Source organism: Kordia antarctica, assembly GCF_009901525.1.
Taxonomy (GTDB): domain Bacteria; phylum Bacteroidota; class Bacteroidia; order Flavobacteriales; family Flavobacteriaceae; genus Kordia; species Kordia antarctica.
Window position 1 is genome coordinate 692058 of record NZ_CP019288.1, and the last position, 57671, is coordinate 749728.

The window sequence follows — 57671 nt, forward strand, 5'->3', positions numbered from 1 at the left end:
GCGATTTAGAGATACGATAACTATTAATTTTTTATAAAATTATGTTTATACGAATTGTAAAAATGAGTTTTCACTCGGAACACATTCCTGAATTTTTGGCAATGTTTGATGAAAAGAAAGAATCGATCAAAAATCGGGAAGGTTGTGAGTTTTTAGAGTTGTATCAAGATAAAACAAATCCTGAAATATTCTTTACATACAGTCATTGGAAACATGTCGATAACTTAGAAGCATATCGCAATTCAGACTTATTCAAAAACGTTTGGAAACAAACAAAAGCCATGTTTAACGACAAACCTTTTGCTTGGAGCGTTGATAAATTAGTGAGTTTATCGAGTTAATATCAATTTTATAGTAATCCGTTGTGCATTTCAAATTCAAAAATATGATAGTAACGTCAGTTCGAGTGATTTTGAGGCACGAAAAATCGTATCGAGAACCTGTTTAGTGTAAAAAATTCTATTCTCGATACAAATTTTACTCATTTTCAATCGTAAAATTCACTCGAATTGACGAATTTTATCAAAAAGCACAACGGTTTATATTATAATTGCAATACAAATACTAGAATCCATTCCGCATCGTTAGTGAACTGTGCGCAACAACAATTGTTACTAAAAAGAAATCAATGCTAGCCATACTTCGAAAAGAAATCAATTCCTTTTTTTCCTCATCTATAGGATATTTGGTGATTGCCTTATTTTTAATTCTCAACGGATTATTCTTATGGTTTTTTAAGAGTGAATTCAACATTCTCGATTACGGATTTGCAGATTTAACACCATTTTTTACCTTAGCACCTTGGATTTTTATCTTTTTGATTCCTGCCATTACGATGCGAAGCTTTTCAGAAGAAAAACGTTTAGGAACACTTGAATTACTATTAACAAAACCAATTTCAGGTTGGGAAATTGTACTTGGAAAGTATTTTGGCGCGTTTGTTTTAATTCTTATTGCGTTGATTCCGACGTTATTATACGTTTTTACCGTGTACAGTTTAGGAAATCCTGTTGGAAACTTAGATGTCGGAAGTACGCTTGGCTCCTATTTTGGATTGTTATTCCTAATTGCTGCCTACACAAGTATTGGCGTATTTACATCGACGCTTTCGCAGAATCAGATTGTGGCGTTTATTGCGGCAGTTTTTATCTGTTTTGTACTATATTTTGGGTTTGAAGGAATTGCGAATGCGGCCGTTTTTGGCGATTTTAATCTTACGATAGAAAAACTAGGCATGAAACGTCATTTTGATAGTATTGCACGCGGCGTAATTGACACACGAGACGTAATTTACTTTTTAAGTGTAACCATATTCTTTTTATTTCTAACCGTAATTCAATTAAAAAAACGATAAGCTTGAAAAAAGAAACTCATACTAAAAAAGAAATCCACGTTAGTGTTAAGATACTTTTAGTCCTTATCGGATTAATCATTCTGAATGTAATTGCAGGAAGCGTATTTACACGTTTCGATCTCACACAAGATAAACGGTATACTTTATCAGAAGCTTCAAAAGAAACGATTTCAAATGTAAATTCTCCTATTACAATTGATGTTTTTCTGAAAGGCGATTTTCCTTCCGATTATAAACGTTTGGCAACTGAAACCGAACAATTATTGGCAGAATTTTCAGCATATAATTCAAATGTGAACTACAATTTTGTAGATCCAATCAAAGAAAATGCAGAATCTTTTTTGAATGAAAACGGAATGCCTCCAACTTTTATTACAGAAGAAGCAACCAATAAAATTTCGCGCGAAAGCGTGTATCCGTGGGCAATTGCCAATTATGGAACTAAAACTGTCAAAATTCAGCTGTATAAAAACAATCTTGCAAGTTCTTCATCTGAAAAAATTGCAAGTTCTGTGCAACATTTAGAATATGCGTTTGCAGATGCATTTACAAAATTAACCTTATTAGAAAAACAAACTATCGCAATTTTGAGAGGAAATGGCGAATTGGAAGATGTGTATATTGCTAGTTTTTTACAAACACTAAAAGATTACTACAAAATTGCTCCTTTTGATTTAAGTGCGTTTCCCGACAATCCTGAAAAGTCGTTGGAAAACTTAAATCGTTTCGATTTGATGATTGTTCCAAAACCAACAGAAGCATTTTCAGACGAAGAAAAATATGTATTAGATCAATATACTATGAATGGCGGAAAATCCTTGTGGTTGGTAGAAACTGTACAAGCCGAAATGGACAGTTTGTATAGCGAAAATGGCGCATCACTTGCATTTCCAAGAGATTTACGCTTGAACGATTTCTTCTTTTCATACGGTTTACGAATCAACCCGAAACTGGTAAACGATGTGCAATGCGCACCAATTATGATGGCAGTTGGCGAAGGAAATGATACTCAATTTTTACCAATTCAATGGCGTTATAATCCGTTAGTAAAACCAGCTTTAAAACATCCAATTACAAATAATACGAATTTGGTAAAGTTTGAATTTGCCAATCAGATTGATACGTTAAAGAATAATCTTAAGAAGACAATTCTACTGAAAAGTTCGGCAGCATCAAAACTAGAAGGCGTTCCAAAACCAATTTCTTTGTCAGTCATTGAAAACGAACCAACACTAGAAACCTACGAAGGAAAAGGCAATCAAAATTTGGCGGTTTTAGTTGAAGGAACATTTACATCGATGTATAAAAATAGAGTCAAACCATTTCAACTTTCAATGGATAAATTACAAGGCGAATCTAAAATGTTAGTGATTGCAGATGGCGATGTTATCAAAAATCAAGTTACACGCGGAAGACCGCAAGATTTAGGCTTTGATATTGCGACAAAACGTGAATATGGAAACAAAGAATTCCTATTAAATTCGGTAAATTACCTTTTAGACAATAATGGACTTATAAACATTCGATCTAAAGAATTAAAATTAGCATTTTTAGATACTGAGAAAGTACTAGAAGAAAAATCGTACTGGCAACTACTAAACATTGGACTTCCGCTTGTAATACTCGCAATTTTTGGCTTTGTATTTACCTATATTCGAAAGCGTAAATTTGCGAAATAGTTGTTAATAAGTTTCCTTTCTTTACAACTACAATTGAGATATATTTGTAAGAATATTGAAATGTGATTCTTCAGGCATAAATTTACAGCCAAAAAAGCTATGTAATTTAGTTCGAATGAATTATTTTTGAACATTAAACAGAACACAAACACATGAAATTTATTGTATCAAGCACATATTTATTAAAGCAGCTTCAAGTTTTAGGAGGCGTAATTAATAATAGTAATACCTTACCTATTTTAGATAATTTTCTTTTTGAACTGAACCAAAATGAATTAACGGTTTCTGCTTCAGATTTGGAAACGACAATGTCTTCAAAATTAGATGTAGAATCTGAAAGTGAAGGAAATGTTGCAGTTCCTGCGAAATTATTATTAGATACTTTAAAAACGTTTCCAGAGCAACCATTAACGTTTGTTGTGGAAGATAATAATACAATTGAAATTAGTTCTAATCACGGTAAATACGCGTTGGCATATGCTGATGGCGCTGAGTTTCCAAATGCAGTTGAGTTAAAAGACCCAAGTTCAACAACAATAGCTGGACATGTACTAGCAACTGCAATTAGCAAAACAATTTTTGCTTCTGGAAATGATGATTTACGACCTGTAATGAGTGGCGTATTTTTCCAGTTTTCTCAAGAAAATTTAACGTTTGTTGCAACAGATGCTCACAAATTAGTGAAATATCAGCGTACAGATTTAAAAGCTTCACAAGTTGCGGAATTTATTATGCCAAAGAAACCTTTAACACTGTTAAAAGGAATTTTAGCCGGAAGCGAAGACGACGTTGTGATCGAATATAATGACAGTAATGCAAAATTTACGTTTGATAAAACTGTTTTAATTTGTCGTTTGATTGATGGAAAGTATCCAAACTACGAAGCGGTAATTCCAAAAGAGAATCCAAATAAGTTAGAAATCAACAGAAATCAATTTTTAAATTCTGTGCGTCGTGTTAGTATTTTCTCTAACAAAACAACACACCAAATTCGTTTAAAAATTGCTGGCGCTGAATTAAATATTTCTGCGGAAGATATTGATTATTCAAACAAAGCAGAAGAACGTTTAACATGTGATTATCAAGGTGATGACATGCAAATAGGCTTCAACTCACGTTTCCTAACAGAAATGATTAACAACTTAACTTCGGATGAAGTTTCGTTAGAAATGTCGTTACCAAACAGAGCTGGAATTTTAACACCAATTGATGGTTTAGAAGAAGGCGAACACATTACAATGCTCGTTATGCCTGTGATGTTGAATAATTAAGAATAAGAATTCTTTATATAGAAAAATCCGTTATACTAGTTGTATAACGGATTTTTTCATTCCTGCGAAAGGTAGGAATCTATTTGCCACGAATTTTAGCTTGATTATCGGCACGAGTTGAAAAACTCGCGCTAGCGTTTGTGTTTTCCATTTTTATTAAATGATTAAAAATATTGCTTCAAACTGTTCTATATCTAACATTCTAAAAATCTAACTAATCTAACTAATCAAACTAATCTAAGAAGTCTAAGAAGTCTAAGAAAGTCTAAATTAAAGTAATTTAAACGACATTGGATAATACGGTTCATTTCCATTACTAACTTTAATCGCATTTATAATTGGCATTATAAACAATAATATTCCAACGGTTAGTAACAATAATAATCCTAATCCAAAAACAAGAATTAACGGAATACTTATGATTCCATAAATTATCATACTCAATTGAAAGTTTACAATTTGTTTTCCTTGTTCGTCCATTTCGTGTACATCGTTTTTGTTGCTTGCCCAAAGAATTAAGGGAACTATTAGACTTCCAAAACCTATAACGAAACTTGATAATTGACTTAAATGTGTAATTACCATTAACTGATTATCTTTTCTTCTCATGATTGTGTGTTTTATTGATTGATACTTATGTGACGGGGATTTTCATATTTTGTTACACTTTTATTTTTTGATTGTGCTTCAGGAGCAATTTTAAAAGAATACTAACCAGCGATTTATGTATGAAAAAAATTGATCCTACTAAGTATACAATTAACCATTTGTTGTTTCAATCTATTGTAATAAGCATCATTTTTCATTATTTCAACTGTTTAAGTGTTAATTACGGTCTTACCGTAAGCGATTGAGGATTCATTTTTATACTTTCTTACCTAATCAAAACTATATATCATGTTAAAAAACATTTTGAATCTTGATGGTGTTAAAACACTTGACAAAAAAGAACAAACAGAAATTAACGGAGGTATTAATTGCGCTTGTATCTATTGGGATACTGCTCGTGCATGGTGGGCATGTTGCTAATTCTATTTTTTACAAACTAACTTTGTTACGTTTAATTAAACTACTGATAAATTTTTGAAATTTTATCAGTAGTTTTCTTTTCTTCCTCACCTTATAGTTCGTGTTTAGATAATTTTAGCAACTAATTAAGCAAACAGTATCTGCGATGAGATGACGTTTTTTTATGCTTCAAACTAAAAACATTATCCTTATTTTTGCAGAAATTCATTTTAATATGATTCCAAATGATACAATTGTAGCTTTGGCAACACCTTCTGGAGCTGGCGCAATTTCAGTAATTCGAGTTTCTGGTAAAGAGGCAATTACGATTTGTGAACCAATTTTTAAATCGATTCGAAATAAAAAATTGAGCAAGCAAAAGTCGCACACCATACATTTAGGTCATATTATAGATGAAAATCGGTATTTAGATGAAGTTTTAGTGTCTTTGTTTAAAGGTCCAAATTCATACACAGGTGAAAATACGATTGAAATTTCATGTCATGGTTCTGTGTACATTCAGCAGCAAATCATTCAATTATTACTACGAAGTGGTTGTAGAAACGCGAATGCGGGAGAATTTACTTTGCGTTCATTTTTGAATGGAAAACTAGATTTATCTCAGGCAGAAGCTGTTGCAGATTTGATTGCGAGTGATTCGGAAGCTTCACATCAATTGGCAATGCAACAAATGCGTGGCGGATTTAGCAATGAAATCAAAAACCTGCGTGAAGAGTTATTAAACTTCGCTTCTTTGATAGAATTAGAACTCGATTTTGCGGAAGAAGATGTTGAATTTGCAGATCGCACGCAGTTTAAAACCTTAGTAAAACGAATTCAATTTGTTCTAAAACGTTTGATTGATTCTTTTGCGGTTGGAAACGTGATCAAAAACGGAATTCCTGTTGCAATTGTTGGCGAACCAAATGTTGGAAAATCTACCTTATTAAATGCGTTGTTAAATGAAGAACGTGCCATTGTTTCTGAAATTGCTGGAACAACGCGTGATACCATTGAAGACGAATTAATTATTGAAGGAATTTCGTTCCGATTCATTGATACCGCTGGAATCCGAGAAACCAAAGATGTTATAGAAAGTATCGGAATTCAGAAAACATTTGAAAAAATTGAGCAAGCGCAAGTTGTGGTGTATTTAATTGATAGCTCACAATTAACGGCGGATAGTTTAGCATTGTTAAAAACTGAAATCGGGAAAATTCAGAATAAATATCCTCAAAAACCATTAGTAGTTGTTGCCAATAAAATTGACACGCTCAAAACGACTCAGATTGAAGAATTACAAGCTGAAATTGAAAACATTCACTTGCTTTCTGCCAAAGAAAATATTGGTGTAGAACAATTAAAAACGAAACTCGTTTCTTACGTAAACACTGGCGCATTAAGAAACAACGAAACAATTATTACCAACACGCGTCATTACGATGCTTTACTAAAAGCGTTGGAAGAAATTGATAAAGTTCACTTCGGATTAGAATCTGGATTATCTGGTGATTTAATGGCGATTGACATTCGCCAAGCATTATTTCACTTCGGAGAAATCACAGGAGAAATCACCACGGACGATTTACTTGGTAATATATTTGCTAACTTTTGTATTGGAAAGTAATTACCATCTTTCCATTGTTCGGTAACTAATCGCTGTTTCTGTTTCGCCTTTTCGTAATGAACCGTATTTTTCACTGATATATTGTTTGTAAAACAACTTAAAATCATTAAGGTTAGCTTTCCAATTTGAGTCTTCTGAAATTTGAAATTCTTTTATAAAATTATCGCTATGCTCAGGAAACTTATAAAATCGATCAAAATCTTTACGTAAAAGATCTAAAATTTTCTCTTCGCTATTTCCTTGAAGTCTGTAATTATGCCAATTCACAGCTATTTTATCTAAGTCTCTAAAGTTCCCGTAGAAGCTATGACCTTGGTTTTCTAACCATTCTCTTAATTTTCCTTCTGGTAAATTATTTTCTTTCTCAAAACTCATTTTATTCCAAGTTTTTTTAAAGTCTTTCCAAATACTTCTATTGTAATCTTTATATGATGGCAATTCTACTGCAAATTGACAAATTCTATCAAAAAATTTATGTGCTAAATATACTTCACTGTCACGCAAACTACTAACGCTTTTAGTTGATGTAAAAGCAATACGGATGTCGTATTCCTTTTTATCAAAACCAAATTTTCCTCCTTGACCACTGGAAATTCCTTTAAATAATAAAGCTTGACTTTCTTTTGTGAGTTCTTCAACATCTGTAATGACCAATAATCCATGATTAACTTTTTCAAAGATCTTAATCCAATCATTTTCACCATTTTTATTTGAATTTGCAGCACCAATGAAAACACTTTTCTGTAAATTCAAATCAGCTTCTTTTTTATAAAATTCTTGTAATTCCTTTAACCAATGCGCTTTTCCTGTACCACGTGAACCTAAAAATAGAATCGAAAATCTTCCTGGATTTGTTATAAATGAATTTAATTTCTGAACTGCTTCTCTTCTTTTTCCTATTTCTGTTTTAAATAAATCATTCATTTTGTCCATTTTTGCGTATTTTATGTAAAATTATGCGTACAAGTTAGGGAATTAAGTTTATTAATCATTTTTACCATGTTGTTGAATTAAAAAAACATAAACATGAGAAAAAAGAAAATTAAAAAAACCGAACACTGCTTGTTACGTCAATGGGAAAGAAATATTCCTGATTCATTATTAAGCAAAGCAATGTCATCTATTAACTTAGATAAAGACAAAAAGGTAATAGTAACACCTTTGTTCTTCAAACGAAAAAATATTGAATTCACAAAGAATTCATGTTTGATTCTAATTATAAAAGAGCAAAAACTAATAACTGTTTATCAGAAACTATTCAAAAATTGTTTGTTTAAAAGAGACAAGAATGATTATGAAATTTTAGTTTAAAAAATTCTATATATTCATTAAAAATCCTACTTTTAACTGCGTAAATAATACCAAATAATGCACATCTTAAAAATAATTCACGGCTATCCGCCAAACTATAATGCAGGTTCAGAAGTGTATAGTCAATCTATATGCAATGAATTGTCCAAAAATCATAGGGTTTCTGTTTTCACAAGAGATGAAAATCCTTATGCGCTTGATTTTGAGATTCGAAAAGAGAAAATCCATAGAAATTTAGACATTTATTTTGTAAATAATCCGCAAGGAAAAGACGGATATCGTCATGAAACGTTAGATCAAAATTTTGCAGAATTTATCAAAAATATTCAACCAGATATTGCACATATTGGACATCTAAATCATTTGTCAACAGGAATTATAGATGTATTGAATGATTTCAGTATTCCAATTGTATTTACATTGCACGATTTTTGGTTAATGTGTCCAAGAGGTCAGTTTTTAACCAGAAGTATCGGAAAAGATTGCAACCATAATTTGTGTGATAAGCAAGAAGATAAAAAATGTGCAACCGATTGTTATCAAGTATATTTCAGCGGGAAAAAAGAAGAAGAACAACAAGATATTGATAGTTGGAGTAATTGGGTTCATCGTAGAATGAAAGAAACAAAAGCAATTATACCAAAAATTGATCTATTTATTGCACCTTCAAACTATTTACTAGATCGATTTGTACATGATTTTGAAATCCCAAAAGAGAAAATAACTTATCTAGATTATGGATTTCCCGCGAGTTATTTACATCCGACAGAAAATACAATACCTAAAGAAAACTTTACATTCGGTTATATTGGCACACATATTCCTGCTAAAGGCATCAATCAACTCATTGAAGCATTTAAATTGGTTGATAAATCGGCAACACTTAAAATTTTTGGGCGTGAAAAAGGACAAGCTACTAAAGCTTTGAAAATAATGGCTGCAACTAGTAAAAATAAAATTGAATTTTTGGGCGAATACATGAATGAAAATCTTGTAAAAGAAGTCTTTTCAAATGTAGATTGTATTGTGGTGCCTTCAATTTGGGGAGAAAATTCGCCATTGGTAATTCATGAAGCGCAAGCTTGTAAAATTCCTGTAATTACAGCTGATTTTGGCGGAATGAAAGAATATGTACAACATCATGTAAATGGACTATTATTTGAACATCGAAATGTGACTTCTTTGGCAGAACAATTAAATTTCGCTGTGGCAAATCCTGAAAAAATGAAACAATATGGAAATAAAGGTTATTTGTATTCAGACGATGGAAAAGTTCCTGAAATTAAAACACATTGTCAAGAATTGGTAAAGATTTATAATCATTATGGTATGACAAAAAATTTCTGGAGAATTACCATTGATACAAATCCTGAAGATTGCAATCTAAAATGTATCATGTGCGAAGAACACAGTCCGTATAGTAATTTTATTGATACACTTTACAAAGAAACTGGCGTTAAAAGAAGGCGCATGGCTTTTGAGACTGTGCAAGAAATTTTTGCCCAAGCCGCTAAATTAGGCGTTACAGAAATCATTCCATCTACGATGGGCGAACCTTTATTATATAAGAAATTTGATCAAATTTTTGAGTTGGCAAAAGAATATAATATTAAAATCAACTTAACGACAAACGGAACGTTTCCGAAAAAAACAGTCTTAGATTGGGCAAAATTGATCGTTCCTAATACAAGTGATGTGAAAATTAGTTGGAATGGCGCAACTGCTGAAACTTCAAAAGAAATCATGAAAGGAATCGATTTTGAGCAAGCGATTCAAAATGTTAAAGAATTTATTACATATCGTGATCAGTATTTCAAAAAAACAGGCTATTTCTGTCGTGTAACATTTCAGTTGACATTTATGCAAAATAATATGCATGAGTTATCAGATATTATAAAATTAGCCGCTTCACTTGGTGTCGATCGCGTAAAAGGTCATCAACTTTGGGATCATTTTGAAGAAATAAAACAGCTTTCTATGCGAGCATCTTCTGATAGTATTTCGCAATGGAATTTGTATGTAGGACAAGCGCATACAACTGCTGGAAACTTTCGAAAACCTAATGGAGAAAAAGTATTACTAGAAAATATTGTTCCAATTTCCGAAGATGAAAAAATGGAAATGCCCGAAGATGCTGTCTGTCCTTTTTTAACAAAAGAATTATGGATTTCTGCCACAGGAAAAATTTCTCCATGTTGCGCGCCAGACAATCTAAGACAATCGTTAGGTGATTTTGGAAATATAAATGCTACTTCCGTAGAAGAAGTATTAAAAAGTAAAAAATACCAAGATTTAGTCAAAAATTACAAATCCAAAGAAGTCTGTAAAACCTGCGTCATGCGAAAAACTATGGATTCATGAAACATTCTACAATTACAAATTCAATCTGGAATTTCAGAGATGCAAATACGCACAATCCAATTATTAAGGAAGGCTTTCTATTTAGAAGTTCTAGTTTTTCATTAATACCTAATAAAGAGTCCATTAATGACTTATTAAAAGAAAAAAACATAACTACAATCATTGATCTTCGCGCAGATAGAGAACTTTTAGCAAATCCATATTCTGGAACTATTTTAACAAATATTAAGTACATTCATGCACCTTTTGATCCGTGGAATCAACCTGATTGGTTTCAAAAAAATCATCAAATTGGAACAAACGAAGAAATTGCATATCGCTTTTTCACAATGTGTTGCAAACGTTCTGTAAAACAAGTTGTTGAGACGATTCTTGAACAAAAATCTGGCAATATCGCCATTCATTGTCACGCAGGAAAAGACCGAACAGGAATCATTTTTGCACTATTTCATTTGTTAATTAATTCGTCTTTGGAAAATATTTATGTAGATTATTTAGCAAGCGAAATGGACACTACTATGGACAAAATTGCTATTACGCTTGATATTATTGATGATGAAGGCGGAATTGAATCGTATTTGCATTCATGCGGATTGACAGAAAATAAACTTACAAAACTAAAACACAAGTTGCTAGATGAATAAAAAAGATTCTTTAAAATCATTTTTTACGGAACATTGGAAATATTTGGCAGTAAGCACAGCTTGTAAACTGAATATTTTTGATGTTTTGGCTGAAAAAGGAAAAACCGCCATAGAAATTTCTCAATCGCTTTCTTTACACAAAAAAAATACAAAAATATTGCTAGATGCGTTGTATGAAATTGAGTTTCTCTCGCATGAAAATGATACATATATACTCACTGAAAATTCTATTTATTTGACTGAAAATCATTCTGAATCATTAAAATATGCGTGTATGCATTGGGCAACCGAACATTTAACAACCTGGCAAAACCTAGATTTTTCAATTCGAACTAATAAAAGTGCTTTCGAAGATCAATTCGGAGCTTCTTATTTTGATTATTTGAACCAAGATGTGCAAAAACTAACAGATTATCACAAAGCGATGAACGCATATGCAAGAGATGATTACAAAAAAATAAATCATGTAATTGATTTTAGTATTCACAAAAGTATTATGGATGTTGGCGGTAGTTATGGCGCGCTACTTCAAACAATTAAACAAAACAACATTAATGTAAAATGTTACTTATTTGACTTAGATTTAGTGATAGAAAGTCAAGAAAAACGAAATGATATCACGTATATAAAAGGTGATTTTTTTGAGAGAATTTCAACCTATTCAGAAGCAATTATTTTATCAAGAATTTTACACGATTGGAATGATGAAAAAGCAATTAAAATACTAAATAATACATTTAAATCCTTACCAGAAAACGGTTTTTTATATGTCATTGAAAATTGTTCCGATAAATTAACGACAAATCTATCACTATTGTCTTTGAATATGTTGGCGGTTTGTGAAAGTTACGAACGTTCCTCTCTTGAATACATTTCATTAGCAAACAAAGCTGATTTTAAATTTCGTGAAGCAAAAAAACTAAATCAATTGCAAACCATTCTAATATTTACAAAATGATACATTGGAAAGATATTAAAGTTTCGACGGAAAATAATGGATTTATACATGAAGGAAAATCTTTATTCAACAAACAATTTGAAGAAGTCTTGAAATTTCATAGCCCAGGTTTAGCGCCTGTAAAAGATGTTTCTGGCTGGTATCATATTGGTGTAAAAGGAAATGCTTTGTACGACAATCGATATGAGAGAACTTTTGGCTATTATTTCAATAGAGCAAGCGTTATTAAAGGAGATTCTTCGTTCCATATTGATGAAAAAGGAAAGCGTATGTACGATGAAAATTATAATTGGACAGGAAACTTTCAAGAAAACTTATGTAGCGTTAGAAATTCTAAAAATGAGTATTTTCATATTGATTTACGAGGAAAAAAAGTTTATAAAGAAACGTATAGATATGCAGGAGATTTTAAAGATGGGATTGCTTGCGTAAGATTGCAAGATGGATTTTATAAACACATTAGCATCAATGGAAATTTTATCAATGATATTGAATTTTTGGATTTAGGCGTATTTCATAAAAATTATGCAACTGCAAAAGATGAAAATGGTTGGTTTCATATTAATAAGCAAGGAAAAGAATTATACGCACAGCGTTACCAACTAATTGAGCCTTTTTACAACGGTTTTGCAGTAGTTGATACTTTTCAACATACTAAAGAAATTATTAATGAAAAAGGAAAAATTATAGTTACATTATAATCTAAATATCAAAACAATTATCAGTTCTGTAAAATATAGATGTCTGCCATTCACTATGATTTATTGGTCCAATTCCTCTAAAATCAATCTTTTTGAAACTATTTTTCATAAAGTGTTCGTATCCTTCTGCATATTCATCTCTATCAGAATTATCCCAAATAATAATTCCATCACTTTTTAAGGCTTTAAGACACTTTTTAGCACATTCAACGCGTTCTCTTCCATCAATTACAATGATATCAAACTCGTTAGTAAAATCTAATATTTTATCGCTATAACCTTCACCTAACGGAATTAATTCGCATTGTATATTAGCAAATGATTTAAGTTCGTTTAATTTTTGATTGTAGAATTCTGTGTCATGTTCTACAGAAAAAATACGTTTTACTTTTGATGCAAACCACAATGTAGAATTTCCGCTTCCAAATTCGAAAACGTTGAATGATGAATTCAGTTTTTGCGTTATAAAATGAATTGATGCATACGTAAACCAAGGCAAAGGTTCACTTTTTTCATTAACTGGTGACAATAAAAATCTACTTAAAAACCATCCTTTTGGAAGTAAATATTTTTTAGAAAAAAAATAGGTTTCTAATATTCTTGCTGTAAACTTATATTTTCTCAATATTTTTTTTATAAATACCATTTTGAGAATATGAATTGTTTTTAGTGATTGTGTGCAATAATAATCTTTTTTAAATGGATAATTATCGCTTTAACGTAATGTTTGTTATTAATTCTTGTTTTTGCGCATCCATCGTATATTGAATTGAAACCCAATAATCACCCGATGGCATTTTACGACCATTATAGGTTCCGTTCCACTGTGGATAATTAGGTGTTAATATGGTAATTATTTTTCCATATCGATCATAAATATATACAAAGTAATTGCAATTTTGTACTTGCTCCAATTGCCAAGTATCGTTGAAACCATCACTATTTGGCGTGAAAAATTTACGAATTCTAAAACATGGTTCTGTTTCTACTTCACATATCAATTCAATAAATGGAAACACAATTGTACATCCAGAGCTATTCTCTTCAATAGTGATGTTCGTGTAAATTCCAACACTCAAATTGTTCATTTCTAAAATTCCTGATGCGTCAGAAGTAACAATTGTAGTTTCCATTGAACCATTCAAACTATACGAAATTGTATACGCAGTATTTGCGGTTGCGCCTTGAAACGAAATAATTCCGTCACTTACGCCACATGCGCTTGGATTTGTGGTTGTTGGTATTAATACCAAATCAGAATTCGTTAAAGTTAGATTTCCAATGTTGGCAATGCAATTTGTAATCGTGTCTTCTACTACTATAGATTCGTACATTCCTGCACCTAAATTGTTCATTTCTAAAATTCCTGATACGTCAGAAGTAACAATTGTAGTTTCCATTGAACCATTCAAACTATACGAAATTGTATACGCAGTATTTGCGGTTGCGCCTTGAAACGAAATAATTCCGTCACTTACGCCACATGCACTTGGATTTGTGGTTGTTGGTGTTAATACCAAATCAGAATTCGTTAAAGTTAGATTTCCAATGTTGGCAATGCAATTTGTAATCGTGTCTTCTACTACTATAGATTCGTACATTCCTGCACCTAAATTGTTCATTTCTAAAATTCCTGATGCGTCAGAAGTAACAATTGTAGTTTCCATTGAACCATTCAAACTATACGAAATTGTATACGCAGTATTTGCGGTTGCGCCTTGAAACGAAATAATTCCATCACTTACGCCACATGCACTTGGATTTGTGGTTGTTGGTGTTAATACCAAATCAGAATTCGTTAAAGTTAGATTTCCAATGTTGGCAATGCAATTTGTAATCGTGTCTTCTACGATTATTGATTCATAGATTCCAGTTCCCAAATTGTTCATTTCTAAAATTCCTGATGCGTCAGAAGTAACAATTGTAGTTTCCATTGAACCATTCAAACTATACGAAATTGTATACGCAGTATTTGCGGTTGCGCCTTGAAACGAAATAATTCCATCACTTACGCCACATGCACTTGGATTTGTGGTTGTTGGTGTTAGAATAAGTGCTAAATTATCTATAATTAGTTCTCCAATGCCAGATGCACACGGATTAAGTGAATCTGTAACCATGATTATTTCATAAATTCCTGCGCTTAATCCTGTGAGTAGTATTTCACCATCTGCGCTGGCATTATAAGTATTTACAACTTGATTTGATTCATTGAAATAATCAACCACATAGTTTTGATTTGGTGCCAAACCAGCAATTAAAATAGAACCATCGGGCGTATTACAAGACGAAGTTGCAGTAGTGGTAAATATTAAATTAATCGTTGGTTGATCTAATAATATATCTCCAAGAATATCTTCACAATTCGAATTGACATCTAGTACTGTAAATGATACATACGTACCTCCAAAAATATTTGACAGCACAATTTCTCCAGTTGCAGTAGAAGTTAACGTTATTGTTTCTGGATTTGTATTAAATTCATAACTTATTTGATACGTTGTATTTGACGCTAAATTACTTAATGAAATGCTTCCATCTGGATTGCCACATATCGTTGGACTCTGTGTCGTGAAATTTACATCCAAACTGTCTGAGTTTAAAGTAGCATCTCCTAAATTATCAAAACAAAGACCAACTGTATTGTTTACCGTAATATTCGTATAATTTCCTCCTGAAAGACCTGATATTGATAATTCTCCATTACCATCTGAAGAAATGTTAGTTGTAATTACATTAGATTCAAATTCATAGGTAATTTCATAAATTGTATTCGAATTTAAGTCAGCTATTACAATTTCTCCATCAGTAGCTGTACAATCCGTTGGGTTTTGAGTTGCAGCAATGACATATGAAATTTCGCCTAATTCCAATATCCAAACGGCTCCTTTATCATTTCCGTTTTCACTATCTTTATAAGCTCCTACTGCAAAACGATACGTTCCTGCATCATTCAAGATAGTTACAGATCCACCAAAAAAATCACCCGAATTTAGTGTTCCTGTAAAGCAATTTTCTCCATAAGTATATATATATTCTTCAGATACAGTTCCATCATTATTCAATTCAATAAGATAGATAGCTCCTGTTTGACTTGAAAGCGTTGGGTTTTGTTGTCGCAAAGCACCGACAACAATTTCTATTTTACCATCATTATCAATATCAATTACACCGTCAATAGATTCTCCAAAAAGCGCATTATTACTAATTGTCCCATTAAATCCTCCCGAAAGGTTAGATACTTTTTGATGATTTTTCACAGTTCCATCAGGATTCAAAAATAATACATAAAAACTTCCAGAGTTTGAAATTTGGTCATCATCCCTATATGCACCAACAACAATATCAGTTGTTCCATCTTCATCCAAATCGCCAACACTTGCAACCGATCCTCCAAAATAATCTTCAAACTCTAATATTCCCGTAAAATTCCCTTGTGTATCGCTAATTTTCTGAAAATTATTTACTGTAAAGTTAGCATTCATAAATAAAATCCAAACGGCACCTCTACGTGCACCGCCATCACCATCTCTACGTGAACCAACTGCTAAATCTTCAATTCCGTCATTATTTATATCGCCAATATTTTCAATATCAGTTCCAAAAATTACATCTCCATTAAAAAACCCAGTAAAACCACCTTGTGTATCACTAATTTTTGAATGAGAATTTACTGTTCCGTCAGGATTCAAACTTAAAATCCAAACTGCTCCATGCCAAAATCCGCCATCTCCATCATAATCAGCTCCAACTGCCAATTCTATTAAACCATCGTTATTTAAATCTCCTAAATAAGCAACAGCTCCACCAAATCGGTCATCATTATCTAAAATTCCAGTAAAATTTCCGCTCGTATCACTAATTTTAGTGTGAGAAATTACAAGATTATCTGCATCCAAAAACAAAATCCAAACAGCACCTCTATCGGTACCTCCATCATCGTCAGTATATGCTCCAACGGCTAAATCATTAACACCATTTCCATCAAGATCTCCTATGGCATCAATTGAAATGGCAAAATTATCACTTACATCAAGATTACCCGCGAAATTCCCTGTTAGTTCATTGATTTTTTGAGAACTAGAAACGGAGTAATTCTGAGAAAAACAACAACAACTATAGAGAATTGTAGCAATAAGAAAACAAGCTTTTTGCATTTTAAATTTATATTATTTAGTTACGTATAAAATATGGATGATTCATTTATATTTGCATCATACGAAACTGAATTATGAATATATTATATAAGATTATATATGAGCCAAATATAAATAAAATCATTAGAACTATAAATTATTTTTTGTCTCCGCTTTTACCTTCAAAAATTAAAATTCATCCGTCCGGAATACTAAAAGTTAAGATCGATGAAACTCATGGTTCCTTTCTCTTAAAAACAAATCAAACAAGCTACATATCTAGAGAAATTTTCTGGGAAGGTGCTTTAAATTTCGAATACTCTCCGATATTTATTGGTCTGATAAAAAAAATGAATGTTTTCATTGACATTGGAGCAAACATTGGCTACTACTCTATTTTGGGCAGTACCGTAAATCCTGAATTAATAACGTATGCATTTGAACCTTCTAGAGGCGCTAATTTTTATTTATCCGAAAATGTAAAATTAAATAGCTTTTCAAATAGAATAACTATTGAAACATCCGCTTTGATGGATACATCTGGTGAAATCGACTTCTATGAAATCCGAAATAAAAAATATCCTTCTATATATAATTTATCGGGCGAACACAATATTGGTACCAAAACCTATAAATTGTCTAATAAAACCAACGTAAAAGCCACAACGCTCGATGCGTATTTTTTAGCTAAAAATATGAACGAATTAGATATAATCAAATTAGACACCGAAGGCGCTGAAGGTCTAATTTTAAAAGGCGCACATGATGTAATTACAAAACACAATCCTATCATTATATGCGAATTGTTATTCGATAAGATTGAAAAAGAACTCGAAGAAATCATGACCAAACATGCGTATCAATTTTATTGTCATACCGAAAAAGGCTTAAAATTGGTAGATTCAATCGTTAGAACTGAAGATAATGGTGTCAGAAATGTATTTTTTGTTCCGCCAACCAAAACAACTTTCATTCAAGAATGGATTATAAATTAATGTTTTTTTAATTTGAATCTAATTTTAAATAATTAAAAATCAATACTTTACATATTAATTTTAATTTTTTCTCAAAGATTAAAAACCAAGTTAAAACTTTCTTCGTATATAATTTTGAAAGCTAATTAAACACAAACCTAGTAGTAAACTTTGATAGTATTTAATTGTTAATTATTTGATAAAAAAAACCGTCTGCCGCCCTTACAGACGGTTTTCTTGTTTTATAAATTACAAATGCAAGAGCAACATTTTAGTTTAAAAGTTGAAAGGTTTATAAGTTTATTTAATGTGTAAATAATTCACATACCAAAATACTAAAAGCGTTTACATTGAGCTTGTCGAAATGAAGCGATCCAAAGGCAAAGCCGTTTCCAAAAGCGACAGCGAGTCCAACAATCCAAGAAGTCTAAAAAAACTATCCAAATCGCCCAACTTCAAAACCATCCAATTTCATCGAAGTATTCTTTTCTCCAATCAACTCACTCACCAACTTTCCTGTTGCCGGCCCCAAACTCCAACCCATCATTGCGTGACCAGTTGCAATTGTGAGGTTTTTATAGTTTTTTGTTTTTCCAATATATGGCAAACCGTCTGGAGAACACGGACGTAATCCGCAAGCAGCATTTTCTAGGGAAGTTTTCGGAATCTGTAATCCATTATAAAAACTCTCAGCAACATTCGCAATCGCTTTCACACGTTTCGGATTGATTTTATGATTAATTTCGCCAATTTCCATCGTTCCTGCAAAACGTGTAAAACCTTGCATTGGCGTTACAGCAACTTTCGCTTCCACCAAAATTGCAGGCATTGAAATTCCTGTGTTTTCGAAAACGTTGATACAGTATCCTTTTCCCGCTTGAAGCGGAATATTCATAGTAAGTTTTTTTGCCAACACTGAACTCCAAGAACCTGCCGCAAGTACGAATTCGTCTGCTTTTAATGTTCGTTTCGAAGTTTGGACAGCAACAATTTTATCATTTGTAAATGTTAGATCGGTGATAGATTCATTTGTATAAAACCGAACACCTTTTTTCTTCAAAAAAGCTATCATTTTTGGCATAAAATCGTTTGGCGTCATATGCGCATCTGAATCAAAATAAATAGCACCTTTTATATTAAAATCAACGTTTGGCTCCAATTTTTTAACTTCTTCTTTGGTTAAATTTTGAGCGTTCAAACCTTCTTCAATCGCGCGTTTGCCTATTTTCCATTCTTCTTCACCTGCTTTTTCTGTTTGATAACACATTAACAAACCTTTTCGCTCTAAATGAAAGTCAAAATCATTGGAATTTTTCAATTCAGAATACAATTCGCGACTCAACAAATTGATATCTTTAATAATAGGAATTGAGGTTGTAACGTGTTTCGCTGTGGCAGATTTTTTAAACAACCAAGACCATTTTAAAAAGTCAACATCTAATCGTGGTTTTACATAAAAAGGACTCGACGAATTCAACATCCATTTCAAACCTTTGGTAATCATACCTGGCGCGGCTAACGGAATAAAATGACTTGGCGTAATATATCCAGCATTCACAAAAGATGCGCCGCTAGAAATGTCGCTTTTATCTACAATTGTGACTTGATGTCCATCTTGTTGTAAATAATACGCGCAACAAAGTCCAATAATTCCGCCTCCGATAATGACAATTTCTTTTTTCATTCTTTCTTTAGATCATTAGACTCGTTCCCGCTGGGCGGGAATCTCTTGGATCGCTTTGCTTTTAGACTTTTTAGATTATTGCTATTTTATTTTATAATCCGTCTTTGCGAGAGTTTTGTATACATTGAGCTAAGTCGAAATGAAAAAACTTGTGGCAATCTGCTTCGCTATAAACAGATTACTTCGTCATACTTCCTCGTAATGACGTTACAAACATCTCAATACTAATACCTCGATACTCATTAACTATTTTATCAAATGACCTGAAAACCATGCGCATACGGATCATCATCTTCGTCAATAACAATCGTATTATAACCGTATATTTTTGCCCAACCTTGAATACTTGGCACAATTGCTTGTTTTCCATCTAATGTAGTTTCTCGCTCTACACGACCAATAAATTTTGAACCAATATAACTTTCGTGAATAAACTCCTCGCCTATTTTTAACTTTCCTTTGGCGTACAATTGTGCCAATCGCGCGGAAGTTCCTGTGCCACAAGGACTTCTGTCAATCGCTTTATCTCCATAGAAAACCGCATTTCTTCCCGAAGAAGTTTTGTCCAATGGATTTCCTGTCCAGAGCATGTGTGAAACATCGCGAATGGTTTCATCTTCTGGATGAATAAACATATTTGGATATTTTGCATTAATTCGATCACGAACAACTTGTGAATATTGAATTATTTTACTGGCAGTAAAATATTGAATACCTGAAAAATTTGCTTGCGGATCCACAATTGCATAGTAATTTCCACCATAAGCGACATCAAATGAAAGTTTTCCTAATTCGGGACAATCAACCGTTAAATTTTCCGCAGTTAGAAAGCTTTTCACATTCGTTAACCGAACCCAATCTACTTTTTTTCCTGTTTGCTGATATTCAATTTCTACCAAACCTGCTGGCGTTTCCATTTTTATTTTTCCTGCAATTTTCGGCGTAATTAAACCTTCTTCAATTGCAATCGTAATCGTTCCAATGGTTCCGTGTCCACACATTGGCAAACAGCCAGAAGTTTCTATAAATAGAATTCCAAAATCATTTTCAGGATTGCTTGGCGGAAATAATATACTTCCGCTCATCATATCATGACCGCGCGGTTCAAACATTAAACCTTTCCGAATCCAATCAAATTCCTGTAGAAAATGCTGCCGTTTTTCGCTCATGTTTGCGCCTACCAAATTTGGTCCGCCGCCAGCAATAACTCTCACAGGGTTTCCACAAGTATGTGCATCAATACAAAAAAACGTCTTTCGCATAGCATTAGGCATTAGGCATTAGGCATTAGGCATTAGGCATTAGGCATTAGGCATTAGGCAAAAATAATTTAGCATCAAAAAATAAAACTATTTTTGTGATATTTCTTCTCCATGTTCATTTACTCAATAACTCTTTAAATTGCTTCTTTTGTTTCTTTTTCATTCACCAATCGAATAATGTTTAGTGGGTTTTCGTTCTTCAATTCATCTGGCAATAAGTTATTTGGCCAATCTTGGTAACTAAATGGACGAACCCAACGTTTAATGGAATCTCTACCAACCGCCGTAAATCTACTGTCCGTAGACGCAGGATATGGTCCGCCATGCAACATGGAAGGTACAACTTCCACACCAGTTGGAACGCCATTAAAAATGATTCTTCCAACACGTTGTGCTAGCGCATTTACAATGTTTTGATGTTGTGCTACTTCGTTCTTTTCAGAAATAATAGTTCCCGTTAATTGTCCTTCTAAGTTTGCAATAATTTCTTCTAATTGCGATGCATCTTCACACTGAACAACCAACGAAAATGGTCCAAAAACTTCTTCATGCAATGCCGAATTTTCTAAAAATGTTTTTCCGTCAACGGTGGCAACAGCTTGTTGTGCGTAGTTTTCAGCGACAGCTTTATCAACATTTGCAATCGTTTTAACATTATTTTGTTTTTGCGCTTTGGATTTATTGTTTTTGAATGATTTGTAAATGTTTGGATGCAACATGCATTGTGGCGCAATCGTTACAATTTCTTCCGATAAAGTTTGTATAAATTTTGTCAAAGAATCACTTTTTATTCCTAAAATTAGTCCTGGATTCGTGCAGAATTGTCCAGTTCCTAACGTAATGGAACTTGCGTACGTTTTCCCCCAAGATGCTGCTTTTTCTTCCAAGGCTTTTGGCAATAAAATGACAGGATTTATACTTCCCATTTCTGCAAATACTGGAATTGGTTCTGGGCGTTTTGCCGCTAAATCGAATAATGCGCGTCCGCCACGAATACTTCCCGTAAAACCAACCGCTTTTACTTTTGGATGTTCTACTAATTGCTGCCCGACTTCAATTCCGCTACTGTTTAAGTTTGAAAATACACCATTTGGCATTCCTGTTTTTTGTGCCGCTTTCGCGATTGCCGAAGCAACTAATTCACCAGTTCCTGCATGCATTGGATGCGATTTTACAATGACAGGACAACCGGAAGCCAACGCAGAAGCCGTATCGCCGCCTGCCGTTGAATATGCTAATGGAAAGTTACTCGCGCCAAAAACAACGACTGGACCAATTGGAATTGACATTTTTCGTAAGTCTACTCTCGGATTTGGTTTTCGATCAGGTTGTGCAGGATCAATTCGTGCTTCCACCCAAGAACCTTCTTCAAGTAAAACTGCAAAAGTTCGTAATTGTCCAATAGTTCGTCCACGCTCACCTTTTGCGCGTCCTTCTGGCAATCCGCTTTCAGACATATATGTTTTGACCAATTTGTCATCCAACGCCAAAATTTCATCAGCAATTGCATTTAAAAAGACAGCTTTTTTCTTTCCAGAGATTTTGTTGTAGGTTTTAAAAGCTTCTGCTGCTAATTCCACAGCTTCTGAAATTTCGTCTGAAGTTGCTTCTGTGTAAACGATATCATTTTCAGTATTCGTTTGCGGATTGAAGGTTTTATACGTTGTTTTTCCTTTCGCGGAAAGCGAGTTTCCTATATAGTTTTTTCCAGTAATCATAATCGTTTTATAAATTAGTTATTATGTTCTTTTCTTTGCTTGCCCAAAGAAAATGAACCAAAAGAAATGGCACTTTTATGAGGAGTTTTTATTCCTTTTTTTTGAAAAGTAATAAAACCGTGAATTAAATCCTAAATTTCTTCCAAGGCTTCAGAAATTTTTAACGGATTTAATTCACTACTCTGCATAAAAGATAAAACCTTAGAATAAATTTTCAGCTATCTGCTTTGATTCTATCTGACTAAATTAGTAATGGTAAAGTCTTTTAATTTATACAAATTTATCTCATATTTCAATACTGCTCATTACGTCTTTGCGAGAGTTTTTGAAAAACTCGTGGTAATCTGTTTCTCTATATGCAGATTACTTCAGTCATACTTCCTTCGTAATGACGCTTCATTATATATCTCAATACGTAATACTCACAACTAATCAAGATACTGTTTGTAATCTGGTAAGTTTGGGCGCGTTTTAATGCCTTTTTCTATGATTGCTAATACATGTTCACGTTCTGTTCCGATTAATGGCAATCGCGGTTCGCGGACATTTTCTGTTCCAATTCCTGTTGCGACTTCCGCAAGTTTTATGTTTTGAACCAATTTTGTGTTGATGTCAAGTTCTAATATTGGTAAAAACCATCTGTAAATTTCGATAGCTTCTTGCGTTCTTCCTGATTTCGCTAAGGCATAAATTGCCACAGTTTCTGCTGGAAATGCACAAACCAACCCTGCAACCCAACCATCTGCGCCCATTAACATACTTTCCAAAGCAAGTGTATCGACACCACTTAGAATTGCCAAACGATTACCAAACCGATTTCTGATTCGTGTAATGTTTGAAATATCGCGTGTTGATTCTTTTACTGCTTGAATGTTTGAGCACTCATTCAATAATTCTTCAAACATATCCAATGTGACTTCAATTCCATAATCGACAGGATTGTTGTAAATCATTATTGGCAAATCGGTACTGTTTGCAACCGATTTGAAATAGGTAACCGTTTCTCTGCTATCTGCTTTGTAACGCATTGGCGGCAACATCATTAAACCGCTTGCGCCATCTTCTTTGGCGTGTTTTGCAGCTTGTTTTGCGGCAACCGTAGATTGTTCGGCTACATTTATAATTACTGGAATTTTTCCATTGACGATTTTTACCGTTTCGCGAATTAAGATCCGTTTTTCTTCATTCGTTAATGTACTCGCTTCACCTAACGTTCCGCCGAGAATTATTCCGTGAACGCCAGCATCTACTTGTGCTTTTATGTTTACGGTAAACATGTCTAAATCTAACGTATCTTCTGCTGTAAATTTAGTCGTAACTGCTGGCATTACGCCTTTCCAATTGATTTTCATGGTATTGTTTTTTGATGTGATAAAAATACGTTTCATCAAACTATTGGAAATTGTAGATATTATCCAATTTTGATACTATTTTATCATTATAACTTGATTTTGGTTATTTTTGGATTAATTTTAGCCTATTAATTTACTTTTAATGAAAGTTTTACCATTTAAGATTCCGAAAGCTGAAGACGATATTTTGATTGTTCAGGAAGATCGTGGACGCACTTTTTATGAAAAGTTACACCAACATGAAGAAATTCAACTTTCCTATATTGTTTCTGGAAAAGGAACGTTTATTATTGGAGATACGATTCGCGATTTTCAATCGAATGATGTGTTATTGTTTGGTAGCAATGTTCCGCATGTGTTGAAAAGTGATGTTTCAACCGAGCAAGATTCCTATATGATTTCTGTGTTTTTTACATATGATAGTTTTGGTGAACATTTTTTTGATCTGCCAAAGCTTAAGAACTTAAAACGATTACTTGATGACGCAAATTTTGGTGTGAAGTTTCAAGAGAATCAAATTGTTTTGAAACCATTTTTTGAAGCGATTCTCCATCAAAAAACCATCAAACGATTCGCTACTTTTTTTGAAGTGCTTTCTATTTTGACAGAATCAAAGTATGAAACAGTTTCATCTTTTATCAATACAAAAAATTATACCGACGACGAAGGAAAACGCATGAGTGCAATTTTTGAGTTTGTGATGAATCATTTTGGCCAAAAGATTGTTTTGGAAGAGATTGCAACAATTGCTAACATGACGCCAAATGCTTTCTGCAAGTATTTTAAACAACGAACGAATAAAACCTTTTTTCAGTTTTTGACAGCTATTCGTATTGAAAATGCGTGTAAGTTTTTGACCAATCAACAACAGTTGTCTATCTCAGATATTGCACATGATTGCGGCTTTTTTAATATTTCAAATTTTAATCGAAAGTTTAAGGATATTAAAGGCTTGACGCCTACTGAGTTTCGGAAAAATGTTTTGAAATTGTAAATAGAACGTCTCTTCGAGTAGTTTTTCGAAATGAAATGAAGAAAAATTGTATCGAGAAGTTTTTAGTTTCAAAGTAATCTCGATACAAATTTGTTACACAAATTCACTCGATCTGACGAAGTTGTTATTATAAATCTAATTTCTAAAATTAATCAAATAAACTAAAACCATAATAAAACGTTACCCAAACAATTACAGACGAGAAAAAGATTCCGATTACGTTAGCTAAAAATGCCTTTTTACGTTCTATATTGAAGAGATACGTTGCAATAGTTCCTGCATATACACCAGTTCCTGGAATTGGAATCATGACAAAAAACATTAAACCCCAGAAACCATATTTTTGTATTTTATCTTTTGCGCCACGTTTGGCTTTTCGGGCAACATATAACGCTCCTTTTTTGTAGAATCGCCAGCGAAGTAAGTAACGATTAACGTGATCTAAGAAGAAAATCATGATCGGAAATACCAACACGTTTGCTACAAATGCAGCAACAAAAACGAGATACGGATTTGCATCAGAACTCAGTCCAATCGGAATTCCAACTTTGGCTTCTCCGAAAGGAGAAATACTCCACAACATGGTATATATAATATCTTCGATAACTATATTTCTTTTAAAAGGAATACAAAGCTACGTGAATTTGTATTGTGAACAAATTTTAGGTTTATATAATTTTGGTCAAAATTCACTTTTTAAATAGTATATTGAGTTTCAAATTTTTATTGCACATGAATCCTACTCGAATTATTCATCCCGATTTTGAGAAATTTCTTCAATTGAAAGATCAAGAATGTATTGATCTTTTTATCGATTTGAGAAATTATGTATTGGAATTGTATCCAAATGCAAACGAACTTGTGTATCATACACATGCATTAACTGCTGTATTTTCTATATCTGAGAAGCTTTCGGATGCATTTTGCATGATTCCGATATATACAAAGCACATGAATTTAGGCTTTAATAAAGGAACAATTTTAGACGATTCGAAGCAATTATTACAAGGAACAGGAAAGTTGATTCGTCATATTCACATTTTAAATATAAAAACGTATAGAAATTCGGATGTTGAAAATTTGTTGAAATCCGCCATTGATCTTGCTATTTCAGATATGAAGAAACCGTCAAAAATAATTGGAACGACTATTTCTAAAATTAAAAAGTAACTTTTTCCTAAAATTGATACTTATAGTTATAAAAATTAAGATTTTTCAGTATGATAGGAGAATGGATTACAGATATACTTGAGTTATTTTTAGATTTTTCTTTTTGGGGAAATAAAAAAGATACGCCTGCACATGAGAAAAAGCTGTATGTTTCAAAAAAATCAAAGAATTCATCCGTTGCGCGTGTTTATATTATTGGATGTATTATTATTTTGAGTGCTGTACTATTATTTTTTTTCTTACTAAAACCAATGCAACAGGTTAGCGATACAAAAGATACATTACAAACGATTACACATTTATTGAAACTTGAAAAAGAACATGCTAATCAATATCCAGAAACTATTGATGGAATTGCTCGCAGAAATCCAACTTTAGGAGATTTGAGTATTGATAGTTGGAACAATGCAATTTTTTATCAAAAAGCTGAAAACGGCGAAAGTTATACACTGATTTCAAAAGGAAAAGATGGCGTATTGCACACAGATGATGATATTGTAATTCATAAGAATTTTGAACAAGGCTTCACTACTATTCAAACAAAATAAAGTTAAAAAGTTGACTTTTCATACAAATTTTAGTACATTTACTCTCGTATGGAAGAATTTATACGTTTCAGAAAGAGAGTTTCTTATGTCAGCATGAGCGTGTTTGCTTTGATTACTATTCTTTTCTTTTCTTCTTATACTGCCATGAAAAAAGAACGAAGAACAAACGGTAGGTTATTTTCCAGCGCACTTTTATTGGCTTATGAAAAGAATGATACAGGTGAATATCCTTTTGATTTGAATTGTTTTAGCACTCATAATAGATTTGATAAAGAATATATAACCACAGACAGTTGGGGAAATACCTTTTTTTATGAAAGCTTTGATAATGGTAAAGATTACACCCTTTTTTCTGTAGGAAAAGATGGAATTCCTTTTACCGAAGATGATATACACACTGAAAAATTGAATAGATCTAATTGTTACTAATTTATTTCTTTAAATATCTCCTGAATTTTAGCATGTCGAATTTCTCCAAAATCTGAAATTACCATATTTGCTATCGAATAATCTTGATTTTTAGAATGCACACTGTCATAACCAACACAAAATATTTTTGCCGCATTTGCCGCTTTAATTCCGTTGGTAGAATCTTCAATAACCATACATTCTGAACGTTCGTAACCTGTTGCAAACGCTGCTTTTTCAAAAATTTCTGGATGCGGTTTGGATTGTTTTAAATCGGCTCCGCTAAATTTTGCAATGAAGTATTGATTTAAGTTGAATCGATCAAAAATATTATTAATCGTCATCATAGACGCCGAAGAAGCTAAGACAAGTTTCAATTCTTTTTCATGATATTCTTTGATGATGTCCAACACGCCATCAATTAACTGCAAACTAGGATCGTTCTCAAATATATATTTAAAGTGTTTTCGCTTGAGCTGAACTAAGGTTTCAGGTCTTTCTGTTAAACTAAAACGATCACATAATCGCTTGCAAATATTCAAAGTAGATTGTCCTGTGAATGATTGATACAACTCAGGAGAAACCTCAATTTCAACATCATTAAACATTAAGTGATATGCTTTTTGATGTAACGGTTCTGTGTCTACAATTACACCATCCATATCAAATAAAACTCCTTTTAACATTGCTTATTTTTTGGCGAATATACTAAAAGTAATTTGATAATTTCTGTGTAATTAGTTAGGTTTGGGCAACTAATTACGTAAACGCTATCAGCGATGAGATGGTGCTTTTTTACATGTAAGATTTATAAATCGTTAACAATTGTAATTTTTTTCTTAAATACTTTTACTTAAATTCGTTCATTATTAATTTTTTAAAATATATATTATGTTAAAATCAATTTTGAATTTAGGTTCAGAGATTACTAAATCTGAACAAAAATCTATTAATGGAGGAATGGTTTTTAAACCTTATCTATTTTATGGAGAACCAGATTGTCTAGCAGCTTGTAATGGTTTTTGTATATACACTCCAGTAATAATCAATGGTCAAGTTCAACAAAATTCACCAGATTGGTCTTGTGTATTATAAAATTTATAAGCGAACTTCGGTTCGCTTATTTTTTTAGATTTGATTTGTTTACCATAGAAAATTAGTAATATTGCAACACAAATTACTTTTCTATGATAATTCACGATTTTACTTCACAGTCTTCTTTAATGAACCAATTTATTTCAGAATTGCGCGAGGTCACAATTCAAAAAGATTCGATGCGTTTTCGCAGAAATATTGAACGTGTAGGAGAAATTTTGAGCTATGAATGCAGCAAAATATTAGCAAGAACTACTGAAATCATTGAAACGCCGTTAGGAACGAAAGAAATGACGTTACCAGCTAAAGATGTCGTGATTTGTTCTATTCTTCGCGCGGGTTTGCCTTTGCATCAAGGAATTTTGAATTATTTTGATACCGCCGAGAATGCTTTTGTTTCTGCGTATCGCAATCATATTGATGATGGTGACGAATTTGAAATTGTAGTAAATTATATGGCAACACCTTCGTTGGAAGGAAAAACGCTGTTATTGGTAGATCCGATGTTGGCAACAGGACGCACGATGAAAAGTGTGTATGATGTGTTGTTACAGCAAGGAATTCCTAAGAATATTCACATTATTTCTGTGTTAGGTTCTACGCAAGGTGTTGATTATGTGAAGGAACATTTCCCTGAAGATACACATTTGTGGATTGCCGCAGTTGATAATGAATTGAATAGTCGCGGATATATTATCCCTGGTTTGGGCGATGCTGGCGATTTAGCGTATGGAACGAAACGTCACTTCGACTCCGCTCAGTGACCTTTTTTAGACTTGCTTAGACTTGATTCGATTAGACTTGTTGGACTTGCTTAGATTATTTGGATTCGTCATTACGAGCGAGAGCGAAGTAATCTGTTAGATTGATAAACAGATGGCGAAAAAAATTGTATCGAGAAACTTGTAATTTCAAAAGCTGTTCTCGACTGCGCTCGAACTGACAATTTATTGTTAATTAAATACACATCGCAAATTATCAAAAAGGCGTCATTCTGAACTTGATTCAGAATCACATAATAGTAAGAAATCAATTCTAAAAACGCTCGTGCAAATTTGTAATTAATCTACGAATGTTTTTAGCTTATTTATCGGCATCATTTTCAAATTTTCAAATTAATTCATAACTATTCTACAATAATCTTCTTTGTCGCTATTTTTCCATTAGAAATTATTTTAGAAAGATAAATTCCGCTTGTTAAATTTAGTGGAATTGTAGTCGTTCCCGAGAATTGACTTGTGAATAATCTTCGTCCATCTAAAGCATATATTTCAATTGTTGCATCTTCTTCTATTCCTAGAATCGTAATATGATTTTTTGCTGGATTTGGATAGATTTTGATTGTATTCGCTGTAAATTCTTCCGTAGATAATGGTTGAACCCAAGCAACGCCCATTTGATTTCCCCAAATATGTTCTACCAATTCTGGATGATCTATAAATGGATTTCTATTGAATTGCCACGTATACACAACATTATTACGATTCATTTCAAAATCATCAGGCGGATCATTTCTGTGCCAAGTTAATAAGGTTGCTAAATCTCCTAATTGTCCTTCTACAGCAGGAAAACCATTTTCAATTGACAATCCGTTGTAACGAACTGCTAAGAAAAGTACGCTTCGTGCCACATCGCCACGAAAGCTTCCCGCAGTTCCCGTCGGTCCTGTATATTGTCCGTAATGCTGATTTCCTCTAGAGCTATTTTCAGGTCCGTCACTCGCTCTTAATGCATGTCCGTCAGAGTTTCCATGTCGTAATGAATCTGCTCTTGTGATCCAAAAAACATCTCTTCCATCGGCAATATCATCTTCCTCTATACTTTCATAACCTGCTAACGAACGTGGAAATGTATGTTCTCTATTCCATTTTCCTGTACTGGTTGAGCTTGATTGTTGATCAAGTTTTGCGCGTCCTTGTTCGGTATAAACTAACCAAACTTGATTGCTATTTGCAGGATTCTGATCGGCTTCTTTCAAAATATCAAATACATCGGCATACGTTTGTGCGCGTACTACTCCAAATTCAGCAATAATGGCTTGCATTGCATCTTTTAAAGCATTATCTGCTAAACCGTCCATTGAGTCATAATAACCAGTTGGCACTGTACTCGCAACTGTATTATATGTTGGGTTTAAAGGAGTTCCGAATGGTGCTACTGTAAAATCGTCATCAACAGCTCGGATAAGAACTTCATTGTTTAGAATGATATATTCTACTGAAAAATTGTCTTCTAAGTTGATGATTAATTCTTCATCGCCTTCATCCAATGTATCATCAACCAAGGTAATCATTGTGGTTACCGACATTTGTCCTGTAGGAATTGTTACCGTTGTAGTTCCTGTAAAGTCAGCAGTATCAAAAGTTCCGTTATCAAGCGTGATTGTTAAGTCTAAGTCTGATGAAACTGCCGTTTCCGTAGTGAATTCTATTGTAAATGTTTCGCCTTCATTGTATTGATCGTTTGCCACATTGATGGCAATTCCATTCAAAATAATTCCACTTCCATCATTTAGTTGTCTTGGTGTTGGCGTTGCTACAAAATAGCTTCCGTCCGTTTCGTTACGTTGAATGGAGTTCGTATTGTTGTTTCCGCCTTCGCTAATTTGCGTTGTTAACCCTAATAAAGCTAATAATCCAACATCATCTGCTTCGCCAGTATCATATACAATTGCATCTACTAAGTTGGTGGTTGTTGCTTGTGTTCCTTGCGGAAAATCGGATCCGTTGGCAAGATAAATTGCAACTGCATCAGCACCATTTTGAATTACATTTGATCCTATTAGTAATTGTGGTACTGGAGAAACTGTACTACTTCCAATTAATAATAATCCGTTGACATCTGTTGTTCGGCCGTCTAAATCTAATGTAAAATAACTACTATCATTTCCAGAACTCGAACCGTTGAAAAGTACTAATACATAACCGTCCAATAGAAAGTTTGGAGTACTTGATTTTAATTCAATGAATTCTTGTGTATCCGTTCCAGGCGTATCACAATCAATTTCATTTATTACAACTGTCTGACTTAATGCTAATTGACTTAACAATAACATTGCAAATAGGGAAAATATATGCTTCATTATTCTACTTTTGGTAAAAGTACAATAATACACGTATGTTTTATGTTAATCTTTAGTAGAATTTACGATAGCAAACCCGATCTTAAAAAACTTATGATTAGAATTTAACGACTTGTATCTCCAATGGTAAGTGTAGTGTTTAGAATAATATCACGCACAGGAGCATTGTCTGGTTTAGATTCTAAGCGCTGTAACAATACGCTTGCAGTTTGTCTACCAATTTCTTGTGGATGTTGATCTATAGAAGATATTTTAGGATACGAAAGTTCGTTTTGTGCAGCATTTACATACCCAATTAAAGAGATATTTTTTGAGTACGTTAATCCTTGTTTTTGAATGGCACTATTACAAAGCAACGTTGCATTGATATCAGCTGTAATTAGTCCGTCAATAGCATTGTTTTGTAAAGATTTTTGTAACGTTTGTTGAAGTTCATTTAAGTCCTCAGTTGCTATGATTACTGGGTTTTTAGCTTTTGACAGATATCCATCTTCGCGCAAGCGTCCAACAATTAATGTTGGAATAGAAGATACAAACGCAATTTTTTTACACCCTTTTTCTTCTAAATATTCATACGCACTTACAATACTATCGTAATCATTTATATGAACAACATCAAATCCGAGTGGTTGCATTGGAATACGATCAAATAATACTAATGGAATTCCTCTTTGTTTAATGTCAATAATGTGATCAAATGTTTTCTTTTTGTTGGTTTCTTCAGCAATACAGATTAGAATTCCGTCCACATTTCCTTTCGAGAAATAGTCCAAACATTCTTTTTCTTTTTGAATACTTTCATTGCTGAAAAAAGTAATGATATTGTATTTTGATGAACTTACTATTTCATCAATTCCTTTTAATACAGATGCAAAAAATGGATTTTCAATACTCGGAATTACCACACCTATTTGCATCGTTTCTTGCTTTTGCAAACGTACCGCAATAGGATTTGGCGAATAGCCTCTTAGTTTGGCAAGATTCTTTACACGTTCTTTTGTTTGCGCACTTATTTCTTCACTATTGTTCAATGATTTTGAAACCGTAGATACAGATATATTCAATTCTTTTGCTAATGATTTTAAAGAAACTACGTTTTTCATTTATTGAGATTTAGTTTTTTTCCAATTTTACAGGAATATGTAAAGTTAGTGAATTGACTTATACTTGTAAAATATAAAAAAGTGTGTCTATTTTCATAAACACACTTTTTATAGATATTAAAAAATTTATATTTAGTTTTTCACTAATTTGATACTACTTAAACCTTTTTCAGATTGAATTTTGGCAAAATAGATTCCATTTTTCAACGAAGAACCATCAATAGTAACTTGAGAAGCATTTGGTGCTAATGTTAATACTTGTCTTCCTGCGATATCATATACTTGTACAGCTTTTATAATTACATTATCAGCTACAACATTCCATGAATCATTTGTTGGATTTGGATATGTTTTGAACGTAGATGCAGTAAATTCTTCTGTACTTAGTACCGTATTTTTATGGAAATAGATATTATCAACATAAACAACACCTAAGTTAGAAGTGATTAAGAATTGAGCTAAATCATCTCTTGTTAAGTTATTAGAGAAACTTGTAGCAATTGGAACATCAATAGAAACCCAAGTTCCTGTTGCTAATGGTGGCGTACTTCCTCCATTTATGTTTAATTCCATAGCTGAAACTTCACCATTAGTTCCGCCCCATTGTGAGAATTTAGAGTTGAACACTTTCCCTGTTAAATCTGAGTTGTCTGTCCAGAAATCCATATGAAAATGTGTCATCCCAGAAGCATCAATTCTATTGTTTATGAATTCAACTCCGATGAAGTTTGTAAATGTAATTTTTTTGATATCATCACCAAAAGCAACTACATCTTCAGAAGTAGAATCGTCAAACGAAGCATTCCAAGTTTCAATTGTCGTGTTTGTATATACATTACTGTATAATGATATTACATCTGCTGCAGGTCTGTTTGGCGGTGTTGGAGCTGCCATTGTAGGTCCTACTACTGCAAATGAAACTGTATATGTTTCTGTAACCGCACCATTTTGAGAAACGACTACAACTGTTGCATCACCTGGAATAGTTGGCGCTTGATTTATAGTTACACTCGTAACACTTGGATCCGTTGGAGTTGCCGTCGTAATTTGTGGAATTACTGTTGTTCCTGGAGCTAAATCCATTGTGTAATTAGTTGTTCCTGAAGAAAAACCAGCTAATGGAGTGCTATCAATTTCTAGCGCACTTAATGAAGCATCAGAACCTGGTGCTGTTGGATTTTTCCAGAAATATAAGTTGTCTACATAAATAGCATCAGAACCTGAGCCACCTCCGTCAAACTTAAATTGTATTGCTGAAGTAGGATCTCCTGTAATTCCTGAAACAGGAATATCTACACTAATCCAAGTACCTGAACCTGTGTTTGTAATTGGATGTGCAATTTCTCCTCCTGAACTAATTACAAAAACATTAGGATTAAAAGTTCCATTTATCCAAATATCAACATGTAAAAACTCCATTGATGAAATATCTTGTGTACTTCCATATTGATTTCCTTGGTAATTAAAGTTTGGATATGCCAACACTATATTACCAGTTCCTGGATCAAAAGCTGTATTTGCTGAACCAAAACCAGATTGGCTCCAATTTGGATTGAAATCTGTACCAGCAACGTTTGTATATGCACCACTGAAAATAGAAATTACATCTACGCTATTTCTAGCAATTGGATCTGTAGCATTGTCCATTGGTGATGGTTCTAAATTGTCATTAAAAGATACAGTATATGTTTGCATCACACTTCCATTTTGAGAAGTAACTAATACGGTAGCATCTCCAGGAATTGCTGGTGCTTGTGTAATATTTACCATCGCATTTGAATCTGTTGGTGTTGCTGTTGTAATCTGTGGAACTACTGTTGTTCCTGGCGCTAATTCTACGGTGTAATTTGTTACTCCAGAAGCAAAACCAGTTAATGGTGTACTGTCAATTTCTAACGCACTTAATGTAGCATCTGTTCCTGATGCCGAAGGATTTTTCCAGAAGTATAAATTGTCAACATAAATACCATCTGTAGATCCATTTCCTCCATCAAACTTAAATTGTATTGCTGAAGAAGTATCTCCTGTAATTCCTGCAACAGGAATATCTACACTAATCCAAGTACCTGAACCTGTGTTTGTAATTGGATGTGCAATTTCTCCTCCAGAGCTAATTACAAAAACATTTGGGTTAAAAGTTCCATCTACCCAAATATCAACGTGTAAAAACTCCATTGATGAAATGTCTTGCGTACTTCCAAATTGATTTCCTTGATAATTAAAGTTTGGATACGCCAACACTATATTACCAGTTCCTGGATCAAAAGCTGTATTTGCTGTACCAAAACCAGATTGACTCCAATTTGGGTTATAATCTGTACCAGCAACATCTGTATATGGGCCACTAAAAATGGAAATTACATCTGCACTAACTCTTGCTGGTGGATCTGTGGCATTATCTGTTGGTTGCGCAATCGCAAATGTTCCAACGAATAAGCATACTAAAAAAATAATTTTTTTCATAATAGTTTTCTGTTTTAAAATTTAAAATTTCCGTGTTTGTCCCAAAGTCCCCAATAGGCTCCAACATCGCCTTCGTCTCCTACTTTCCAAGATTCATCGAATGATGAGAAGTAAAAAATGTCAATGTCTTCTTCTTGAGACCATTTTTGAGTGTTAATAAAGTATTTAATTGCATTTGTGTCTGATGGAAAAGCTCCTTCAAGGTTTGTACCTTTGTTTGGCCAACCAGTTTCAGTAATGATAACTTTTTTACCATTTCCAGCACGAAGCGCTCGGTTATACATATCTTTCATGTATAATAGCGAATAATCTTGATCGCAACCTTCCCAAAAAGGGTAACAGTTTGCTAAGATTACATCACAAGCTTCCGTGATTGCTGGACGTTCTGTGAATTCACAATAAGTATCTACATAGCCTACTGGAATTCCTTTAATTTGTTTTTTTGTATCATATATGAATTTTAGTAATTCTTCTTCTGTTAAATCGCCTCGGTACATAACTTCATTTCCAACGGCTGCAATGTCTACATATCCTTTCTTAGCAAGTGTAACGAGTCCTTCAATTTCCGCTTCGTTTATTTCTGGATTGTCTCCTAACCAAGCGCCAACTAAGGTTTTCATTCCTAGTTCTTTGGCAATTTTAGGAACCAACTCGTTTCCTTCTGTACATGAAAATGAACGTACCCAATTGGTGTATGGTTTGATGACTTCTAAACGACGTCTTATTTGTGCTTCCGAAAGTGTGTCACCTGGCTCTTGTCCTTCTTCATATGGACTAAAACACAATCCGTGCATTCCTCCGTCCAGACTTTTTCGCCATAGCGCTTTTAGATCATCAAAGGATTTTCCTTCAAAGTCTAAGGATGCTAATGCGAAAAATTTTTCTTCTCTAAAAGACATGTTTAGTTATTGGTTAAAATTTTAGTTTTTCATGCTTGTCCCAAAGTCCCCAATAGGCACCAACATCACCTTCATCTCCTGTTTTCCATGATTCATCAAATGATGAGAAATAGAAAATTTCTACGTTATCTTTGTCTGCCCAAGCTTGAGAATTAATAAAGTATTTCATGGCATTTATCTCAGAAGATTCTGCTCCTTTTAAACTACCACCTTCGCTTGGCCAACCTGTTTCTGTAATGATGACTTTTTTACCTTGTGCTGCATGAGACGCTTGTCCGAACATTTGTTGCATATGTGCTAATGAACCATTTAGGTGGCAACCTTCCCAATATGGATAACAATTACTTAGAATTACATCGCTGATCTCCACAAGTTCTGGATGTACTGAAAATTCATAATAAGCATCTACGTATCCTACTTCAACATTTGGCAACGCTTCTTTTACTCTTTTTATATAATCTAATAATTCTTCGAGTGTTAAATCGTTTCTGTACAGCACTTCGTTTCCAACTGCTGCAATGTCTACTACACCTTCTTTTCCTAATTGAATTAAAGCTTCAATTTCTTTTTCATTGTCTTCTTTATCATCTCCTAACCAAGCACCAACTAAGGTTTTCATTCCATGTTTTTTAGCTATTCGAGGAATGTGTTCGTTGCCTTCAATACAAGAAAAAGAACGTATCCATTTTGAATATGGCTTCAATATTTTTATTCTTCTTTCTACTTGCGCTTCGCTTATTACATCTCCTGGCTCTTGTCCATCTTCATACATGCTAAAGCAGATGCCGTGCATACCTTTATTAAGCGCAGCTTTCCAAAGTTTTTTTAAATCTTTGATAGAATATTTTTCAAAATCTATTCCTGAATGTTCTCTATAATTTACACCTTCGTATAAACGATAATCTTCGTCTCTATATGACATTTTTTAGTTGTATTCTCTATTAAATTTATAAGTACTGATGCTGCTTCTTTTCTTAGAAGCGCACTGTTTTTTTTAACTAAATTTTAATTGTTCATTTTTATCCCATATTCCCCAACGTGCTCCGACATCTCCTTCATTACGGATTTTCCATGATTCGTCAAACGATGAGAAATAATATATTTCTATGTTTTCTTCTCTTGACCATTTTTGAGTATTGAGAAAATATTTCATTGCATTTTCTGGTGAAGGAACCGCTCCATTTGTTTGCGATCCTTGATCTGGCCAACCAGTTTCTGTAATGATTACTTTTTTTCCTTTTGCTGCTTTTTGTACAAGGGCATGCATTTGTCTTAGATATATTGAAGAATTTTCAATACTGCTTCCTTCCCAAAAAGGATAACAGTTTACTAGTATTAAATCGCAAGCGTCAATAAGTTTTGGGCGTTCTACGAATTGATAATACGCATCTACATATCCAATTGGAGTGTTTGGCAATGCTACTCTAACTCGTTGTATGTAATCTATAATTTCCCTTTCACTTAATTCTTTTTGCATTAATACTTCATTTCCAATCACAGCAATGTCTACAAGACCACTTTTTGCTAGATTGATTAACGAACTTATTTCTTCTTCATTACGTTTTTTATCGCTACTAATCCAAGCACCAACCATTGTTTTGAGTCCTCTTGCGCGTGCAACTTTTGGAATGAATTCGTTTCCGTCAGTACAAGAGAATGAACGTACCCATTTGGTATGCGAAGCAATAATATTTATACGTTTAACGATTTGATCTTCTGTCAATCTATCTCCAATATCTTGTCCTTCAGTATATGGACTAAAGCATAAACCGTGTATTCCTTTGTATAAAGAATCTCTGAATAGCGTTGCTAATTCGGAACTATTTTTTGAATCAAAATTGATATCTTTTGACGTATCTATCTTTAAATTAAGACCGCCCAATGAGGAGAGTCTTGCTCCTTCATAATAAGAGGTTATGGGTTTTTTTGGTACAATTTTTCTTTTTGCTAATTCTGCGCTTATTTCTAATGCTTTTTCTTCTGTAAGATCATAGTTTCGCATTATATACATTGCGATCAACGTTCCTAAAATTGGGAATGCTGAAAAGAAAATTCGTAATCCAAGTACGGCTCCTTCTGGTTGTGTAGGTGCATTTGGTGTAAAATCAACCAAATACATAATCAATGCGCTTAATCCTCCAGCAATGGCAAAACCAAATTTTACCATCCACCAATAAATTGCTCCAAAAATTCCTTCTCTACGATGTCCGTTGTTTAGTTCGTCTAAATCACATACATCTGCTGTCATTGACATCATTAAAGTAAACAAAGCACCTATTCCGAACGAGAAGAATGGCAATGCAAATAATACCATGTAAGGTTTCCCTGGAATAAATAAAAACCATAATAATATATATCCTATAATTGAAATCCCTTGTGAAACAATGAATGCTTTCTTTTTTCCTAATACTTTCGACATACGCGCTACAATTGGAATAACCAAAAATGTCGTAACTAATGCGCCAACACTTCCAAAAAGTGCGGGCCAAATCCATGAACCTTCTGGTCCTGTAACTCCATTAAATAAGTAGTACACAATAATGAAAAATGAAAATCCTGCAACTGTATTAAATGCATTGAAAATTAAAAAGGTAGAAATACATAATTTTTTAAATTGTACAATTTTGAAAGCTTCTTTAAATCCATTTAAGATTTCTTTTAAGCTTCCACTTATATTTTTCATGGTAAGTGGTGAGTAATCTTCATCTAGCGTAGATTTACTTTTGATGAAAAATGCTGGTACCATTGCTAAAAACATACATATAATACCAACCCATACAGCCAGTGTTCTGGTGGCCACATCTGCGGAGGAAAACCAACCTTGATCATACATAATAACCCAAAACCAAGGTGCAATTACCCAAGCCCATTGTCCTATCCATTGTGCAATTGCCATGATGTTGGTACGTTCATGAAAATCATCACTCATTTCATAGCCCATAGCTACATAAGGCACACTAAAAATGGTTAACCCTAAATAGAATACAATTGACCAAGCTAAAAAGTAATAAAAGTTATAGGTGATCCCATTATCTTTAAATAATTGCCACATGAGTATATATCCAACTCCCATAATAATTGCTCCTAAAAAAACATAATGTCTCCTTCTTCCCCATTTAGATTTTGTATTGTCTGATATGAAACCCATGATTGGATCTGTGAATGCATCAAATATTCTGGGTAAAAAGAATAAAACAGCATATTGCAAGGTTGAAAAACCTAAATCTTGTACTAATACAACCATGAAAATACCTAAGGCGGCAGGGAACATTTGATTCGCTAACATTCCTAAGCCAAAAGCAATTTTTTGACTCATGGGTACTTTGTTTGAAGAACTTGTTTTACTCATTAATGGTGGTTTTAGTTGGCTATGATGATGGTTTGTAATGCTTGTGGGTTTATAGATATATTTTTTACTTTTTCTCCTAGTTTGAGTGAAAAGTGTTTTTTACTTGTTCCTTCATTGAAAACAACTACTGCAATAGTTCCGTCAGGATTTTGCGCCGCAGTTACCATCAAATCTTTGTCAGTATTGTTTGCGTCAATTACTTTTGCGCCTGGACGAATGTATTTGCTAAAGTGTGCCATTGTGTAATATAAAGGCGTCATATAAACTTCATCATTTTCAGGGTCGACAATGATTGGCGCAACACACCAATTTTTGAACCAATTTGGTCCGCCTTGTTTGTCCAACACCATATTCCAGTCTACCCAACCGTCAACCCAATTGTTTAGGCAGCCGATAATATCTCGCGCATAGCGATTTACGGGTGCATATTTTGGATGCAAGTGTTTGTCTTTTTCACTTGCCCAATCCCAGCCCCAATCTGTTGCTTCTTTTTTCCAATACCAAGCATCATTTTTCCATTCAGGAACTTGTGAGTCTACACAACCTTCTGTCTCAATTAGGTATTTGTTTGGTGCTTTGTTGTGTCCGTATTGTAATGCTTCTGGAAAGAAATCAAAAGTACTTTCATACCAGTGAATTGCAATTCCGTCAAAGTATTTTGAAGACGCTTCATCTTTATACATCGCATCAACCCATTCTTTGATTCCAGCTCTGTTTTGATCGTATCCTAAGATTTTCACATCTCCTTTTCCGTCTGCTTCTAGTTTTGGTCCTAAATGGTTTTGAACCAAATTTGTCATTTCTTCTGGCGAAAAGTGCATGCTTTCCCAGTTGTTTCCGTTTCCGTGTGGTTCATTCACAACTGTAATTCCCCAAATATCTATTCCTTCCGCTTTGTAAGCATCTAAGTATTTTGAGAAGAATAATGAATAGACGTCATTGTATTTTGGTAATAGTTTCCCACCAACATATTTTTTGTTGTCTTTCATCCAAGGCGGCGCAGTCCAAGGTGACGCAATGATTTTGAATCCGTCTTCGGAGGCTTTCATTGCATCTTTTATCATCGGAATTAAATCATCTTTGTCTTCTTTAATAGAAAAATGTTCCAACGTCATATCATCAGCAACTGGCGCATATGTATAGTTATTTAATGAAAAATCACAAGAACTTATATGTGTTCGGGTAAGTGAGTAGCGCGCGCCATCGTCTCCGAAGTATGCTTGAATGATTTTATCTCGGTTTCCTTTACTGAGTTTATTCAACAAATACGCTGACGATTCTGTAAATGAACCTCCAAAACCAGTGATTGTTTGGTATTGTTTTTCTGGCGAAAGTACTATTTCAGAAACCTGTATAAGCGTATCGTTTTCCGCCGTTTTAAATTCAGTGAGTTGCGTTAATTTGTTTCCGCTTTCTGAAGTTTCAAATACGTCTGCTTGCATTATTGATTGTTTAGTTTTATTAGCAGTTACAGCGATCTGTGTGGTTTTACATGCTACAACTGTAATGAGCAACATTAGAAAACTATATTTTGTTACGTTTTTCATAATTAGTGCTTTACAACTCCTTTTTTTACAGGTGGCAACTGTACTTCTAACAATAGCGAATCTTTGTTTCCGCCGTAGGTTTTTATAATTGGTTTTCCGTTTCTGGTTAACCCATTAAATACGCCTTTGTCTACTAAATCCCAAAGTGCGTATTTTGCTTTTCCGTCAATCGTAAATAATCCGAAGTGATTTTCTGAACCGCCAGGATTCCGTGCATCTTTCCATATCTCATCAAACGCTTCAAAGTAAAAACAAGACATTTCTGCTTCGTTTGTCCATTGGCGCATATGATTGTAATACAATGCTTCTTTATATTCGTCCGCAGCTTTGCTTCCGTTGTTTCCGTAAAGTCCTTGAGAGAATGTTGTCCAACCAGTTTCCCCAATGTGAATTGGTTTGTCTACACCAATACTTTTCATGTAATTATACACGCTATCATATTGTGAGATTGCATATTTTTTGGCTCTCAACATCGCATTGTCAACTTTTTGAATACTTGAAGTTTTTTTGCCTTCTTCCACTCCCCAAAATACAGGATGATAGTGTGTATCGTGCATTGGATAAGTGTGCATGGAAATGTAATCGACTGCTTTTATAAGCTTATTTAAGTCTTCTACATGATATTCTTTGTCGTGTCCGCCCCAAGAAGCAAAATTGTCCGAACTCGTAATCCACAAGTCTTTTGGTAATTTTTTTTCTTTTTTGAGATCTTGCAAATGATTTACCCATTTTAAGATAACACTAGGTTGCACATAATAACTTGTTGCCCATTTTACCATTGCTTCGTTTCCGACAGCGATGATTTTTACGATTTCAGGATATTCATTTGCCAATGCAACCGCTCTTTCAATTTCGCCTGAATTTTGATCACTTTCTTGGTTGTGATCAGGAGTTTGCGCTGTCCACGCATTTTTACAATCAATCCACGCGCCTAACATTACATACATTTCAAAGTTTGCGTCTTCGTTTTTTAATTCGCGAATTGCTTTTAATATGTTTGGTGCTTGCGCTAATTGTACATTGTAGGTGCGTAAAATTCGAACATTCAGTGCATGCAATATTTTCATGTCTTCTTTTAACGCTGCAATTGTTGGCTGAATGTCACGCAATGTATCACGATAACCTCCGTAAGAAATAGCTAAATAGTCTTTGTTTCCTAATATATCTTTGGCAGTCATTTCTTTTTGTGTTATTGGTTTTGGCGATTCTTTCTTTTTTTGTGAATTTTCACAAGACACTAGTACGAACGCTACTAATATTAGTTTCGATATGTATTTTAATGTACTCATGATTCTTTTTAAATGATATTTTTAAATATTACTTTAAATAATTTCTCTTAATATTCACATTGATTTGAATTACTTCGCCTGCGCGATCAAATACTTTTTGACTCGTTGCTGCATCTAACGTCAATGTTTCGAATGATTTTTTGCTTCCATCCTTAAATTGAACTGTTAATGCTGTTGTTTCCGCTAATGTGTACACAATTGGTACTTGACAATACGTGAAACTTAACGAACCTTTTTGTACCGAAATCGCCTTCTCTTCTTTTGCTATATTTATGTAATTGAACGTGCTGTCTTTTAATAAGAATTCATCTTTTCGCAACATACACGGATCAAAATATAGTTTTCCTTCTGCTACAAAAACACCGAGTTCGCCAAAACGACTTAAGATGTCTTCTTTTACTTGTCCTGTCATTCCAGGTTGTTGCGCGCCTTTTCCTGCTGGCGTATGCGAATACGGATCTGTTGGAAAACCTCCATATAACGACGGCGATTTGTGCACGCCGATTCCTTCGTTGATTTCGTAATAGTGTTCTAACAATCGACCAACAACTTCATCGCTTTCTTTTTCGCGAATAGCTTTTAAACAACATTCCAATACCGCTAATTGTAGTTTTGAAACCATGTGCCAATAGATAGAACCTAATCCTTCATAACCGTAAAATGTTCCGGAACGTCCCGTAAATTCTTTGTGATTGAATACGTCTTCAAACGTTTCTAATACTTGAGAAGCTTCCGACTGAACTAAATTGCTGTACGAAGTTTCTTTTAATTCGTTTAATGCTTCCGCAAGATCGTTTGCGTTTTTAAAGTTTCCATTGAAATGAAATTCACCATTTACATCTTTCGAAATTATTTTACTATTTCCGTCAGCGACTAATTGTTGTACTAATTTTGAGGTTTTTACCGCTTTCGCTGAAATGGTATTGCGTTCATTAAAACCTTTTAATTCTTTGTTTGGATAGAGAATATAACTGTATTGATCTGGTCGAAATAGTTTGCTACTTTTTAACGCATCTAACACAACTAATGCTTCTTTTGAAGAGATATAGCCTGAACTTAATACCGCAACTTGACCTTCTAACATTTCATTCAGATAAGAAATAGAAACATTTTCGGTATCTTTTACGGTCATTAAATTGTATGCGTGATACAGATTATCTGCACGTTTGTTAGCTTCAATCGCATGTTCTAAATACGCTAAACTTGTGGTTACAAAGTCTTTGATTTCTGTGATCGCAATATTCGTTTTTCTACCTGAAAACGCATTGTCATAGATTTGTTCTCTGTAATTGCTTCCCGCATTTCCTAAACCATCTAAAACACATCTACGGTCAGTGTCATTAATTTTTCCATTTAATAAATCTTTATATATAGTGAACGTATGAGACACTTTATGGAAAAATTCCGCTAATTCATTGGAGATTTCAACTGTTTCTGTGTTTGTTTCTTCAAAAATACCTTCAAAGAATTTTAAGAAACGTCGCAAATAGTATAATGTTACCATGGAAACTCCGTTACCAACTAATGCGTTGTTTGCGTCATTCCATTCTGGACGTTGTGTATTCATCCAAATTCCACCTTCAGGTATAAAATTAGAAAGTTTTGCCAACGTTGTGGCTAATATTTTTTCAATGAAATTTACTTTGATGATAAATCTGTTTTCATCACGTAATAATGCGCCATCAGCACCTAATTCTTCACGTTGCTCATGAATTTTATGATCTAACGCTTCATCAAACTCAATGGTATCTTTAGGATTTTTGAGTAAGTCTTGATATTTTTTTATTCTGTACGGAACATTTGCATAAACAAATAAGTCTTTGCTAAAGAAACTTTCCAGTTTTCCTGGTTGGTGATTTTCTATGATTTCCAAAAACTTTAGCAAATAGATAATTTGATGATCGCCCCAATAACCAATGTACGACCAAGGATCTTCTGGCTCATCTATTTCCCAATCAAAGCCGCCTTTTGTCACCCGATACGGATTGTAACCGTCAAATGTGGTGGCGTTTAAGAATTTATGAATCATACTTTCAATAAATTCCGGATATGAATGTGCCAACGCTTCCCAGTTTTGGAAAATATCGCGCCAGTTTCCTTCGTAATCTAATATTTTAGAACCATCTATTTCACTTCGTGTATTGATCGAAAATTTGTTCCAAGGACGACTTGGATCTCCGTGACGACGACTGAATTTTAATGGCATGTATTCCAAACATAAACGTCTGAAATTTTTGTCGGTGCTTTGGTGTGCAATGTCTCGCAGCAACGAAAACGGGAATTCTTTAGGTAATCCATCAACAATTCCTTCTGTGGTGCGTGCTACTTTTTTATTTGCTTTTTCTAAGTAATTTTTGAAATCCCATCTTTCAATTTGATAGTTATTGTCAAAGATTCCACCACGCATAATGTTGAACAACGTGTTTGCAAAATGGCGTGTATCTCTAAATTTATCCGCAGATAATTGCAATCCATCAGAAGCGGCGTTGAGTCCAATTAAACGTTTTGTTCCAACATTGATACTTTGCTGAATGTTTTCAGCCAAGTCTGCTTCATTTTTAATGTTTTGCGATAGTCTTGCAATGTCAGCATGATCTTGGTTTACATTGGCAACCGTGATCCAATCTTTATTTTCAGCAGCTTTTAATTGCACTTCTGAATTGATGAAATATGCACCTTTTTCTGCTTTTACATCCACTTCTTGCTGAATTGGGTGGCGTTTACGGAATGCTTTTAGTTGTAACGACGATAGTAAATACTGCGCATTTTTAAACCCTAATGACCAAACTACATTCGCTTTTAACGCTTCACTAGGTTCTGCTTTGTCAACAATAATTGCGCTTAATGCGTAAATTCCTAAACCAGTATTTTCTTCAAGTTCATTTCGTTTGTACGCATCTACCAAGTTGCTACTTGCATTTTGTAAATCACTTCCAACGCCAAATGGCAAGATGTTTTGAATTCCGTCAAGTATATTTACTTGTACTTCATCTTGCGAATTGTTCGTTAGTTTCGATTTTTTTACAAATCCGTAAGCATCGCTAGAGTTCCATTGGTATTGAAATGTAAGTTCTAAATCGTGATTGATTTCTTCGAACATCACTTTGTTTCCGTAATTGTTTTTGTACAGATTACGTGTTGTTTTATATTTTCCTTCAAATCGTTCAGAAAAAGGTTCCCATACATGGTTTTTACCATTTTTTGTGATTTGAAAAATCGATTTACTTCCTGTAATGTCAGCGGATTCCGTGATTTTATCGTCTGTGTAATATGGAAATAATGAAAATTCTGAATTTTTACGTCCTGCAGTTAATCCGCCATTGCTGGAAATAAACATCCAATGGTTAGAATCACTTACAATACTCATGAAAAATGGTCGAATGGTATCACTATTCGAAATTTTATAAAAAAGTTCGTTGTCTATTTTGACGGTTTCTATTTGAGACATATGAGATAAAATATCTTGATCTAGAGTTGCTTCTTTAATCATTAATTGTTGTTATATTATTTTTTAGCTTTCTGTACTGCATCCATTAACTTAATGCCATTAAAGTAACTTGTTACAGTTTTTTGAGTTACATTTTCGTCATATGGATCAAATTTGTGAACTTCTTGTAATGCGTAATACGCGGCACGAGGATGTAATGTGTATAGTCCTTTTTCGTTATTTGGTCCTTTGGCACAGATACCAAACCATTCTTCGTTCATGTTGTTTATTCCTGGTTTTGAGTCTTTTGTGTAGCCATCATTGTTCCAAGAAGCTTCCGTATCATGAACTTCTAAGTTTTTTGTTTGCCCTCTTTTCCACCAACCATCGCTGAATTGGAAAGTGAATCCGCCGATAGCATTTTCTGCTTTTCCTAAACCTGCTGCATTAGCGTATATTTCTTTCCAGTTTCCTGTCATGTAATACGCTTGCGAATGTTGATCTTCTTTGTTGTCTCGCGCATTGAAAGCATCTGCTCCAAATTCTGCAAACATGATTGGTTTCCCTAATTCTTCTTTTACACGCTTAAAAGCATCTCCAAAAGAGATTCCACGATACATATTTGTCCCATAAATATCAATGTCTGGACATTCATCTTTTACGAGTTCTAAGTATAATAAGTCACCATTACAGATAGCCACAGGATGCGACATATCTATTGTTTTTATTGCTAAGGTTGCTTCGTTGAATAATTTGTACATAGCACGCGCTCGTGCACGAATTGTAGTATTTTCATCATCGAGAGGAATGTTTTCTGTTTCTGCTTTTCCCCAAGAAAGTCCATAGTTATTTTCATTTCCCAACATGTACATCAACAATCCTGGCGTGTCTTTGTATTCGTCCGCCATCTGCTTGACAGCATTTAAAAGATGTTCATTTACTTTAGGGTTTGCGTATTCCGTATTTTCCATGGAAACACCATCAATCAGTACACCATAACGACCGAAAGAGTGATTCAACATTGTATATATTCCGTAATTTTTATGAATGTAGGTTATCCATCTTGGTTGGATTCCTGTATAAACGCGAATTGTATTGACGCCCATATTTTTGAGCAATGTCATTTCCGCATCTAAAGCTTCTTTAATGAAATCGTCAGATTGATTCCATAAATTGAAAGAGTAGTTTGTTCCGATAGGAAAGTAATCCCAGTTCATCCCATTTATCATGAAAACCTTCCCATTAACGAGCAATTTCATTCCTTGTTCATTTTTTTGAACAGTTACAGTGTCTCTTTTAGAAGTCAGCGATGTTGTTATAATAATCATCGCTACAACTGAAAAAACTAGTGCTAGTATTAGAAAAGTCTTTTTCATCTGTTATTTTTAATTAGTAATTAGGTCAGATGGGATTCGCAAATGGTCAAATTATTTAGATGACTATTCACAGAGTCTGTTTTAGTATTGAAACTATATGAATTGTATACTTTATATGTACTAATGTTTGATTTTTACAATCTTGAAATGATTATATTGCTACTTTTGTATGCTGTATTAGAAATTAGTTGTGTTCAATTTTGGGCAGCGTATCCTTAGAGTACTTACTGCATTTGCTCTTTTCTATAAAGGAAAAGAGCAAACGTTTGTAAGCAATTTTGATATAGCTGTATTCAATAATTTTCAATTTTATTGGTACACTCGTACATAGTCAATTTCCATCGTATCTTGAGTGAATCCTGGATCAATGGTTCCTCCTAATGTTCCGCCCATAGCGATGTTTAAGATTAGGAAAAAGTCACTGTCAAATGGTAAGGTAGCATTGTTTTCTACCGTATGATATACGAAGTCGTCTACCAAGAACGTTATTGCAGTTGGTGTCCATTCTACCGTATAGTTATGAAATTCTGTCGTAGAAGTTGGCAATGATGTAGCCGCACCGTCACCAGCTCCTGGTGAAACTCCTGGATGGTGTACCGTTGCTAAAACAGTATTCTTATCTTGTCCTTTTTGTTCCATGATGTCTATTTCACCACAACCAGGCCATGTGTTTGTTTGGTAATCTGCTCCTAAAGCCCATATTGCTGGCCACGTTCCTTGTGAAGCTGGCAATTTTGCACGTACTTCTACTCTTCCGTTCGTGAATTCGTATAGGTTTTCAGATTTTAAACGCGCAGATGTATAGTTTCCGCCACCTGTACTTATGGCATTTATTTTAAGAAATCCGCCATCTACGACTACATTGTCAGCACTGTTTGTATAGGTTTGAGATTCTCCATTTCCCCATCCACCTGCACCGAGGTCGTAGGTCCAGTTTGCTGCATCTGGAGCTCCATCTACATCAAATTCGTCTTGCCAAACTAAGTTGTTGTATTGCGTTTGGAAGTTATTACTTGCTGGTTCTGCCGAAGTGATGATAAACCACCAATCAAATCCGCTGTTTCCGTCTGTTGTTCTTAGTACAAGTTCATTCGGTACAGAACGATCAAAAATTTCGTATGTATGTGATCCACCTGTGTAATATCCGATGAATCCATTTCCTGTAAGTGTAATTGTTTCAACGCCTCCAGGAGCAATTAACGCCCAAGTTTCAGAAAAATCATCATAGGGTAAATTTTCTATATCATCACCATTAGGATTTCCACCAGAACCTCCAAGTTCATCAATGAAACTAGCACGTCCAAATACAGTTCCTGAAATATCAGTGGTTGGGTCATCATTGGTATTGTTAGTTACAAACGTAAACGTTCCGTCAGCATTAAAAATATATCTGTCATCATACATTCCAACGCCAACTTTTTCTTCTGGTCCAGCTCCATACCATTCTGTTGGCACTGATCCACCAACAGGTCCTAAACCAAAGTGTCCTTGTTGTTCCGATTTGATTCTCCACGATCTTGAACTAGTTCCGACTAATTTGTCTATCAATTCCATTGGTGGTGCATAGGTTGCCAATACATCTACGGTAATTGTTGTAGACGTTGAGATTCCTCCAGTTCCAAAAGCAATTACAGTTACTGTATATGAATTGAGTCCTAAGTTTGAGAATGTAAACAACGCTGTTCCTGCTGGATCTGTTTGTTGATTTGCTTCGTATACAAATCTATATGTGATTGTATCATCTGCGGAAGCGGTAAAGTTAACAACTCCACTTCCATCTCCGTTTGGATTATTTGCGTCCTGACCAACTATTACTGCTGTGACTTGTAAATTGGTCGGCGTTAGTAAATCTCCCACAGTCGCTTCATCATCCTGACAGCTAACAGTTAGCAATAGAATACCAAGAAGTGATGTGAATATATTTTTTAAATTTTTCATCTTTTTCATGTATTAATTCTTTAGTAGCTTGAATGTCCAAAATACGCCTGCACCAGCTTCAATTTCTAGTGTAATGGTATTTATATCGACAAATGTAATATTGTATGTTATAGAACCTGGCGCGTTTGCTGGGTTTGAAAGTTCTCCTGCATTGTTTGCTTTAGGAATTCCTAAGTAAGCTCCTGTTCCGTTTAGTGTTACTGTATTTGCCGAATTATCGTATGTAAATGTCGCTGCCGCAGATCCGTCATGTGGTGCTACTGGTGCGCCACAAGCGTCTCCTGCTCCACTTTGCCATCCTTCAATCCATGTGTCAGCTCCTAATACGTTGCTAAATGATCCGCTATTTGTAAATACATATTCGTCATCGTAAAAACAAGCTCTTTGTGCAACTCCTGCATCATCAATGGAGAACCACTCTCCTGATCCTGCAGATGGTCCAACTTTAAGTGATCCTGCTTCTGGTGCAACACTCCATGAACCTGCTAATGGTGATACTGGCGCAGCACCATCTCTTACTAGTTTAAATGTCCAAAAGACACCTGAACCAGCTTCAATACTTACGATCATAGTGTTAATATCTACTAATGTAACATCGTATGTAATAGAACTTGGCGCATTTGCTGGATTTGAAAGTTCTCCTGCGTTGTTTGCTTTTGGTAAAGCAATGTATGCTCCTGTTCCGTTTAGTGTAATTGTTCCTGCTACATCATTGTGTATGTATGTTGCTGCTGCAGATCCGTCATGCGGTGCAATTGGTGCGCCACAAGCATCACCTGCGCCACTTTGCCATCCTTCAATCCATGTGTCTGCTCCTAAAACATTACTGAATGATCCATTTGTTCCAAAAACATACGTATCATCATAGTAACATGCTCTTGCTACTACTCCTGCATCATCAATGGAGAACCATTCTCCTGATCCTGGCATTGGTCCAACTTTAAGTGATCCTGCTTCTGCTGCCATTTTCCATGTTCCCGTTATTGGACTTGCTGCTGAAGGTTGTTTGTAGAAATAGATATTGTCTATAAACACAGTTCCTGATGCCCAAGGTGTTCCAACAAACTTTAATTGGAATATTTCATCTACTGATAATCCTTGATCTGTATATTCTGAGATTGCAATTTCAATACTTGTCCATGATCCTGCTGTTAAAGGTCGCGTTACTGGTGCTTCTGTTGCTGCAGTTGGTCCGTTGATGAGTGACGTTTCAAGGTCAGTTACCACATCTGCTGTCCATACATCTAAGTGTAAAAATTCCATTGCTGAGACATCTACTGAAGTTCCGTCAGCTAATGCAATTCCTTGATAGCTTATGTTGATGTACTGAAGCATTTGATCTCCTGCTAAGTCAAACGTTGTCCAGCTACTTCCTTGTCCACCTTGTCCCCAATCTGGGAAATAGTTTGTTCCTACTTCATCCGTGTAAACACTACTAAATATAGAGATTACATCAACTGCTGCTCTTGCAGGTGGCGTTGGTGCTGATGTTAATGGTTGTACTATTGCAGTTACTTCAAACTCTTCTGTATAGGTTGTGGTTGCAATTGCTCCACCCATGGCAACTACAGTAATTGTGTAGGTACCAGGATTGTCATAGATATGTGAGATTGTTTCTCCAATGTTTCCTACTACAACATCACTTCCATCTCCAAAATCAACTTGGTTGTTCATCGCAAAGTCTGCGGTTGCTGTAACATTTACTTGTTTTGATATTGCAGCGTCGTTTTCAATAGTAACCACTAAGTTTTGCGGTGCTTGAAAAGAAACTACAATTCCTTGTGTTAAGGTCGTAATGTCTCCATTTAACGCTTTCGCTGTAAGTGTTACTTCATATGAGCCTTCTGCGTATGTATGTTCTACATAGTTCCCTGGCGCAATGTTTTCTTCTGCGTCAGCACCATCACCATAGTTAATGTTGTATGTTGTAACTCCTTCACCAAGCGGCGTGATTTTCACCAAACCAGTATTGTCTTGTGTGATTTCTGTAAGCAACGATAGATTTGTAGGCGCATTTACGGTGTCTATAAAATCGGTATTGTCATCTTCATCGCAACTGTATACTATCAGTGCGACTAGACATAAACTGAATACATATTTAATTATTTTCATCTTTTTTTCTTTTCTTTTTCTAGCTATTAATATCCTGAATTTTGTATCCAACGATTTCCTGCCAATTCAATTTCGATTCTTGGAATTGGAAATAATTCGTTTTTCCCAGTAGAAAACCCAGGAATAGAGCTCGTTTGACCTGTTCTAACTTGGTCAAAGAAACGGTGTCCTTCGCCAGCTAGTTCAAGCCTTCTTTCTGCCAACACATTTTCTAGTGTTGCAGGAATTCTGTTAGTTGTGTTTCCAAATGCTCTGTCACGAATTGCATCCAAAAATGTTTGAGGATTTGCAATTGGCGATGGTGCACGTAAGTTTGCTTCCGCAGCCATTAGTAAGATATCGGCATACCGAATAGCTCTGTAATTGTTGCTATGCGTTAGGTTTACATCTTGTAGGTTTGCTTCTGCGTATGGAATGTATTTTAGGTTGAAGTATCCTGTGTGTTCAGAACCTTCATTGAATATAACATCTGGTCGTGAAGCCACAAATGCATTGATGTCTAATACGGTTGCTGCTAAACGTGTATCTCCAGTTTGGTATAAGTCTACAACACCTTGTACTGGTACATTGAAACTGAATCCACTTGTATAAGGTGAGAAGTTTCCGCCTCTGAATCTTGGTCCCATGAATCCTACTGCAATGTTTCCTTCAACACATTGAAAACAGCCAAATCCTGCTCCTTCTCCACCAAAGTATTGTACTTCGAATACAGATTCTTGATTGTTTTCATTACTGTTTAAAAAGATGGTTCCGAAGTTATTAACTAATTGGTATTGCCCAGAGTTAATGACTTGATTGAACGTTTGTGCTGCTTCTGTATATTTTTCTTGGTAAAGGTATATTTTTCCTAGTAAAGCCAATGCCGCTCCTTTAGTTGCTCTACCATTTTGTGATTGCGTCCAAGGTAATTCAGTAATTGCATTCATTAAGTCAACTTCTAAACGCGCATAAATAGCTGCTTTAGGTGTTCTGTCAATTGATTGTGTTTCTTCAATTGTGATTCTTCCATCAGTATATAATGGAACATCACCGAAGAATTTTACCAATTCGAAGTAATAGTATGATCTTAGAAATAAGTTTTCTGCAAGTAATTGCTCTTTTCCATCAAAATCAATATTGTCTTGAAACTCTACAATGTAATTTGCTCTACTGATTCCTGCATACATCCATTGGAATACGTTACGCAACGCACCATTGTCTGCTGTATGAATCATGTCGTCGATTTGTTGCCAATCTAATACATCTGTTGGACTTTCGCCACCACATAAACTGTTATCAGAGGCAATTTCGCCCAAAATATTGTTTAAGTATGTTGTAGAAAGTAAATCATATACACCAATTAATGCAGCGTCATAATCTTCTGGTGTGTTGAAAAAGTTTTCTGAGTTTTCCTGACCTTCTGGTAGGATGTCTAAGTAATCATCACAAGATTGTATGCTCATGATGACGATCAGCGTTAGTGCTATTTTTGTTATCTTATTATACATAGTTATCTTTTTAGAATGATACATTGATTCCTGTTGTAAATGTTCTTGCTAATGGATATTGTCCTAAGTCAACACCAGCGCCCAACGGATTTGAATTTGATACATCAGGATTGTATCCTTGATATTTTGTGAATGTATGCAAGTTGTTTACCGCAAAGTAGAGTCTGAATTTATCTAAATGAATTTTTTCTAATACTGAAGTCGGTAATGAATATCCTATTTGAACGTTTTGAATTCGTAAGTATGAACCATCTTCTACAAAGAAATCCGAGAATAAGTAGTTGTTTGAAGCATTTGTTGATGCTCTAGGAACTGTGTTTGATGTTCCTTCGCCTGTCCAACGATCTAAGTATAAGTCTGGTTTGTTACTATACGTTAGAAAACGCTCGTAACTTCTTGCAATGTCGTTTCCGATAGAAGCATATAGTGTTGTACTAAAGTCAAATTGTTTGTAATCTAGGTTTAAGTTGAATCCCATTGTTACTTCTGGAATTGGGCTTCCAATAACCGTTTGGTCATCACTACTTCCAAATTCAATCGCGCCATCGCCATCTACATCTACATATCGAATATCTCCTGGTTGCGCATTTGGCTGAGCTGCATGTGCATCAATTTCTGCTTGGTTTTGGAAAACTCCATCCGTTTGCAATCCGTAGAATACACCTATTGGCAATCCTGTTTGGAAACGTGAAGTGGTTTGGTTTAACCCAAATAATCCGCCAGGCAAGAAACCTGCTGCATTGTTAACTTCTATTGCTTTGTTGTCAATACTTGTTAAGTTATATCCAAGTCCAATGCTGAAATCTTCTGAGAAATCGTGTGAAAAGCTGATACTTAAGTCAAGACCTTTGTTTTCAATGGTTCCTGCATTTACTACTGGTGGCGAACTTCCTCCAGCGGTAGAACCTAATAATCCTGATACTTCAGGTACTAATAATAAGTCTTCCGTACGTTTTCTGTAGTAATCAAATGTAACATCTAATTTATTATCTAATAAACTAATATCAAACCCTATGTTTGTTTGTTTTGTTGTTTCCCATTTTAAACTTGGGTTTGCTAACGAACCAATTGCGTTTCCAAATGCTAATACATCGTTAAACGGATAGGTTGCTTCTGCTCCTGCTCCTTGCAAGAATCCTAACCAACGGTAACTTCCAATTTTATCACTTCCTGTAATACCGTAACTTCCTCTAAGTTTTAATGAATTGATTGTTTCTGTTTTGAAAAAATCTTCTTTCGATACTACCCAACCTGCAGATGCAGATGGAAAGTATGCAGCACGTTCGTTAGGTCCAAAACGTGTAGATGCATCTCTTCGTACTAATGCAGAGAATAAGTATTTTCCGTTGTAATCATATTGAATTCTTCCAAAAAGTGAGTACGTACGATCTTCTCCTCTTCCTGTTGCTGCATTAATTGTTTGCTGAATGTCTTGTGGTGCGCCGTTTGGCGTATCATCTTCATCAATTATGAATGACTGCGTGTTACTTAAGAAAGCGTTGTTCCAAGTATCTGGACCACTTACTAAGAAACCTGATGCAAAAATTCCATCATATTGCTCGCTTCTCATAGAGAATCCTACCAATCCTGTAAAGTTATGATTGCCAAATGATTTGTTATAGTTTAAGAAACTTTCCCATGTGTAATCAAAAAAGTTTTGCGTGTTTTCGCTAACTACACTATATAAGTCTCTGTCGCCATCTTCATTTCTATCTACATTAAATTGACCGTTTGTATCTAAGCCAACATTATTGACAACTTTTCCAAATCCGTAGTATTGTAATGGAAAGTATGCACGTGAAATTACATCTGCATAGTTGAAGTTGAAACGTGTAGTCAATTTCATATCCTTGATAATGTCGTATTCTAATTCGATTTTTCCTGTAAAACGATTTACTTTCGTGTCGTTATACGTATTGTTGATTAACGCCAGTGGATTGATGATTTCATTTCCTTGTTCTGTTCCAATATAATTGAAACCTCTTGAAGGTCCAGTTCCGTCAGTTCCGTCATAAACGGCTGTTAATGGCGAAGCATTTGCCGCATAGTATAGTGCAGAACCTCTTCCACTTTCAGGAATTGTTTTACGCTTAATGTTTGTGTAGAGTAAAAAAGTATTTAATTGTAACTTTTCAGAAAGCTCAATGTTTAAGTTGTTTTTCAACGTCCAACGTGTAAAGTTTGATTTGTCGCTGGCAATAATACCATCTTGTCCAAAGTAACTTCCACTAAATCCGTATGATATTTTATCTGAACCTCCAGTTGCACTTAAACTGTGACTGAATGTTGGTGCTGTTCCAAATAATTCATCTTGCCAATCTGTTCCTACACCAAATCCTTGAAGGTTTGGATAAGGCAATGCGTTTCCATCAGCAACTTCTGTTTCATTTACATATACTGCATACTCCGAAGCATTCATTAAGTCTAATGTATTAGATGCTTCTTGAATGGAATAGAATGAGTTGTATGAGAATTTTGTTGCAGAATCTTTACGTCCTTTTTTTGTAGTAATTAAGATGACACCATTGGAAGCTTGCACACCATATATTGCCGAACTTGCATCCTTTATAATGTCTAAAGTTTGAATATCATTTGGATCAATGATACTTAAATCCGTTCCGATGTTTACACCATCTACAATTACTAACGGACTGTTGTCTCCGTTTGTAGTAATACCACGAATACGAATGTTTAGTGAAGAACCTGGCGAACCAGAGTTTGCATTTACTTGAACACCTGCGGCACTTCCTTGTAATGCTTCTTCAATACGTGCAGGATTAGCTTCTAGAATTTTTTCCGAGTCTAAACTTGTGTACGCACCTGATACTAATTCTTTTCGTTGCGAACCATATCCGATAACAATTACAGATTCTAACGATTCTGCATCTTCCTTCATGACAACGGATAAATCTTTGTTGGATGTGACTACAACTTCTTGTGTTGCATATCCAATAGAGGAGAATACTAATGTACTTCCATTTGGAACTCCTTTAATGGTAAAGTTACCATCAAAATCGGTTGCAGTTCCTTTTGTTGTATTTTTTACTAATACAGTAACGCCAGGTAGCGGCATATTAGTGCCATCTTCCATAACATTCCCTTTAATCTCAAAGTCTTGTCCGTAGCTCCATATTGAGCAGAGCATGAATACAAGGATGATTAAATAACGGTTCATATAAATTGATTTTTTAATTGATCACAATATATATATGATTGTTAACGAATCCTTAAAAAACACCTATACAAAAAACATACATGATACTAATACTGTTATTTTATTACTGATTTTTCAATAAAAACCCTTTATTTAGTATGTGTTCGCAATTATACATTGTTATGAAAAAAAATGAGTACAACCTGTATTTTAGGCTACTACATCGATAATGTTGTGGTAATGTTGTAGTAAGTTTGAAGTATGTTGTATTTATTATAGGTTCAAAAAGTAGTCATTAAGGTTAATTTCTCTTGCTAAGCTAATTTTTTTGCGCAATCGGTATCGTTTTATCTCCACACTTCGTACTGAGATATTTAGCAAAGGTGCAATTTCTTTTGATGATAAGTTTAGTCGTAAATATGCACATAACCGAAGATCGTTTGCCGTCAGTTTTGGATGTAGTTCTTTTACTTTCTTGAAGAAATCTTTATCTGCATGATTAAACGCTTCTTCAAAGAATTTCCAATCATCTGCATTGTTTATATTTTTATCAATCATACGGATCACAGGTGCTACACTCTGTTCTCCTTTTTGTTTTTGTAATTCCCGCTTAATGCTACTCAGTGTTTCATTCTTTTTAATCATGTTCATAGTCGAAATTGCCAATTCACGATTCTTTGATTCAATGTCACTATTTAGTTGTGAATTTTTTAGTTGAATGATTTCTTTTTGTGCTTCTAATTCTTTGAGTGCTAAATCGCGCGTAGTTTTTTCTAATACACGTTCTCGTTGTTTTCTGTAATAATTTTTATAGAAACTGTTCAATCCTGTAAAGAGTAAAATAGCTATAATTAAATACAACAATAAAGCTAGGTTTGATATATACCAAGGTCTATGAATGATAAACGAATAGCTAGCCGTGTTTGCTGTTTCCTGATTGTTGATAAGTGCTTTTACTTTAAAAGTATAACTTCCAAATGGCAAATTTTCAAAGGACGCATTGGTGGATGTACTCCAATCACTCCATTCATCATAAAAACCTTCTAACTGATAGGAATAGGTTGCGACTTCATATTTGTTGTATGCAGGAATGTTATACATAAACGCTAAGAAGTTTTTATTTGCGCTGAATTCGCCTTTTTCCCCCAAAGCTATTTCATTATTACCGCCCGAAAGTGTGTGATTGGTGACAGTATTAATTGTAATTTCATATGTTTTTGGATGCATTTCTGCCAAATCAATCGTTATATATCCATTAGAAGTTCCTAATAAATAATTTTTACCTGCTAAATGTGTAATGTTTTCATAGCCTTTCATTTCGTTTCGCAATGATTGTGGAATGGCAATACGGTGTACTTTAAAGTTTTTGTTTAATTTTTCTTTCGTAACATAGTTTAGATAATTATCCGTAAATGCCCATAAATAACCAACATTATCTACGATTAGTTTTCCAGTAGTATATTCGTCTGCGTCAAAAATAGTACTGAGAATCGTTTCTTTTTGAAAAGCTTTTGTTGCTATATCATACCCGAAAATTCCGTTTTTATTGGCTTGATATATTATATTATCAAACTGAATTAAACTCGAATTTGCACTTTTCTGTAACGTTTCATTCTTAGTAAATTCTGTAACTTCTTGATAATCAGAATCAATTGTAAGTTCATATACACCTTTGTATTCATGATTCATTAGAATTTTTGTTGGCGTTGCCCATTCAAAGTGTTTGGATGAAATGTTGAATCCTTTGAGTTTGCGACTGTATATCCATGAATCTTCTTGCTTATTAAGCATATGCAATCCGTCGTAATTCCCTTGAATAATCATGTTTTCTTTCCCTGGAACAGTTTTGATGTCCCAAGTTCCTTCGATATCGGCTATTTTTTGCTGTTTGCCATCATTTATAATAAAAGTTCCCAAATCATGACCACAAAACAATTGATTGTCAATGACACGCAAACACCAAACTTGTCCATTTGTTCCTTCCATAAAGTTAAAATCTGAAGGTTCATTTTCTGCTTTGTAAAATAATCCTTGATTCGTTCCTAAATACAGATATCCATTATGAGTTACGGACGCATAAATAGTTCCCAAGCGTCCTTTTTGATCGGCGTAGTATTTAAAAGGTTCTTTTGTATTAAGACAATCAATTCCATTGTCGAGTCCAATCCATACATTGCCATCCATATCTTC

At 34.3% G+C, this 57671-nt stretch carries 44 protein-coding genes (2 of these 44 cut by a window edge); 19 read left to right on the forward strand and 25 right to left on the reverse strand.

Annotated features, from left to right (window positions below; genetic code table 11):
• From IMCC3317_RS03055 to dnaN, 5 genes are all read left to right on the forward strand, one after another.
• Positions 1 to 37: the final stretch of an SAM hydrolase/SAM-dependent halogenase family protein gene (locus IMCC3317_RS03055; RefSeq protein WP_160128038.1), read on the forward strand. 794 nt of this gene lie to the left of the window's left edge; only the last 37 of its 831 coding nucleotides appear in the window; its start codon lies beyond the left edge, outside the window; the stop codon is at positions 35 to 37.
• A 4-nt stretch (positions 38 to 41) separates the two neighbouring features.
• Positions 42 to 341 (forward strand): putative quinol monooxygenase, encoded by a 300-nt coding sequence (locus IMCC3317_RS03060; RefSeq protein ID WP_160128039.1) that lies wholly within the window; start codon positions 42 to 44, stop codon positions 339 to 341.
• A gap of 287 nt (positions 342 to 628) precedes the next feature.
• Positions 629 to 1354, forward strand: a complete 726-nt coding sequence (gldF, locus tag IMCC3317_RS03065) for a gliding motility-associated ABC transporter permease subunit GldF (protein ID WP_160128040.1) — start codon at positions 629 to 631, stop codon at positions 1352 to 1354.
• Positions 1355 to 1356: 2 nt separating this feature from the next.
• The gene (gene gldG, locus IMCC3317_RS03070; protein ID WP_160128041.1) at positions 1357 to 3033 is read left to right on the forward strand and encodes a gliding motility-associated ABC transporter substrate-binding protein GldG; all 1677 of its coding nucleotides are present in this window, start codon (positions 1357 to 1359) and stop codon (positions 3031 to 3033) included.
• Positions 3034 to 3185: 152 nt separating this feature from the next.
• Positions 3186 to 4304 (forward strand): DNA polymerase III subunit beta, encoded by a 1119-nt coding sequence (gene dnaN, locus IMCC3317_RS03075; RefSeq protein WP_160128042.1) that lies wholly within the window; start codon positions 3186 to 3188, stop codon positions 4302 to 4304.
• A gap of 270 nt (positions 4305 to 4574) precedes the next feature.
• On the opposite strand, the gene IMCC3317_RS03080 is transcribed toward dnaN, so the two are convergent.
• A complete protein-coding gene (locus IMCC3317_RS03080) occupies positions 4575 to 4913 on the reverse strand; it encodes a DUF4870 domain-containing protein (protein ID WP_160128043.1) in 339 nt (112 codons plus the stop codon).
• 288 nt (positions 4914 to 5201) lie between these two features.
• Here IMCC3317_RS03080 and IMCC3317_RS23765 point away from each other — a divergent pair, with 288 nt between their 5' ends.
• Complete coding sequence (locus IMCC3317_RS23765; RefSeq protein ID WP_262887078.1) at positions 5202 to 5333, forward strand: hypothetical protein; 132 nt, start codon at positions 5202 to 5204, stop codon at positions 5331 to 5333.
• Between the two features lie 214 nt (positions 5334 to 5547).
• Positions 5548 to 6939, forward strand: coding sequence for a tRNA uridine-5-carboxymethylaminomethyl(34) synthesis GTPase MnmE (gene mnmE / locus IMCC3317_RS03085; RefSeq protein WP_160131854.1), 1392 nt, complete (start codon positions 5548 to 5550; stop codon positions 6937 to 6939).
• Here mnmE and IMCC3317_RS03090 read toward each other — a convergent pair whose 3' ends face one another.
• Positions 6940 to 7872: a sigma 54-interacting transcriptional regulator gene (locus tag IMCC3317_RS03090; protein WP_160128044.1), complete on the reverse strand. Its 933-nt coding sequence runs from the start codon at positions 7870 to 7872 to the stop codon at positions 6940 to 6942.
• A gap of 93 nt (positions 7873 to 7965) precedes the next feature.
• Here IMCC3317_RS03090 and IMCC3317_RS03095 point away from each other — a divergent pair, with 93 nt between their 5' ends.
• From IMCC3317_RS03095 to IMCC3317_RS03115, 5 genes are read left to right on the forward strand one after another with little or no spacing between them, the layout of a single operon-like run.
• A complete protein-coding gene (locus IMCC3317_RS03095; protein WP_160128045.1) occupies positions 7966 to 8250 on the forward strand; it encodes a hypothetical protein in 285 nt (94 codons plus the stop codon).
• A 57-nt stretch (positions 8251 to 8307) separates the two neighbouring features.
• Positions 8308 to 10611 carry a glycosyltransferase gene (locus IMCC3317_RS03100; RefSeq protein ID WP_160128046.1) on the forward strand — a complete coding sequence of 768 codons (2304 nt, stop codon included), beginning with the start codon at positions 8308 to 8310 and terminating at the stop codon, positions 10609 to 10611.
• A complete protein-coding gene (locus IMCC3317_RS03105; RefSeq protein WP_160128047.1) occupies positions 10608 to 11255 on the forward strand; it encodes a tyrosine-protein phosphatase in 648 nt (215 codons plus the stop codon). Before IMCC3317_RS03100 ends, IMCC3317_RS03105 begins: the two co-directional genes overlap by 4 nt.
• Entirely contained in the window at positions 11248 to 12213 is a 966-nt protein-coding gene (locus tag IMCC3317_RS03110; protein WP_160128048.1) for a methyltransferase, read from the forward strand. Before IMCC3317_RS03105 ends, IMCC3317_RS03110 begins: the two co-directional genes overlap by 8 nt.
• Entirely contained in the window at positions 12210 to 12914 is a 705-nt protein-coding gene (locus IMCC3317_RS03115) for a WG repeat-containing protein (RefSeq protein ID WP_228054933.1), read from the forward strand. Before IMCC3317_RS03110 ends, IMCC3317_RS03115 begins: the two co-directional genes overlap by 4 nt.
• Before the next feature lies 1 nt (position 12915).
• Here IMCC3317_RS03115 and IMCC3317_RS03120 read toward each other — a convergent pair whose 3' ends face one another.
• Both IMCC3317_RS03120 and IMCC3317_RS03125 read right to left on the reverse strand, forming a co-directional pair.
• Complete coding sequence (locus tag IMCC3317_RS03120) at positions 12916 to 13539, reverse strand: O-methyltransferase (RefSeq protein ID WP_160128049.1); 624 nt, start codon at positions 13537 to 13539, stop codon at positions 12916 to 12918.
• Between the two features lie 82 nt (positions 13540 to 13621).
• On the reverse strand, positions 13622 to 17071 hold the full coding sequence (locus tag IMCC3317_RS03125) for a T9SS type B sorting domain-containing protein (protein ID WP_160128050.1): 3450 nt from the start codon (positions 17069 to 17071) through the stop codon (positions 13622 to 13624).
• A 329-nt stretch (positions 17072 to 17400) separates the two neighbouring features.
• Here IMCC3317_RS03125 and IMCC3317_RS03130 point away from each other — a divergent pair, with 329 nt between their 5' ends.
• A complete protein-coding gene (locus IMCC3317_RS03130; RefSeq protein ID WP_160128051.1) occupies positions 17401 to 18045 on the forward strand; it encodes an FkbM family methyltransferase in 645 nt (214 codons plus the stop codon).
• Between the two features lie 415 nt (positions 18046 to 18460).
• Here IMCC3317_RS03130 and IMCC3317_RS03135 read toward each other — a convergent pair whose 3' ends face one another.
• From IMCC3317_RS03135 to IMCC3317_RS03150, 4 genes are all read right to left on the reverse strand, one after another.
• Positions 18461 to 19708, reverse strand: a complete 1248-nt coding sequence (locus tag IMCC3317_RS03135; RefSeq protein ID WP_160128052.1) for an NAD(P)/FAD-dependent oxidoreductase — start codon at positions 19706 to 19708, stop codon at positions 18461 to 18463.
• Between the two features lie 254 nt (positions 19709 to 19962).
• The gene (locus IMCC3317_RS03140; RefSeq protein WP_160128053.1) at positions 19963 to 20970 is read right to left on the reverse strand and encodes a 4-hydroxyproline epimerase; all 1008 of its coding nucleotides are present in this window, start codon (positions 20968 to 20970) and stop codon (positions 19963 to 19965) included.
• Positions 20971 to 21104: 134 nt separating this feature from the next.
• Complete coding sequence (locus IMCC3317_RS03145; protein WP_160128054.1) at positions 21105 to 22688, reverse strand: aldehyde dehydrogenase (NADP(+)); 1584 nt, start codon at positions 22686 to 22688, stop codon at positions 21105 to 21107.
• A gap of 428 nt (positions 22689 to 23116) precedes the next feature.
• Complete coding sequence (locus IMCC3317_RS03150; protein WP_160128055.1) at positions 23117 to 24040, reverse strand: dihydrodipicolinate synthase family protein; 924 nt, start codon at positions 24038 to 24040, stop codon at positions 23117 to 23119.
• A 142-nt stretch (positions 24041 to 24182) separates the two neighbouring features.
• Here IMCC3317_RS03150 and IMCC3317_RS03155 point away from each other — a divergent pair, with 142 nt between their 5' ends.
• On the forward strand, positions 24183 to 25034 hold the full coding sequence (locus tag IMCC3317_RS03155; RefSeq protein WP_160128056.1) for an AraC family transcriptional regulator: 852 nt from the start codon (positions 24183 to 24185) through the stop codon (positions 25032 to 25034).
• A gap of 148 nt (positions 25035 to 25182) precedes the next feature.
• Here the strand turns inward: IMCC3317_RS03155 and IMCC3317_RS03160 are convergent, their stop codons facing one another.
• Entirely contained in the window at positions 25183 to 25617 is a 435-nt protein-coding gene (locus IMCC3317_RS03160; RefSeq protein WP_160128057.1) for a COG2426 family protein, read from the reverse strand.
• A 149-nt stretch (positions 25618 to 25766) separates the two neighbouring features.
• Here IMCC3317_RS03160 and IMCC3317_RS03165 point away from each other — a divergent pair, with 149 nt between their 5' ends.
• From IMCC3317_RS03165 to IMCC3317_RS03175, 3 genes are read left to right on the forward strand one after another with little or no spacing between them, the layout of a single operon-like run.
• The gene (locus IMCC3317_RS03165) at positions 25767 to 26204 is read left to right on the forward strand and encodes a DUF1801 domain-containing protein (RefSeq protein ID WP_160128058.1); all 438 of its coding nucleotides are present in this window, start codon (positions 25767 to 25769) and stop codon (positions 26202 to 26204) included.
• 50 nt (positions 26205 to 26254) lie between these two features.
• Entirely contained in the window at positions 26255 to 26752 is a 498-nt protein-coding gene (locus IMCC3317_RS03170) for a hypothetical protein (protein ID WP_160128059.1), read from the forward strand.
• A 48-nt stretch (positions 26753 to 26800) separates the two neighbouring features.
• Positions 26801 to 27181: a type II secretion system protein GspG gene (locus IMCC3317_RS03175; protein WP_160128060.1), complete on the forward strand. Its 381-nt coding sequence runs from the start codon at positions 26801 to 26803 to the stop codon at positions 27179 to 27181.
• Here IMCC3317_RS03175 and IMCC3317_RS03180 read toward each other — a convergent pair.
• Positions 27178 to 27846 (reverse strand): HAD family hydrolase, encoded by a 669-nt coding sequence (locus IMCC3317_RS03180; RefSeq protein ID WP_160128061.1) that lies wholly within the window; start codon positions 27844 to 27846, stop codon positions 27178 to 27180. The genes IMCC3317_RS03175 and IMCC3317_RS03180 overlap by 4 nt on opposite strands.
• Positions 27847 to 28051: 205 nt before the next feature.
• Between IMCC3317_RS03180 and IMCC3317_RS03185 the strand changes: the two genes are divergently transcribed.
• Together IMCC3317_RS03185 and upp are read left to right on the forward strand one after the other, a co-directional pair.
• Complete coding sequence (locus tag IMCC3317_RS03185) at positions 28052 to 28255, forward strand: hypothetical protein (protein WP_160128062.1); 204 nt, start codon at positions 28052 to 28054, stop codon at positions 28253 to 28255.
• 92 nt (positions 28256 to 28347) lie between these two features.
• Complete coding sequence (upp, locus tag IMCC3317_RS03190; protein ID WP_160128063.1) at positions 28348 to 29019, forward strand: uracil phosphoribosyltransferase; 672 nt, start codon at positions 28348 to 28350, stop codon at positions 29017 to 29019.
• Positions 29020 to 29381: 362 nt separating this feature from the next.
• Here upp and IMCC3317_RS03195 read toward each other — a convergent pair whose 3' ends face one another.
• From IMCC3317_RS03195 to IMCC3317_RS03265, 15 genes are all read right to left on the reverse strand, one after another.
• Positions 29382 to 31337: an endonuclease gene (locus tag IMCC3317_RS03195; RefSeq protein ID WP_160128064.1), complete on the reverse strand. Its 1956-nt coding sequence runs from the start codon at positions 31335 to 31337 to the stop codon at positions 29382 to 29384.
• A 104-nt stretch (positions 31338 to 31441) separates the two neighbouring features.
• The gene (locus tag IMCC3317_RS03200) at positions 31442 to 32440 is read right to left on the reverse strand and encodes a LacI family DNA-binding transcriptional regulator (RefSeq protein ID WP_160128065.1); all 999 of its coding nucleotides are present in this window, start codon (positions 32438 to 32440) and stop codon (positions 31442 to 31444) included.
• Positions 32441 to 32572: 132 nt separating this feature from the next.
• Positions 32573 to 34903 (reverse strand): T9SS type A sorting domain-containing protein, encoded by a 2331-nt coding sequence (locus IMCC3317_RS03205; RefSeq protein WP_160128066.1) that lies wholly within the window; start codon positions 34901 to 34903, stop codon positions 32573 to 32575.
• 14 nt (positions 34904 to 34917) lie between these two features.
• Entirely contained in the window at positions 34918 to 35802 is an 885-nt protein-coding gene (locus IMCC3317_RS03210) for a glycoside hydrolase family 17 protein (protein ID WP_160128067.1), read from the reverse strand.
• Between the two features lie 13 nt (positions 35803 to 35815).
• Positions 35816 to 36724: a glycoside hydrolase family 17 protein gene (locus tag IMCC3317_RS03215; protein WP_160128068.1), complete on the reverse strand. Its 909-nt coding sequence runs from the start codon at positions 36722 to 36724 to the stop codon at positions 35816 to 35818.
• Between the two features lie 72 nt (positions 36725 to 36796).
• Complete coding sequence (locus tag IMCC3317_RS03220) at positions 36797 to 39151, reverse strand: MFS transporter (protein WP_160128069.1); 2355 nt, start codon at positions 39149 to 39151, stop codon at positions 36797 to 36799.
• Positions 39152 to 39162: 11 nt separating this feature from the next.
• Positions 39163 to 40593, reverse strand: a complete 1431-nt coding sequence (locus IMCC3317_RS03225; protein WP_394351595.1) for a glycoside hydrolase family 30 protein — start codon at positions 40591 to 40593, stop codon at positions 39163 to 39165.
• Positions 40594 to 40700: 107 nt separating this feature from the next.
• A complete protein-coding gene (locus tag IMCC3317_RS03230; RefSeq protein WP_160128071.1) occupies positions 40701 to 41987 on the reverse strand; it encodes a glycosyl hydrolase family 17 protein in 1287 nt (428 codons plus the stop codon).
• Positions 41988 to 42015: 28 nt separating this feature from the next.
• On the reverse strand, positions 42016 to 45477 hold the full coding sequence (locus IMCC3317_RS03235) for a hypothetical protein (RefSeq protein ID WP_160128072.1): 3462 nt from the start codon (positions 45475 to 45477) through the stop codon (positions 42016 to 42018).
• Between the two features lie 14 nt (positions 45478 to 45491).
• Complete coding sequence (locus IMCC3317_RS03240) at positions 45492 to 46790, reverse strand: glycoside hydrolase family 2 TIM barrel-domain containing protein (protein WP_160128073.1); 1299 nt, start codon at positions 46788 to 46790, stop codon at positions 45492 to 45494.
• Between the two features lie 309 nt (positions 46791 to 47099).
• Positions 47100 to 48737, reverse strand: coding sequence for a glycoside hydrolase family 16 protein (locus IMCC3317_RS03245; RefSeq protein WP_228054937.1), 1638 nt, complete (start codon positions 48735 to 48737; stop codon positions 47100 to 47102).
• Positions 48738 to 48740: 3 nt separating this feature from the next.
• Positions 48741 to 50840 carry a PKD domain-containing protein gene (locus IMCC3317_RS03250; protein ID WP_160128074.1) on the reverse strand — a complete coding sequence of 700 codons (2100 nt, stop codon included), beginning with the start codon at positions 50838 to 50840 and terminating at the stop codon, positions 48741 to 48743.
• A 26-nt stretch (positions 50841 to 50866) separates the two neighbouring features.
• Positions 50867 to 52327, reverse strand: a complete 1461-nt coding sequence (locus tag IMCC3317_RS03255) for a RagB/SusD family nutrient uptake outer membrane protein (RefSeq protein WP_160128075.1) — start codon at positions 52325 to 52327, stop codon at positions 50867 to 50869.
• 10 nt (positions 52328 to 52337) lie between these two features.
• Complete coding sequence (locus IMCC3317_RS03260) at positions 52338 to 55502, reverse strand: SusC/RagA family TonB-linked outer membrane protein (protein ID WP_160128076.1); 3165 nt, start codon at positions 55500 to 55502, stop codon at positions 52338 to 52340.
• A 252-nt stretch (positions 55503 to 55754) separates the two neighbouring features.
• Positions 55755 to 57671, reverse strand: the 3' portion of a protein-coding gene (locus tag IMCC3317_RS03265) for a triple tyrosine motif-containing protein (RefSeq protein ID WP_160128077.1). The gene runs 906 nt beyond the window's last position; only the last 1917 of its 2823 coding nucleotides appear in the window; its start codon lies off the right edge, out of view — the gene reads right to left on this strand; it ends in the stop codon at positions 55755 to 55757.

What these genes read in the sequence shown, in the direction of transcription:
- IMCC3317_RS03060 (WP_160128039.1), top strand. Translation starts at nt 42, where the DNA reads ATGTTTATACGAATTGTAAAAATGAGTTTTCACTCGGAACACATTCCT.
- gldF (WP_160128040.1), top strand. Translation starts at nt 629, where the DNA reads ATGCTAGCCATACTTCGAAAAGAAATCAATTCCTTTTTTTCCTCATCT.
- dnaN (WP_160128042.1), top strand. Translation starts at nt 3,186, where the DNA reads ATGAAATTTATTGTATCAAGCACATATTTATTAAAGCAGCTTCAAGTT.
- IMCC3317_RS03080 (WP_160128043.1), bottom strand. Translation starts at nt 4,913, where the DNA reads ATGAGAAGAAAAGATAATCAGTTAATGGTAATTACACATTTAAGTCAA.
- IMCC3317_RS23765 (WP_262887078.1), top strand. Translation starts at nt 5,202, where the DNA reads ATGTTAAAAAACATTTTGAATCTTGATGGTGTTAAAACACTTGACAAA.
- mnmE (WP_160131854.1), top strand. Translation starts at nt 5,548, where the DNA reads ATGATTCCAAATGATACAATTGTAGCTTTGGCAACACCTTCTGGAGCT.
- IMCC3317_RS03090 (WP_160128044.1), bottom strand. Translation starts at nt 7,872, where the DNA reads ATGGACAAAATGAATGATTTATTTAAAACAGAAATAGGAAAAAGAAGA.
- IMCC3317_RS03095 (WP_160128045.1), top strand. Translation starts at nt 7,966, where the DNA reads ATGAGAAAAAAGAAAATTAAAAAAACCGAACACTGCTTGTTACGTCAA.
- IMCC3317_RS03100 (WP_160128046.1), top strand. Translation starts at nt 8,308, where the DNA reads ATGCACATCTTAAAAATAATTCACGGCTATCCGCCAAACTATAATGCA.
- IMCC3317_RS03105 (WP_160128047.1), top strand. Translation starts at nt 10,608, where the DNA reads ATGAAACATTCTACAATTACAAATTCAATCTGGAATTTCAGAGATGCA.
- IMCC3317_RS03110 (WP_160128048.1), top strand. Translation starts at nt 11,248, where the DNA reads ATGAATAAAAAAGATTCTTTAAAATCATTTTTTACGGAACATTGGAAA.
- IMCC3317_RS03115 (WP_228054933.1), top strand. Translation starts at nt 12,210, where the DNA reads ATGATACATTGGAAAGATATTAAAGTTTCGACGGAAAATAATGGATTT.
- IMCC3317_RS03125 (WP_160128050.1), bottom strand. Translation starts at nt 17,071, where the DNA reads ATGCAAAAAGCTTGTTTTCTTATTGCTACAATTCTCTATAGTTGTTGT.
- IMCC3317_RS03130 (WP_160128051.1), top strand. Translation starts at nt 17,401, where the DNA reads ATGAATGTTTTCATTGACATTGGAGCAAACATTGGCTACTACTCTATT.
- IMCC3317_RS03135 (WP_160128052.1), bottom strand. Translation starts at nt 19,708, where the DNA reads ATGAAAAAAGAAATTGTCATTATCGGAGGCGGAATTATTGGACTTTGT.
- IMCC3317_RS03140 (WP_160128053.1), bottom strand. Translation starts at nt 20,970, where the DNA reads ATGCGAAAGACGTTTTTTTGTATTGATGCACATACTTGTGGAAACCCT.
- IMCC3317_RS03145 (WP_160128054.1), bottom strand. Translation starts at nt 22,688, where the DNA reads ATGATTACTGGAAAAAACTATATAGGAAACTCGCTTTCCGCGAAAGGA.
- IMCC3317_RS03150 (WP_160128055.1), bottom strand. Translation starts at nt 24,040, where the DNA reads ATGAAAATCAATTGGAAAGGCGTAATGCCAGCAGTTACGACTAAATTT.
- IMCC3317_RS03155 (WP_160128056.1), top strand. Translation starts at nt 24,183, where the DNA reads ATGAAAGTTTTACCATTTAAGATTCCGAAAGCTGAAGACGATATTTTG.
- IMCC3317_RS03160 (WP_160128057.1), bottom strand. Translation starts at nt 25,617, where the DNA reads ATGTTGTGGAGTATTTCTCCTTTCGGAGAAGCCAAAGTTGGAATTCCG.
- IMCC3317_RS03165 (WP_160128058.1), top strand. Translation starts at nt 25,767, where the DNA reads ATGAATCCTACTCGAATTATTCATCCCGATTTTGAGAAATTTCTTCAA.
- IMCC3317_RS03170 (WP_160128059.1), top strand. Translation starts at nt 26,255, where the DNA reads ATGATAGGAGAATGGATTACAGATATACTTGAGTTATTTTTAGATTTT.
- IMCC3317_RS03175 (WP_160128060.1), top strand. Translation starts at nt 26,801, where the DNA reads ATGGAAGAATTTATACGTTTCAGAAAGAGAGTTTCTTATGTCAGCATG.
- IMCC3317_RS03180 (WP_160128061.1), bottom strand. Translation starts at nt 27,846, where the DNA reads ATGTTAAAAGGAGTTTTATTTGATATGGATGGTGTAATTGTAGACACA.
- IMCC3317_RS03185 (WP_160128062.1), top strand. Translation starts at nt 28,052, where the DNA reads ATGTTAAAATCAATTTTGAATTTAGGTTCAGAGATTACTAAATCTGAA.
- upp (WP_160128063.1), top strand. Translation starts at nt 28,348, where the DNA reads ATGATAATTCACGATTTTACTTCACAGTCTTCTTTAATGAACCAATTT.
- IMCC3317_RS03195 (WP_160128064.1), bottom strand. Translation starts at nt 31,337, where the DNA reads ATGAAGCATATATTTTCCCTATTTGCAATGTTATTGTTAAGTCAATTA.
- IMCC3317_RS03200 (WP_160128065.1), bottom strand. Translation starts at nt 32,440, where the DNA reads ATGAAAAACGTAGTTTCTTTAAAATCATTAGCAAAAGAATTGAATATA.
- IMCC3317_RS03205 (WP_160128066.1), bottom strand. Translation starts at nt 34,903, where the DNA reads ATGAAAAAAATTATTTTTTTAGTATGCTTATTCGTTGGAACATTTGCG.
- IMCC3317_RS03210 (WP_160128067.1), bottom strand. Translation starts at nt 35,802, where the DNA reads ATGTCTTTTAGAGAAGAAAAATTTTTCGCATTAGCATCCTTAGACTTT.
- IMCC3317_RS03215 (WP_160128068.1), bottom strand. Translation starts at nt 36,724, where the DNA reads ATGTCATATAGAGACGAAGATTATCGTTTATACGAAGGTGTAAATTAT.
- IMCC3317_RS03220 (WP_160128069.1), bottom strand. Translation starts at nt 39,151, where the DNA reads ATGAGTAAAACAAGTTCTTCAAACAAAGTACCCATGAGTCAAAAAATT.
- IMCC3317_RS03225 (WP_394351595.1), bottom strand. Translation starts at nt 40,593, where the DNA reads ATGCAAGCAGACGTATTTGAAACTTCAGAAAGCGGAAACAAATTAACG.
- IMCC3317_RS03230 (WP_160128071.1), bottom strand. Translation starts at nt 41,987, where the DNA reads ATGAGTACATTAAAATACATATCGAAACTAATATTAGTAGCGTTCGTA.
- IMCC3317_RS03235 (WP_160128072.1), bottom strand. Translation starts at nt 45,477, where the DNA reads ATGATTAAAGAAGCAACTCTAGATCAAGATATTTTATCTCATATGTCT.
- IMCC3317_RS03240 (WP_160128073.1), bottom strand. Translation starts at nt 46,790, where the DNA reads ATGAAAAAGACTTTTCTAATACTAGCACTAGTTTTTTCAGTTGTAGCG.
- IMCC3317_RS03245 (WP_228054937.1), bottom strand. Translation starts at nt 48,737, where the DNA reads ATGAAAAAGATGAAAAATTTAAAAAATATATTCACATCACTTCTTGGT.
- IMCC3317_RS03250 (WP_160128074.1), bottom strand. Translation starts at nt 50,840, where the DNA reads ATGAAAATAATTAAATATGTATTCAGTTTATGTCTAGTCGCACTGATA.
- IMCC3317_RS03255 (WP_160128075.1), bottom strand. Translation starts at nt 52,327, where the DNA reads ATGTATAATAAGATAACAAAAATAGCACTAACGCTGATCGTCATCATG.
- IMCC3317_RS03260 (WP_160128076.1), bottom strand. Translation starts at nt 55,502, where the DNA reads ATGAACCGTTATTTAATCATCCTTGTATTCATGCTCTGCTCAATATGG.